A 56,567-nucleotide genomic window follows, 5' to 3' on the forward strand; every position below is an offset into this window, starting at 1 on the left:
CGAGTGCAATGCCACGAGGAATTGTTACTTGGCACTGACTTTCGGCACGCTGTTGAGTTCTCAAGGAGCGGACGCGCCCGGAACCAGACCCTGGTGGGCCGTCGTCCGAGGCGATTCTCGACTGTACACCGCGCTCCGGCAGACCCTCCAGGGCCCCCGGCGGCCACCCTCAGGCGGTCTCGCGCGGCGCAGAGAGAAAGTTACGTGGGCCCGGGGGCCGTGTCAAACCGGTCCCGGGTGACGCCCGACACCCGCCGGCGACGTCCCCGTCACCGGCTGTTCACACGGCCGGTCCGCGCCGGACGCCGGCCACGGCCCGCTTGCCGCGACGGAGCACCAGCCAGCCGCCCGGCAGCCAGGCGTCCTCGGCCGGCGCGGCCTCGGGGTCGGTCACCCGCTCGTTGTTGAGGTAGGCGCCGCCCTCCTTCACCGTGCGCCGGGCGTCGGACAGGCTGCTCGCCAGCCCGGTGAGCTGGAGGAGCGCGGCGACGGTGGGCACCTCGCCGTCCACGGTCACGCTGCCGGCCTCCGTCAGGGCCGCACCGAGCGTCTCGGGGCCCAGCGCGGTGAGGTCCTCCCGGCCGAACAGCGCCCGGCCGGCCGCCTCGGCCTGGCGGAGCTCGTCAGGCCCGTGCACCAGGAGCGTGAGCTCCTCGGCCAGCGCGCGCTGCACAGCCCGGGCGGCCGGGCGTTCCAGCGACTCGGCGACCAGGGCCGCCACGTCCTCGGCGGGCCGCTCGGAGTACAGCGGGAGCCAGGCGCGCGCGTCGGCGTCCTCCGCGTTGAGCCAGAACTGGAAGAACGCGTACGGGGACGTGAGCGTGGGGTCCAGCCAGACGGCACCGCCCTCGCTCTTGCCGAACTTCGTCCCGTCGGACTTCGTCACCAGGGGGGTGGAGAGCGCGTGCACCGTCGCGCCCTCGGTGCGGCGGACCAGGTCGATGCCGGCAGTGAGGTTCCCCCACTGATCCGAGCCGCCCGTCTGGAGCGTCACGCCGTGCCGCCGGAACAGCTCGCGGTAGTCGTTGGCCTGCAGGATCTGATAGCTGAACTCGGTGTAGCTGATGCCGGCCTCGGAGTTCAGTCGCGCGGCGACCGCCTCCTTGGCCAGCATCCGGCCGACCCGGAAGTGCTTGCCGATGTCGCGCAGGAAGTCGATGGCCGACAGCGGCGCGGTCCACTCGAGGTTGTCCACGTAGACCGGTGCCGCGAGGCCCTCCTCCGCCGCCGGCACCTCCAGGAACGGCGCCACCTGGCTGCGGATGCTGTCCACCCACCCGGCGACGGTCCTCCGGTCGTTGAGCTGGCGCTCCGCGGTGGGCCGGGGGTCGCCGATCAGGCCGGTCGCGCCGCCCACCAGGACGACGGGACGGTGACCGGCGCGCTGGAGCGCCCGCAGCACCATGAACTGCAGCAGGTGGCCGACGTGCAGGCTGGGCGCGGTCGGGTCGAACCCGGCGTAGAAGGCGACGGGCGCGGCGGCCAGATGGGCGCGCAGGGCGTCCTCGTCGGTGCTCTGGGCGATCAGCCCGCGGCGGTGCAGCTCGGAGATCACGTCGGTCACGGGCTCAATCCTGCCCGGCGGTCCGGCGCCGGCTCCGCGCGCCCGGGCGGAAGACGCTGACCGACGGGGCGCCGGTCGTCCAGAACCGCCACGGCAGTTCGGTGGCCTGGCTGATCCCCACGCGCGGCCCGGCCGAGACCGACGGCGGCACCGGGCCGCGGTGCAGCCGGACGGTGCTGCCGGGGTCGAGCAGGTCGGTGCCGCGGTCGCCGGGCCCGATGGCCAGGGCCTGGGTCAGCCGGGCCGGCCCACCGGCCAGGTCCCGCGCCGTCCGGGCGGCCGGACGGCGGGCACGGGCCAGCTCCTCCCCCACCACGACGTCCCCGGCGCGCAGCAGCACCGCCGAGCCCTGCCCCTCCGGGCCGACGACGACGTTGGCGCACCAGTGCACCCCGTAGCTGAAGTACACGTAGAGCCGCCCGGGCGGGCCGAACATGATCTCCGCCCGGGGCGTCGGTCCCCGGTGCGAGTGGGCGGCGGGGTCCGTGCCGTCGCCGGCGTAGGCCTCCACCTCGGTCAGCCGCAGCGCCACCTGCCCCTCGGGGCGGTCGGTGACCACCCAGCAGCCCAGCAGGGTGGGCGCCACGACGTCGGGTGGACCCAGCAGCTCCGCGGGTGCGAGCAGCGGCCCCGGACGGCCGGACGACGTCAGAGCGCCGCCGCCACGGGTGAGGACGACGCCCACTCGGTGTGCTGCCGGGCCTGCTCGGCCAGCGAGGTCAGCTGGCCGGCGACCCGCTCCGGCGCCGTCCCCCCGCGGGCCTTGCGCGCCTCCAGCGCCCCGCGGACGGAGAGCACCGAGCGGACCTGCGGCGTCAGCCGCTCGTCGATGCCGGCCAGCTGGTCGTCGTCGAGCTCGTCGAGCTCCAGGCCGGCGCCCTCGCAGAAGGCGACCATCTCCCCGGAGATCTCGTGGGCGGACCGGAACGGGACCCCCTGGCGGACCAGCCACTCCGCGACGTCCGTGGCCAGCGCGAAGCCCTGCGGGGCGGCGGCCTCGAGCACGTCGGGCCGCAGCGTCAGCGTGGCGATCATCCCGGTCACCGCGGGCAGCAGGAGCAGCAGCTGCTCCATGGAGTCGAAGACCGGCTCCTTGTCCTCCTGCAGGTCACGGTCGTAGGCCAGCGGCAGGCCCTTGAGCATGGTGAGCAGGCCGGTCAGGTTGCCGACGAAGCGGCCGGACTTGCCGCGGGCCAGCTCGGCGATGTCGGGGTTCTTCTTCTGCGGCATGATCGACGACCCGGTGGCCCAGGCGTCGTCGAGCCGGGCCCAGCCGAACTCCGTCGACGTCCAGAGCACGACCTCCTCTCCCAGCCGGGACAGGTGGACGCCGATCAGCGCCGCGGCGAAGCAGAACTCCGCGGCGAAGTCCCGGTCGCTGACGCCGTCGATCGAGTTGTCCGACGCGCGGTCGAAGCCCAGCTCGCCGGCGACGGCGTCCGGGTCCAGCGGCAGGGACGACCCCGCCAGTGCTCCGGAGCCGTAGGGGCTGACCGCCGTCCGGCGGTCCCAGTCCCGCAGCCGGTCGACGTCCCGCGACAGCGCGTGCGCGTGGGCCAGCAGCTGGTGGGCGATGAGGATCGGCTGGGCGTGCTGCAGGTGCGTCATGCCGGGCGCGGCGACGTCGGCGTACCGCTCGGCCAGCCCGACCAGCGCGTACTCGAGGGACGCGAGTTCGCCGACGAGGGTCCGGACGGAGTGGCGCAGGTACAGCCGCAGGTCGGTGGCGATCTGGTCGTTGCGGCTGCGCCCGGCCCGCAGCTTGCCGCCGAGCGCGCCGAGCTTCGCGCTGAGCCCGCGCTCGAGCGCCTCGTGCACGTCCTCGTCGGCCTCGACCGGCCCGAAGGAACCGGCGGCGACCTCGGCGGACAGCTCGGTGAGCGCGCCGAGCATCTGCTCGAGCTCGTCGTCGGCGAGCAGCCCGGCGCGGTGCAGCACCCGGGCGTGCGCCCGGGAGCCGGCGAGGTCGAACGGCGCCAGCACCCAGTCGAAGTGGGTGGACTTCGACAACGCGGCCATCGCGGGGGACGGGCCGCCGCCGAAGCGGCCACCCCACAGCCGGGTCGTGCTGGGCGTACCCGCGGTCACGGTGCGTTCTCCTCCAGGTCGGACTTCAGCTCGGGGTAGACGGCGGGGATGCGCTGCGCGAGGGCGCGCAGGCGGTCGGCCAGTGCCGGACCGCCGTCCGGGTCGCGGGAGACGACGAGCAGAGTGTCGTCCCCCGCGATCGTGCCCAGGACGTCGGGGAGGCCGACCTTGTCCAGCGCCGAGGCCAGGAACTGCGCGGCACCGGGCGGGGTGCGCAGCACGGCGAGGTTGGCGCTGCCCGCGGCCGAGGTCAGCAGGTCGGCCAGCAGCCGGGTCAGCCGCGCGGGCGCGGCCTGCGCCGGGCGCAGCGGGGCGTTCTCCGGCGGCAGCACGTAGGACGCCGGGGCGCCGTCCGAGCCGCGCATCTTGACCGCGCCGAGCTCCTCCAGGTCCCGGGACAGGGTGGCCTGGGTGACGTCGATCCCCGACTGGGCCAGCAGGGCGGCCAGGTGGGTCTGCGACGTCACCGGGCCGGCCTCGATCAGCTCACGGATCCGCGCCTGGCGGGCGGACCGGGTGAGCGCCGTGGTCACCCTCGTCGCTCCAGCAGCCAGACCAGCAGCGCCTTCTGGGCGTGCAGCCGGTTCTCCGCCTCGTCCCAGACCACGCTCTGCGGCCCGTCGATGACCGAGGCGGTGATCTCCGTGCCGCGGTAGGCGGGCAGGCAGTGCAGGACGACGGCGTCCGCAGCGGCGCGGCCCAGCGCGGCGTCGTCCACCGCGTAGGGCCGGAACGGTGCCACCCGCGCGTCGTACTCGTCCTCCTGGCCCATGGAGACCCACGTGTCGGTGGCCAGGACGTCGGCGCCCTCCGCGGCGGCCGCGGCGTCGGCCGTCCACGCCACCGACCCGCCCGTGGCGGCGGCGATCTCCGCCGCCCGCTCCAGCACCGCCTTCGAGGGCTGGAAGGCCTCGGGCGACCCGATCCGCACGTGCATGCCGGCGGTCGCACCGCCCAGCAGGTAGGAGTGCGCCATGTTGTTGGCGCCGTCGCCCAGGTAGGTCAGCGTCAGCCCGGCCAGGGCCCCCTTGTGCTCGGCCACCGTCTGCAGGTCGGCCAGGATCTGGCAGGGGTGGAACTCGTCGGTGAGCGCGTTGACCACCGGCACCCGGCTCGCCGCGGCCATCGCCTCGAGGCGCTCCTGGCCGAAGGTTCGCCAGACGATCGCGGCGACCTGCCGCTCCAGCACGCGGGCGGTGTCCTCGACCGGCTCCCCGCGACCCAGCTGGCTGGTGCCCGCGTCGACGACCAGCGGGTACCCGCCGAGCTCCGCGACGCCGACCGAGAAGCTGACCCGGGTGCGGGTGGAGGGCTTGTCGAACAGCACCGCCACCGCCCGCGGCACGCCGTTGGCGGCTCGCAGCGGCGTGGGCGCGGCCTCGGTGTGCCGGGTGCGCTTGAGCTCGGCGGCCAGCGCGAGGACCTCGGCCTGCTCGGCGGGGGCCAGGTCGTCGTCCCGCAGGAGGTGCCGGGTCACGGCTCGGCCGTCGCAGCCCGGAGAGCGGCGGGCAGGGCCGCCACGAACGCGTCGACCTGCGCGTCGGAGAGCACCAGGGACGGCGCCAGCCGCAGCACGTCGGGGGCGACGGCGTTGGTCAGGAAGCCGGCGTCCCGCAGCGCCGCCTCCAGCGCCGCGGCGACCGGCGCGGTGAGGACGACGCCCAGCAGCGCCCCCCTCCCCCGCACGCCGCCGACCGCCGGGTGGCCGAGGCCCTCGATGCCCGCGGTGAACCGGTGCTCGAGCTCCTTGGCCCGCTCCAGCAGGCCCTCGTCGCGGATCGTGTCGAGCACGGCGAGGGCCGCGGCGGCGGCGATCGGGTTGCCGCCGAACGTGGACCCGTGCGAGCCGGCGGTCATCAGCTCCGCGGCGTCCCCGAAGGCCAGGGTGGCGCCGATCGGCAGCCCCCCGCCGAGCGCCTTGGCCAGCGTGATGACGTCGGGCTGCAGCCCGTCCGCCTGATGGGCGAACCAGTGCCCGGTGCGGCCGGTGCCGGTCTGCACCTCGTCGACGGCGAACAGCGCGCCGGCGTCGGCGGCGGTCCGGGCGGCGGCGGCGAGGTAGCCGGCCGGGGCCGGCAGCACGCCGCCCTCCCCGAGCATCGGCTCCAGCAGCACCATCGCGGTCTGTCCCGAGACGGTGCCGGCGAGGGCGTCCACGTCGCCGTAGGGGACGAACCGGACCCCGCCGGGCAGCGGGGCGAACGCGTCGGCCTTGCCCGGCTGGCCGGTGAGCGCCAGCGCGCCCATCGTGCGGCCGTGGAAGGAGCCGACGGCGGTGACCACCTCGGGCCGCCCGGTGAGCCGGCTGAGCTTGAAGGCGGCCTCGTTGGCCTCGGCGCCGGAGTTGCAGAAGAACACCCGCCCGGGCCGGCCGGCGATCTCGAGCAGCCGCTCGGCCAGCAGCACACCGGGCTCGTGCATGGCCAGGTTGGAGACGTGCCCCAGCGTCTGCGCCTGCCGGGTGATCGCCTCGACCACCTTGGGGTGGGCGTGGCCCAGGATGGTCGTCGCGATGCCGCCTAGCAGGTCGGTGTACTCGCGGCCGTCGACGTCCCACACCGTCGCGCCGGCGCCGCGGGCCAGCGCGACCGGCGGCGTCCGGTAGTTGCCCATCATCACGGCCGACCAGCGGGTGGCCAGCTCCTCGGTGCTCGTCATGGTGCCGGCTCCTCCCTGCTCCCTGCCGGGACGACCATCGTCCCGGTCCCCTCGGTCGTGAACATCTCCAGCAGCAGGGCGTGCGGCGTCCGGCCGTCGACGACGGTCGCGCGCTTCACCCCGCCCTCGACCGCCCGCAGGCAGGCGGCCATCTTGGGGATCATCCCGGCGTCCAGCCCCGGGAGGATCTCGGCGAGCTCGGCGGCGTCGATCTGCTGCACCAGCGAGTCGCGGTCGGGCCAGTGGGCGTAGAGCCCCTCGACGTCGGTCAGCACGACGAGTTTCACCGCGCCCAGGGCGACGGCCAGGGCGGCAGCCGCGGTGTCGGCGTTGACGTTGTGCACCACGCCGTCGGCGTCGGGCGCGACGCTGGCGACGACGGGGATGTGCCCGGCCTCCAGCAGCGCGGTGACCGGGGTGACGTCGACGGCGGCGACGTCACCGACGAGGCCGATGTCCACCGGCTCGCCGTCGACGACCGCCTGCGTGCGGGCCGCGGTGAACAGACCGCCGTCCTCACCGGAGAGGTGCACCGCCATCGGGCCGTGCTGGTTGATCAGGCCGACGATGTCCGGGCCGACCTGCCCGGTGAGCACCATGCGGACGACGTCGATCGTCTCCGGGGTGGTGACCCGCAGGCCGCCGCGGAACTCGCTGTCGATGCCGAGCCGGCCGAGCATCTCGGTGATCTGCGGGCCGCCACCGTGCACGACCACGGGCAGGATGCCGCAGGTCCGCAGGAACACCATGTCCTCGGCGAAGGCACGGCGGCACTCCTCGTCGACCATGGCGTGCCCGCCGTACTTGATCACCACCACGTTGCCGTGGAACTCCTTGAGCCACGGCAGCGCGCCGGTGAGGACGGCGACCTTGCGGGCGTCGCTCTCCGGGTCCTCGGTCCGCATGACCCGGCTGGTGCCGACCCGGCGGCGCACCGGCGGGGTCTCGTCGACGGCGACGTCGGGCGGGGTGGGGTCCTGGTGGCCGCTCACGTGGAGTACGCCGAGTTCTCGTGCACGTAGGCGAGGGACAGGTCGTTGGTCCAGATCGTGGCCTGCTCCGTGCCGGCCCGGAGGTCGACGTCGATGGTGATGGCCCGGCCGGTGAGGTCGACGCCCTCGCGCGGGTCCCCGATGGCGCCGCCCCGGCAGACGGTGACCCCGTTGATCGTCACGTCCACCTGGTCTGCCTCGAACGCGGCGTCGGTGGTGCCGATGGCGGCCAGCACCCGGCCCCAGTTGGGGTCGTTGCCGAACAGCGCCGTCTTCAGCAGGTTGTTGCGGGCGCAGGCGCGGCCGGCGGTGAGGGCGTCCGTGACGCTGGCGGCGTTGCGGACGGTGATCGCGATGTCCTTGGTCGAGCCCTCGGCATCGGCGAGCAGCTGCATCGCGAGGTCGGTGCACGCGGCGGTCAGCGCCTCGGTGAACTCCTCGGCGCTCGGGGTGACGCGGCTGGCGCCGCTCGACATCACGAGGACCGTGTCGTTGGTCGACAGGCACCCGTCGGAGTCGACCCGCTCGAAGGACAGGCCGGTCGCCGTCGTCAGCGCGGGCTGCAGCACCTCCGGCGGGACCACCGCATCGGTGGTGAGGACGACGAGCATCGTGGCCAGCGACGGGGCGAGCATGCCCGCGCCCTTGGCCATCCCGCCGATCGTCCAGCCGTCCCGCTGTTGCACGGTCGTCTTCGGGACGCTGTCGGTGGTCATGATCGCGCGGGCCGCGTCGGGGCCGCCGTCCTCGGACAGCGCCTCGACCGCCGCGGTGACCCCGGCGGTGAGCTTCTCCATCGGCAGCCGGACGCCGATCAGCCCGGTGCTGGCCACGGCGACGTCGATCGCGCCCAACCCCAGCTCGGCGGCGGCGTGCTCGGCGGTCGCGTGGGTGTCGCCGAAGCCCTCCGGTCCGGTGCAGGCGTTCGCGCCGCCGGAGTTGAGGACGACGGCGCGCGCCCGTTCACCGGCCAGCACCTGGCGGCTCCAGAGCACCGGCGCGGCCGGGAAGCGGTTGGTGGTGAAGACGGCCGCGGCGGCGTCGTCGGGACCGTGGTTGAGGACGACGGCGACATCGGGGTCGCCGGAGGACTTCAGGCCGGCGGCGACGCCTGCGGCGGAGAAGCCCTTCGGTGCGGTCGTGCTCACGAGTCCTCCTCGCTGGCGCTCGTCGGCCGCGTTCGCGGAGCTGCTGTCTCGATCGGTGAGCTCGCGAGCTCGCTCACGGCGGCGTCCTCTGGTGCGACAACGGTCATGGCGCTACTCCGACGAGAGGGAGACCGGTGGTCTCGGGGAGGCCCAGGGCGAGGTTGGCGCACTGGATCGCCGCTCCCCCGGTGCCCTTGGTGAGGTTGTCGACGGCGGCGATGACGACCAGCCGGCCGGCATCGGGGTCGACCGCGACCTGCAGCGCGACGGTGTTGGCGCCGAGCACCTGGGCCGTCGTCGGCCACTGGCCCTCGGGCAGCAGGTGGACGAACGGCTCGTCGGCGTAGGCCTTCCCGTAGGCCGCGCGGGCGGACCCCTCGGTCACCCCCGGCCGCAGCGGCGCCGAGCAGGTGGCGAGGATGCCCCGGCTCATCGGCACCAGGGTCGGCGTGAAGCTCACGCCCACCGGCGCCCCGGCGGCCTGCGACAGGTTCTGGATCATCTCCGGCGTGTGCCGGTGCACCCCGCCGACGCCGTAGGCGCTGACCGAGCCCATGACCTCGCTGCCGAGCAGGTGCGGCTTGGCCGCCTTCCCCGCGCCGGAGGTCCCGGACGCCGCGACGACGACCACGTCCGGCTCGACCAGGCCGGCCGCCAGCGCCGGGGCCATCGCCAGCGTCACCGAGGTCGGGTAGCAGCCGGGAACGGCGATCCGCCGCGCCCCGGCGAGCTTCTCCCGCTGACCCGGCAGCTCCGGCAGCCCGTAGGGCCAGGAGCCCGCGTGCTCCCCCCCGTACCAGCGCGCCCAGGCGGCCGGGTCGTCCAGCCGGTGGTCGGCACCGCAGTCGACGACCAGGGTCTCGTCGGGCAGCTGCGCCGCGATCGCGGCGGACTCCCCGTGGGGCAGCGCCAGGACGACGACGTCGTAGCCGGCGAGGTCGTCGGCGCCGCTGGGCTGGACGGGCAGCTCCGCGAAGGGCAGCAGGTGCGGCTGCAGCTCACCCAGGCGTCGGCCGGCGCTCGAGTTGGCGTGCACCCCGGCCAGGCGGAGCTGCGGGTGCCCGGCCAGCAGCCGGCACACCTCACCTCCCGCGTAGCCGGTGGCGCCGGTGACCCCGACCGTCCACGTCTGCCCTGTGCTCACACTGCATGACCATACACGGTCATGCATGAACCCTCACCGTGGGGGCCTGGCTGGCTGAGTGGTCGGTCCGGGTGCGGGCAGCCGACCCGGGACGGGCGTGGCGACGACGAGCGACGTCGTCGTCTGGCCGTGCAGCAGGAACTGGTCGAGGACGTCCTCCAGGGCGGCGATCGACGCGACGTGCACCCGCATCAGGAAGCAGTCCTCCCCCGAGACCCGGTGGCACTCGGCCACCTGCGGGACGCGCGCCGCCAGCTCGGCGATCCGCGGGAGCTGGCCCGGGCCCGGCCGCACGCGGACCCAGGCCGTGACCGGCAGCCCGAGGGCGGCGGGGTCCACGTCCAGCCGGTAGCCCCGGATGACGCCCGCCTCCTCGAGCCGGCCGACCCGCTCGCGGACGGCGGGCGCCGACATGCCCACCTGGCGGGCCAGCTCCGCCGTGCTGGACCGGGGGTCGCGCTCCAGCGCCGCGAGCAGCGCCCGGTCGACCTCGTCGAGAGGCCACTTCTCCAACGGGAGGTCCGAACGCACCCGGGGCGCGCGACGCGATGCCATCGGGCCATCGTGTCCTTCGTTCGCGCATGGTGCTGCCCCGTCCGGCCTCCGACGCTGGACGCCGTGCAGCGCGACATCGGGCGGACAGGGGTGGACCGGGTGCCTCCGCACGCCTGGTTCGTGGTCAGCGCGGTCTTCCACTACCTCGGCCCGGCCTGTGCCGTGCTGCTGTTCGCCCGGGTGGACGTGCTCGGGGTCGCCTGGCTGCGCATCGCGACGGCGGCCCTGGTCCTCGTCGCCTGGCGCCGGCCGTGGCGGTGCTGGCGGCGGCTGGACCGGTCCGCGCGGTGGCTGCTCGTCGGCTGGGGAGCGGTCCTCGCGACGATGAACACCTGCTTCTACCTGGCCGTCGACCGGCTGCCGCTGGGCACCGTCGCCGCCGTCGAGTTCCTGCCGGTGGTGGTGCTCGCGGCGGCCGGCGCGCGCACTCCGCGCAACCTCGGTGCGCTCGGCGCCGCCGTCGGCGGGGTGTACCTGCTCACCGACGTCCGGCTGGTCGGCGAGCCCGCCGGCTTCGCGTTCGCGGCGGTCAACGCGGTGCTCTTCGCCGGCTACGTCGTGCTCGGCTCCCGCGTCGCGCGCGACGACCGGGTGCCGGGCCTCGACGGGCTGGCGCTGGCCATGCTCGTGGCCGCGGTCCTGACCCTGCCGCTGGGGGTCGCCGGGGGTGGGGCCGCGCTCCTCGACCCGGTCGCGCTGCTGGCCGGGCTCGGCGTCGGGATCGCCTCCTCCGTCGTGCCCTACGTCTGCGACCAGCTGGCGATGGCCCGCCTGCCGCGGGCGACGTACGCGCTGCTGGTGTCGCTGCTCCCGGCCACCGCGACCGTGGTCGGGGTCGTCGTCCTCGCCCAGGTGCCCACGCTGCTCGAGGCGCTGGGCGTCGTCCTCGTCGTCGGAGCGGTCGCCCTGCACCGGCCGGCCCCCGACCGCGACGAGCCCGCGGCCGCCGACGACGTCACCGACCGGCATGCGGATCGCGCCCCAGCCCGGTTACCGGACGACCGCATGGGCAGTGGACCCCCGTGAGTTCCTTCGACCGGATCGTCATCATCTTCAACCCGCAGAGCACCGGGAACGCCACCGAGTCGGCTGAGGAGCTCCGCGACGACCTGGCGCGGCGACTGCCGGCTGTGCCGCTGGAGATGCGCCCCACCCAGCGCGCCGGACACGCCCGCGAGCTGGCGCGGGAGGCATCCGTCACCGGTCGACCGCTGCTGGTCTCGGTCAGCGGGGACGGCGGCTACAACGAGGTGGTCGACGGCGTCATGCAGGGCGGCAACGACCAGGCCGTCTGCGCGGTGCGGGCCGCCGGGAACGCCAACGACCACCGCCGGGTGACGAGGGAGCTACCCCTCGCCGACGCGATCGTGGCCGGCGAGGTCCGCCGGATCGACCTGCTCCGGCTGACCGTCGGGAGCGGAGCGACCGCGCGGACCCGCTATGCGCACTCCTACATCGGCGTCGGGCTGACTCCGGTCGTCGCCGTCGACCTGGAGAAGGGCGGCAAGGGCTCGTGGAAGGAGATCCTGTCGGTGGTGCGGGTCTTCTCCCGCTTCCGGCCGTTCCCCATCCGGCTCGAGGACGGGCGCCGGCGCAGCATCGACAGCCTGGTGTTCGCCAACATCAGCGAGATGGCCAAGTACGCGACGCTCAGCGACGACGGTCGCCCGGACGACGGACGGTTCGAGGTCATCACCCAGCGGCGGACCGGCAAGCTGCGGGTGCTGGCCACCGCGATCAGGGCAGCGACCCGCGGGCTCGGCCCCCAGCCCAGCACCACCCACTACGCCTTCACGACCCTCGCGCCCATGCCGCTCCAGCTGGACGGCGAGCTGATGGAGCTGGACGCGAACACGCTCGTGACCGTCGACATCGCGCCCTCAGCGCTGGCCACCGTCTTCTGACCCGCCCAGCCGGGCGAAGAGCGCCGCAGCCGCGAACGCGAGAACCGCCGGCGCGGCCCAGCCGGCGACCGGGATGCCGGTGGTCGGGCCCGGGACGCCGGTGGTCGCCGCCGCGGTCAGCAGCACCAGCGCGGTGCCGATCGCCGTCCCGAGCTGCGCGCTGGTGTTGATGACGCCGGACGAGGTGGCCCGCAGCGACTCGTCGACGTCCGTACCCAGCGAGGTGGTCGCGACGGCGGCCAGGCCCAGCCCCATCCCGGCGACCGCCATCCCGGCCCCGACGAGGACGGCGGTGGCCGGCGCGAGCAGCGGCACCGCGGTGCCGGCGCCGATGAGCGCGAGGCCCGCCGCGGTGACCCGTTCGCGGGGGCGTCGCACGATCAGCCGCGCGGCGACGGCCGAGCCGGCGATGACCGACGCGCTCAGCGGCAGCAGCGTGGCGGCCGCCTCCAGCGGCGAGCGGCCCAGCGTGGACTGGAGGTAGAGCGTGATCAGCGTGGCCACGCCGCTCGTCGTGGCGGTGTTGACGAAGGAGCCGCACGTTCCGCGCAGCACCTGCGGCCGCCGCAGCAGGGCCGCGGGCAGCAGGGGCGCCGACGCGCGCCGGTCCACGGCCACGAACGCGGCGGCCACGACGACCGCCGCGGCCACGAGCAGCGCACCGGGGAGAGTGCGGCCGTCCTCACCCAGCAGCGTCGTCCCGACGACGAGGAGCATGACGGTCGCCGTGAGCAGCACCGAACCCACCGCGTTGAGCGGTGTCCGCCCGGTCGGCCGCGGGTCGCGCGGGACCAGGGCGACGACCGCCACCGCCTGGGCGGCGGCCATGAGCAGCAGCCCCCAGAAGACGGACCGCCAGGTGGTCACCGCGGACACCAGGCCGCCCACGACGAAGCCCGACGCCCCGGCGGCCGCGCCCGCGGCGCTCCACGCGGCCACCGCGCGCGCCCGGACCCGCTCGCCGTCGGCGACCGTGGTCAGCAGCCGGAGCGCGGACGGGACCGCCGCCGCGGCCGCGGCGCCCTGGACGCAACGGCCGGCGGTCAGAGCGACCACCGAGGTCGCCACCGCCGCCAGCAGCGAGCCGACGGCGAAGACGGCGAGGCTGACCAGGATCGTGCGCCGGTGGCCGACCCGGTCACCGAGCCGGGCGCCGAACATCAGCAGGCCGCCGAAGAACATCGCGTACCCGGTCGCGACCAGGGTGCCGTCGGCTCCGCTGCCGCCGACGTCGGCCAGCATCTCCGGCAGCGCGGTCACCACCACGGTGACGCCGAGGACGTCGACGAACTGGACCAGGCACAGCGCCGCGACGACGCTGCCCACCCGCCTGCTCGCGGGCGCGCTCCGGGGCGGCGGACTCACGGCTCGGCACCTTGCCGGAGACCTCTGACGGTCCCCAGCGCGCCCGCTCGCGCTCGAGCCACGGCGGCGCCGCGACCGTCGCGCTCCCGGCCTCGACCGCGTCGGCGACGCCCCGCCGTCCGGCACACCACCGCACCACGGAGCTCACGTCGGTGGTCACCACCCCGTCGTCGGCGGAGCCCGGGCTCGAGACACACCGGGCGGGTCCGGGACGGGCTGCACTGGCGGTTCGGCACCGACGCGGGCACGGAGACCCGCCGGGTGGCGGAGAGCGTTGCTGCGCGACGAGAGGTGGACGTCAGGCCACCGGGTCGGCGTCCCCGTACGGCCGCAGCCGCAGCTGCCGGGCGTCGTCCCCGGGGGTCAGGGCGGCGAGCGCCGCCGGGTCGTCGACGCCGACCCGCAGGAACCGGCCCGACCAGGCGTCCAGCTGCCCGGCGGCGACGGCCGCGACCATCTCCACGACCTGCTCGGGTTCGGTCCAGTCGGTGCGGTCCCGGTGGATCGACATGCCGCTGGACATCGCGGTGCGCACCACGCCCGGCGCGACGTCGAAGGCGTGCACCCCGGTGCCGGCCAGGCCGGCGGCGAGGTCCTCGGTCAGCCGCATCAGCCCGGTCTTCCCGACGGAGTACGCGGTGTAGATCGGCCCGCCGCGGGTGGACAGGCCGCTGGCGAGATCCACCACCCGGCCGGTCCCCCGCTCGACCATGCCCGGGACGACGGCCGCCACCATCAGCTGGGGTCCGCGGACGTGGCTCTCCACGACCGCCCACCACGCGTCGGGGTCCGCCTGCCACACCGGCATCTCGGCGGCGTCCATCAACCCGGCGTTGTTGACCAAGAGGTCGATCGCACCGACCTCGGCCAGGGCCCGGCCCACGGCGTCGTCCACCGCGGCCCGGTCGGTCACGTCGGCGGGCAGGGCCAGGGTCCGGGCGCCGGTGGCCGCCGCGACCTCGCCCATCGCCGCGGTCAGCCGGTCGGCGGTGCGGGCCATCCCGACCACGGTGGCGCCGCGGGCGGCCAGGCCGTGCGCCAGGTGCCGGCCGATCCCGGCCGAGGCGCCGGTCACCAGTGCGACCTGGCCGCCGAGGTCATGCACGGAGCACGGCTCCGGTCCGCTCCGCGGCCGCGGCGAGGGCGGCGTCGCGGACCGCGGTCGCCTCCTCGCTGGTGAGCGTCCGGTCGGGCGCCCGCAGCGTGAGCGCGTACGCCAGCGACCTCGACCCCGCCGGCACCGGGGGGCCGGTGTAGAGGTCGAAGAGCCGCAGGGACTCCAGCAGCTCCCCGGCGCCCGCCCGCAGGGCGGCGTCCACCTCGGCGGCCGGCACGTCGTCGCCGACCACCAGCGCCAGGTCGAGCAGGACCGGCGGGAAGGCCGAGATGCGCGGGCCGACCGCCACGGTCGCGGCCGGCAGCGCGTCGACGTCGAGCTCCATGACCGAGGTCCGGGCCGGCAGGTCCAGCGCGGCGCACACCCGCGGGTGCAGCTCGCCGGCGTGCCCGACGACCCGGTCCCCGACGGTCAGCTCGGCGCAGCGGCCCGGGTGCCAGGGCGCCCGCTCCCCCGCCCGCACGGTCAGCTCCACGCCGGCGGCCGCGGCGACCAGCCGGGCGGCCTGCACGGCATCGGCCCACACCGCCGGGCGGCCCGGCCCCCACCACCCGCGCGGCTCGCGGGCACCGGACAGCGCGGCGGCGACGTGCCACGGCTGGACCGGCACCGCGCCGAGCAGCGCGGCCAGGGTCTCGTCGTCCGGGCGCCGGTCGACGCCTGGCAGCGGCGCGGGCGACCGCTCGCCGCCCGGGAACACCGCCCCGTGCTCGAAGAGCGCGACGTCGCGCTGACCGCGGGAGAGGTTGCGGGCCAGCGTCGCCAGCAGGCCGGGGAGCAGCGTGGTGCGCAGCGCCGGCTCCTCCTCCGACAGCGGGTTGCGGACCAGCACGACGTCGCGGCGCGGGTCGTCAGCGGCCAGGCCGAGGGCGTCCAGCACCGCGGGGCCGACGAACGGGTAGGACGGCGCCTCCACGTAGCCGGCCTCGGCGAGGGCGCGGCCCACCGCCCGGCGGCGGCGCTGCCGGTCGGTCAGCCCGCTCCCCGGCGGCGCGGTGGGCAGCACCGAGGGGACGTCGTCGTAGCCGGCCAGCCGGACGACCTCCTCGACCAGGTCGGCGGGGTCGGTGAGATCCGGGCGCCACGGCGGCGGGGTCACCGCCAGCGTCGTGCCGTCGCCGTCCACCGCACAGCCGACGGCCGCCAGCAGCTCGGTCACCTGGGCCGGCGGGTAGGGCACGCCGGCCACCCGGGCGGGCAGCCCGGCGTCCAGGCCGATCACCGGTCGCGGGCCCCGGGTGTCGACGTCCACGGGGACGCCGACCACGCGCGCGCCGCCGTACCGGGCCAGCAGCGCGGCGGCGCGGGCCAGCGCGACCATGGTCATCTCCGGGTCGACGCCGCGCTCGAAGCGCTTGGCCGCCTCGCTGGGCAGCCGGTGCCGGCGGGCGGTCCGGGCCACCCCGGTGGGCTCCCAGTGCGCGGCCTCCAGGAGGACGTCGGTCGTGCCGTCGCCGATCTCGGTGGACGCGCCGCCCATGACCGCGGCCAGGCCGATCGGGCCGGTGCCGTCGGTGATCAGCAGGTCGTCGGCGTCCAGCGCGCGGTCCGCGCCGTCCAGCGTGGTCAGCCGCTCCCCCGCCCGGGCCCGGCGGACGACGATCGGCCCGGTGACCGCGGCGCGGTCGAAGGCGTGCATCGGCTGGCCGAGTTCCAGCATCACGTAGTTGGTGACGTCGACGGCCAGCGAGATGCTGCGGACGCCGGACTGGCCCAGCCGGCGGCGCATCCACCACGGGCTGGGGGCGGTCGGGTCGAGGCCCTCCAGCGCGATCATCGAGAAGCGGTCGCAGCGGTCGGCGTCCTCGACGGTGACCGTCCAGGCCGGCTCGCCCGACCACGCCGGCGGGGTGAGCGCGCCCGGGTCGCGCCAGTCGACGGCGAGACCGGTGCCCATCTCGCGGGCGATGCCGCGCATCGACAGGCAGTAGCCCCGGTCGGGGGTGACGGCGAGCTCGACCACCACGTCGTCCAGGCCGACGAGGGGCCCGGCGGGCGTGCCCGGCGGCGGGGCGTCGTCCCCGAGGACCAGGATCCCGGCGTGGTCCTCGCCGACGCCGAGCTCCCGGACCGAGCAGATCATCCCGTCGGACACGTGGTCGTACGTCGTCCGCGCGGCGATCTCGAAGCCGCCGGGCAGCACCGCGCCCGGCAGGGCCACCACGACGGTGTCGTCGACGGCGAAGTTGCGGGCGCCGCAGACGATGCCGCGCGGTGCGTCCTCGCCCACGTCCACCTGGCAGTAGCGGATCGGCTTCTTGAAGCCGGTCAGCTCCTCGATCCCCAGGACCCGGCCGACGACGAGCGGCCCCGTGACGACGGCGGGGCGGTGGATCTCCTCCACCTCGAGCCCCAGCCGGACGAACGCGGTGTCGAGGTCCTCGACCGTGAGGCCCGCGGGCAGGTCGACGTGCTCGGCCAGCCAGCCGATCGGGACCCTCACTGGTCGACTCCGAACGCAGAGGTGAAACGGACGTCGCCCTCGACGATGTCGCGCATGTCGCCGACGCCGGAGCGGAACTGAAGGGCGCGCTCGATGCCCACGCCGAAGGCGAAGCCGGAGTACTCCTCCGGGTCGATGCCGCAGGCGACGAGCACCCGCGGGTTGACCATCCCGCAGCCGCCCCACTCCACCCAGCGCGGGCCGTCGCGGTGCTCGGGGAACCAGACGTCGAACTCCGCCGACGGCTCGGTGAACGGGAAGTACGACGGGCGCCAGCGGGTGACCGCGTCGGCGCCGAACAGCGAGCGGGCCAGGTGGTCCAGCGTGCCGCGCAGGTGCGCCATGGTCAGCCCCCGGTCCACGGCCAGGCCCTCGACCTGGTGGAAGACCGGGGTGTGCGTCGCGTCGAGCTCGTCGGTGCGGTACACCCGGCCGGGCGCCACGACGTAGATCGGCGGCGTCCGCGACAGCATGGTGCGGGCCTGCACCGGGCTGGTGTGCGTGCGCAGCACCAGCCCGGAGTCCGTCTCCCACCCCGGCCCGCCCGCGACGAAGAAGGTGTCCATCATCGTGCGGGCCGGGTGGTCACGGCCGATGTTGAGCGCGTCGAAGTTGAGCCACTCCGCCTCGAGCTCGGGGCCGTCGGCGACCTCGTAGCCCATGCCCACGAAGATGTCGGCGATCCGGTCGGTCAGCGTGGTGAGCGGGTGCCGGGCGCCGCGGGGGGTGCGGTCCCAGGGCAGCGTGACGTCGACCCGCTCCTCGGCCAGCACCCGGGCGTCGCGCTCGGCCTCCAGTTCCGCCAGCCGCGCGGCGTAGGCGTCGGTGACGGCGACCCGGGCGGCGTTGACCCGCTTGCCGGCGTCCGACCGCGCGGCCGGGGGCAGGGCGCCCAGCTCCCGGCGGGCGAGCAGCACCGGGGCCCGGTCGCCGAGGTGGGCCGGGCGGACGGCGGCCAGAGCGTCGAGGTCGCCCGCCCCGGCGAACGCCTGCCGCGCCTGGGCCACCGCGGCGTCCAGGGCCTCGGCGGAGAGGGCGGCGACCTGCTTGGGGTCGTAGGGGTCGTTGGCGCCAGACACGGGAGGCCATTCTGCCCGTCGCCCGCCTGCGCCCGCTGCCGGGTGCCCGACCGCCCGGGTGCTACAACCGCCGGGAGGGCGCGCGCCGGGCGTGCCGGGCTCGGAGGTCGGCGTGGCGGTGGTCCTCGCGCTGACGTCGGCCGTCGTCTACGGCGCGGCGGACTTCCTCGGCGGGCTGGCCAGCCGCCGGGCCCCGGTGTTCGGCGTCGTCGCGGTGTCCCAGGTCGCCGGCCTGGCCGCCCTCCTGGTCCTGCTGCCCTGGCTCGGCGGGCCGGCGTCCACCGCCGACCTCGCGTGGGGAGCTCTCGCCGGCCTGCTCGGCGCCACCGGCCTGGTCGTCTTCTTCCGCGCGCTCTCCCGCGGGGTGATGAGCGTGATCGCACCGGTCACCGCCGTCACGGCAGCGGCGGTGCCGGTCCTGGTCGGCCTGCTCGGCGGCGAGGACGTCGGACCGTGGGCCACGGCCGGCATCGTGCTCGCGCTGGCGGCCGTCGTCCTCGTCTCGGCGGAACGCGGCCTGTCGGCGCTGCGCTCGGCGCGGCCGGCCAGCCTGACCCCCGCCCTGGTCGCCGGCGCCGCGTTCGGACTGTTCTTCGTGCTGCTCGACCGCACCACCGACGACAGCGGGCTCACCCCGCTGGTCGCCGCCCGGGTCGCCTCGGTGGCCCTCGTCGTCCTCGTCGCGCTGGCCGGCCGGCGGCCCCTGCGGGTGGGCCGGTCGGCGCTGCCGCTGGTCGCCCTCTCCGGCCTCGGCGACATGAGCGCCAACGCCCTGTTCCTCCTGGCCACCCAGCAGGGCGGCCAGCTGGCCGTCACCGGCGTCCTGGCCTCGCTGTACCCGGTCAGCACGGTGGTGCTGGCCCAGCTGCTGCTGCGCGAGCGGCTGGTCGGCGCGCAGGTCGCGGGGCTGGTCGCGGCCGGCGCCGCGGTCGTCCTCATCACCCTGCCCGGATGACTCCCCCCTTGGAGCGAGGCCGGGCCGTTCCGCTCACACCCGGGAGGACGGCGTCCGATGACATGCGCGTGGGCATCTCCCCGACCGTGCCGCTGACCGACCTCGACGAGGTGCTGGCCACCGGCGCCGTCCGCAGCGTGTTCCAACCCATCGTCGCGCTCGACACCGGCCGGGTGGTCGCCTACGAGGCGCTGGCCCGCGGCCCGGAGGGGCCACTGGAGCGCCCCGACGCCCTCTTCGCCGCCGCCCGCGCCGCCGGCCGCCTGGCCGAGCTGGACGCCGCCTGCCGCACCGCGGCGTTGCACGGGGCGGTGCGGCAGGGCCTGCGCGCGCCGCTGACGCTCTTCGTCAACGTCGAGCCCGAGGTCCTCGACCGCGCCCCGATGGAGGACCTGCTCGCCATCGCCCAGGCCGCCCCGGGCGGGCTGCGGGTGGTCCTGGAGATCACCGAGCGGGCGCTGGCCACCCGGCCGGCGGAGCTGCTGCGCACCGTCGAGCGGGTCCGCGCGGTCGGCTGGGGTGTCGCGGTGGACGACGTCGGCGCCGAGACGATGTCACTGGCCTTCATGCCGTTGCTGCGCCCCGACGTGGTCAAGCTGGACCTGCGGCTGGTGCAGGAGCGGCCGGGCCCGGCGATCGCCGAGATCATGAACGCGGTCAACGCGCACGCCGAGCGCACCGGCGCCGTCGTGCTCGCCGAGGGCATCGAGGACGCGGCCCACCTGCAGATGGCGCGGGCCCTGGGCGCCACGCTGGGCCAGGGCTGGCTGTTCGGCCGTCCGGGACCGGGCGCGGTGCCCGGCGCGGAGCACGGGTCGCTGACGCTGCCCTGCGCCCGCGCCCGCGCGGACACCCTGACCCGGGACGCCGACGTCTCCCCGTTCGCCTGCCTGCCGGCCACCGTCCCGCTGCGCCAGGCACCCAAGGCGCTGCTGATCGAGCTGTCCAAGCAGCTCGAGCGGGAGGCGCTGCGGCTCGGCCCGGCGTCGGTGGTCGCCGCGACGTTCCAGGAGGCCCGCCACTTCACCCCGGCGACCACCCTCCGCTACCGCGACCTGGTGGAGCGCACCGGCTTCGTCTGCGCGCTCGGCGAGGACCTCCCGGCGGAGCCCCTCCCCGGCCTGCGCGGCGCCGACCTGGCGCCGGGCGACCCGGTGCGCGGCGAGTGGGACGTCGCGGTCCTGGGCCCGCACTTCGCCGCGGCGCTGCTGGCCCGCGACCTGGGCGACGACGGCCCCGACGACGAGCGCCGCTTCCTCTACGCGCTGACCTACGACCGCGACACCGTGGTGCGGGCGACGTCGGCCCTGCTGGCCCGGGTGGCGCCCCGGACCGGACCGCTGCCGCAGCCCCCCACCCCGGCGTCCGAGCGCGCCTCCGGCCCCGCGGCCGGGCCGCTCTCCGCCGGTGTGCCGGCCGCCGAGGCCCTGCTGCACCGGGCGCTGGCCGCGACGCCGGGCGGGGTGTGCATCGTCGACGTGCTCCGGCCCGACCAGCCGCTGGTCTACGTCAACCCGGCCTTCGAGCGGCTGGCGGGACTGCCCCGCGCCGAGCTGCTCGGCCGCAACTGCCGGTTCCTGCAGGGGCCCGACACCGACCCGGCCGCGGTGGCCGCCGTCCGCCGGGCCGTCGCCGCCGGCGAGGAGTGCCGGGTGACCATGCTCAACCACCGCGGCCCCGACCGGGTGCCGTGGTGGAACGAGCTGCACCTCGCGCCGGTCCCCGGCCCCGACGGCACGGTCGCCCAGTACATCGGCGTCCAGGTGGACGTGACCGACCGGGTGGAGGCCGAGCGCGCGCTGGCGCGCGAGCGGGACCGCAGCCGCGGCTGGCAGGCCACGATCGAGACGCTCACCCACGCCGACCCGCTGACCGGGCTGCCCGACCGGGTCCGGATGGCCGAGCGGGTCGAGGCGGCGCTGTGGGAGGCGCACGCACGGGACGACGCCCTCGCCCTGCTGGTGGTCGACCTCGCCGGCCTCCGCGCGGTCAACGACCGGCTGGGCCACGCCGCCGGCGACGAAGTGCTGGTACAGGTGGCCGGGCGGCTGCGTGCCCGGCTGCGGCGGGGCGACCTGCTGGCCCGCCTGGGGGGCGACGAGTTCGTCGTCGCGCTGACCGGGCTGGCGCCGGACACCGCGGCCACCGAGGCGCGGCGGGTGGCCGGCGAGCTGGCGGCCGAGATCGGGCGGCCCCTCGCGGTGCGCGGCGAGGAGGTGCGGGTGGACGCCCGGACCGGTGCCGCCGTCTGGCCCGGGGACGGCGCCGACTTCGCCGCTCTGCTGCACGCCGCGGACGACCGGCGGGACGCCGCGCGACGGTGAGGCGGGCTCAGCCCTGGGCGAGCTGCGTCGCGTAGAGGCAGATGGCGGCGGCGGCGGCCAGGTTGAGGCTCTCGGCCCGGCCGCGCATGGGGATGCGCACCCGCGCGTCGGCGAGGGCGGCGAGCTCGGCCGGCACCCCGCGGGCCTCGTTGCCGAACAGCCACAGCACGGGACCGGCCAGTCCTCCCGTCCCGGCGACCTCGTCGAGGGCGGCCTCCCCGCCGCCGTCGGCGGCCAGCACCGTGACCCCGGCGGCCTGCAGCCGCGGCAGGAGGCCCGGCAGCGGCGCGCCCCGGACCACGTCGAGGTGGAACAGGCTGCCGGCGCTGGCCCGCACGGCCTTGCCGCCGTAGGGGTCGGCCGAGCCGGCCCCGAACACCACCGCACCGGCTCCGCAGGCGTCGGCGGTGCGCAGCACGGTGCCCGCGTTGCCCGGGTCGGCGAGCTCGGCGAGGGCGACCGCCAGCTGCGGCGGGGCACCGAGCAGGGAGTCGGCCGGCACATCGCGCAGCGCGCACACCGCGACCAGCCCCTGCGGGGTCACCGTCTCCGACAGCGCGGCGGCGGCCCGGTCGGTGACCGGGCGCACCGGCACCGGCGAGCCGGCGAGCAGGTCGGCGTGCGCGGTCGCCGCCGCCTCCGTGGCGAACACCTCGCGGACCCCGGCCGGGTCGGCGAGGGCCTCGCCGACGGCCTGTCGTCCCTCGGCGAGGAAGAGGCCCGCGGCGTCCCGGCCGGTCCGCCTGGTCAGCTTGCGGGCCGCGACGATGCGTGCGGAGCGCTCGGTGAGCGGCTCGGTCACCGCCGTCCTCCCGCCCGGACGGACACCGGCGCCGCCGGTGCCGGTCCGTGGTGGACCGGCACCGGCGGCGCCGGGGACGTGCTGAGCCTGCTCAGGCGGCGGCCTGACCGCCGGCCGGGGCGGCGGCGACGGCGGCGCGCGCCGTCTCCACCAGCGCGGCGAAGGCGGCCGGCTCGTTGACGGCCAGCTCGGCCAGCACGCGGCGGTCGAGCTCGATGCCGGCGAGCTTGAGGCCCTGCATGAACCGGTTGTAGGTCATGTCGTTCTGCCGGGCCGCCGCGTTGATGCGGGTGATCCACAGCTTGCGGAAGTCACCCTTGCGCACCTTGCGGTCGCGGTAGGCGTAGGTGGCCGAGTGGAGCAACTGCTCCTTGGCCTTGCGGTAGAGCCGCGACCGCTGGCCCCGGTAGCCGCTGGCGGCCTCGAGGGTCGTCCGGCGCTTCTTCTGGGCGTTGACCGCCCGCTTCACGCGTGCCACGTGAGTACTCCTGTCTTGTCGTCGCGGAGAGGGCTCAGCGGCCCAGCAGCTTCTTCATCCGAGGGGCGTCGGCCGGGGAGAGGACACCGATGCCGCTCACCCGCCGCTTCCGTCCGGAGGACTTCACCTCGAACTTGTGCTGGTTGTTCGTGTGCTCGCGCACGAGCTTCCCGGAGCCCGTCACGCGCACCCGCTTGGCGGTGCCCTTGTGGGTCTTCTGCTTCGGCATGTCCTCGGTCCTCGGTCCTCGTTCGTCGTGGTCGGCGCGCGCGGCAGCACGGAGCTGCCGCGACGGCGCCGGCCGTCTCGGGTGGTGCGGTCCTGCGGTGCGACCGGATCAGGCCGACGGGGCCTGCTCCTCGGCCGCCGGGCCGGACGCGGTCGCCTTCTCCGCCTTGGCGGTGCGGCGGGCGGCGTCCGTGGCTGCCTGGTTCCGGTGCGGGGCGATCACCATGACCATGTTGCGGCCGTCCTGCTTCGGGTTGGACTCGACGACGCCGAGTTCGGCGACGTCGGCCGCCAGCCGCTGGAGCAGGCGGTAGCCCATCTCCGGGCGGGACTGCTCCCGGCCGCGGAACATGACGGTGATCTTGACCTTGTCGCCGCCCTTGAGGAAGCGCTCGACATGGCCCTTCTTGGTCGCGTAGTCGTGCGGGTCGATCTTGAGGCGCAGCCGCATCTCCTTGATGACGGTGAGCGCCTGGTTCCGCCGGGCCTCGCGGGCCTTCTGGGCGGACTCGTACTTGAACTTCCCGTAGTCCATGAGCCGGGCGACCGGCGGCCGGGCCATCGGCGCGACCTCGACGAGGTCGAGCTCGGAGTCCTGGGCCAGGCGCAGTGCTTCGCCGATCGACACGATGCCGACCTGCTCGCCCTCCGGGCCGACCAGGCGGACCTCGGGGACACGGATACGGTCGTTGATGCGGGGCTCGGTGATGGCCTCTCCTCTGCTGCTGCATGGGAGGAGTCGCTGTCCCGGCCGGACGCCGGAGAGACGAGAGGCCCCGTGAGCGTCTGCTCACGGGGCCCACTCTCCGGGGTGGCCCGAGCCCGGGGGGCTCGAGCACGCCGCGGGGACCGGCCGGTGGGCCGGACTCCGCGATCCGGTGACCTGGGCGCCTGTGACGGCGTCAGGTGGGAGCGGGCTCCTCTTGGTCAACGGCCCGGGGCAGGGCCGCTGTGTGGTTCGCGCGCCTCGATGTAGCGGGGAGGCGCACCCATGCTACAGCGCCGCGGGCGCGCTGGTCATCCCGCCCCCGGAACGGTCCCCGTGCAGGGTCCCGCCGCGAGCCCGCGAGTGGAGAGGGGCGAGGGAGCCCCTCTCAGTCGTCGTACAGGAGCGGCGGTGGCGCCGGCTGGCGCGCGCGGTCGGCGGCCAGGAGCGCCCGCAACCCCTCCACGGCGGCGGCCGCCCGCTCGCCGTCGGCGGCCTGCAGGGCGAGGACGGCGAACTCGTCGTCGTTGGTCAGCAGCAGGGTCGCCCAGCGGAACCGGGCATCGAAACGGACCGCACGGATCGCGCGCCACGGCAGCTCGCGGCTGCCCAGCAGGTTGCGGACCCGGATGCCGTCGGCGTCGGCGTCCACCCGCATGCGGCCGAGCGCGAGGATGCCGGCCCCCAGGAGCACGCCCAGCAGGACCACCGCGATCTCGTCGGCGGTCGTGTAGGTCACCACGCCGGTCGCGTTGCCCTGCAGCGTCAGCCCCACCACCGCGAGCCCGGCCGCCACGACGGCGGCCAGCACGGCGCACAGCAGCCGCCAGCGACGGGGGACGGCGGAGACGGCGGGCGGCGATCCGGGCGACGGCACGCCCCCATGCTCCCAGGTCGGGGCTCGGACGGAGCTGGCAGAGTGCGGCCTCGTGGAGGTCACCGGCACAGCGCAGCACGAGGCCTGGCGGGAGCGGGCGCTGCCCCCGGTGGAGCAGCTGGGCGCCGGTCTCTGGTCGATCCCGGTGCCGATCCCGCACAACCCGCTGCGCTACGTCTCGGTGTACGCCTTCGCCCTCGACGGCGGCGGCCTGGGCCTGCTCGACACGGGCTGGGAGAGCGACGACGGCTGGCGGACCCTCGGCGAGGGGCTGGCCGCGATCGGGGGCGGGGTGGCCGACGTCCGCGGCGTGCTGGTGACCCACCTGCACTTCGACCACCTGGGCCTGGCCGAGCGGGTCCGGCAGGCCTCGGGCGCGTGGGTGGCGATGCACCCCGCGGACGCGGCCATCGTCGGGTCCCGCGTGCACCGGGACCCGGTCGCCTCGGTGCGCGCGGAGGTGGCCTTCCTGGTCTCGCTGGGCGCCGACCCCGACGAGGCGGCCGCCGACGTGGGCCGTCCCGAGCACTTCGCGCCGTTCTCGAGGATGGCGGTCCCCGACCGGCTGCTCGAGGACGGCGACCTGGCCGACCTGCCCGGCTGGACGCTGCGTGCCGTGCACACCCCGGGCCACACCCCCGGGCACCTGTGCTTCGCCGAGGAGCGCACCGGGCTGTTCTTCTCCGGGGACCACGTGCTGCCGCGGATCAGCCCGAACGTCTCCACCACGCACGACGGGGTGCCCGACCCGCTCGGGGACTACGTGGCCTCCCTCGCCGCGGTCGGCCGGCGGGAGGTCACCGAGGTGCTGCCCGCCCACGAGTGGCGCTTCCGCGGCCTGACCGAGCGGACCGACCAGCTGCGCGCCCACCACGAGCACCGGCTGGCCGAGCTGCTGGCCGCCGTCCGGGCGCACCCGCACAGCACGCCGTGGCAGCTGGCCGGGCTGCTCACCTGGTCGCGCCCATGGGACCAGTACGCCCGGCGGATGCGCATCTTCGCCGTCACCGAGACCGACGCCCACCTGCGGCTGCTGGCCGCCCGCGGGCTGGTCACCGGGTCCGGTGGCGCCGTGCCGACCTGGACCGTCCGGGCCCGCTGATCCTGAGACGGAACGCCCTCCGATCGGCGGCGCATCGGCAGGTCGGTCCCGCTCGCCGGGTGCACGGTCCGGAGGGGCTCCCGCCCACGACGTCGGCGGCGACGCCTACGACCACGCGCTGTCGGTCGTGGACGGCTGCTTCGGCGAGACGCGTCGTGTGGACTTCCTCACTCGCGAGCGCCTCGGGGCAGCCACCCCCGGAGACCGTCCGCCGGCTGACGTATGCCGTGCTCGGGCACCAGGGCGGGCTGCTCCAGGACGACGCCAGCACCCTGCTCGCCCGCTGGAACAGCGCCGCCCGCGCCCTCCCGAGGGAGGGCCGAGCCCGGCGCGAGCACGCCCGTGACTCATGCCCGCAACACGGACGCCGCACCATGGGGCCGTGACCGACACCGAGCGCACGCCCGAGACGGCGGTGGACCCGCTGCCGCTGGCCGGCTACACCGTCGCGGTCACCGCGGCCCGCCGCCGGGAGGAGCTGGGGGCGCTGCTGGCCCGTCGCGGCGCGCGGGTGGTGTACGCCCCCGCGATCCGGATCGTGCCGCTGGCCGACGACGCCGAGCTCGTGGCGGCCACCCGCGCCGTCCTCGCACGGCCGGTCGACCTGGTCGTCGCGACGACCGGGGTGGGCTTCCGCGGCTGGCTCGAGGCCGCCGACGCCTGGGACCTGCCGCTGGTCGACCACCTCCGCGGCACCCGGGTGCTCGCCCGCGGACCCAAGGCGCGCGGCGCGATCCGCGGCGGCGGGCTGGTGGACGCCTGGTCGCCGGCCTCGGAGTCCTCCGCGGAGGTCCTGGAGCACCTGCTCTCGGGGGCCGAGGGGCCGCTGGCCGGCCGCCGCATCGCCGTCCAGCTGCACGGGGACCCGCTCCCGGACTTCGTCGACGCACTGCGCGCCGCGGGTGCGGAGGTGCTGACCGTGCCGGTCTACCGCTGGGTGCTGCCCGAGGACGTCGTCCCCGTGCGCCGCCTGGTCGCCTCGATCGTCGCCCGAACGGTGGACGCGGTGACCTTCACCAGCGCCCCGGCCGCGGCCAGCCTGCTCACCGTCGCCGACGAGCTGGGCCGGCGGGCCGAGGTGGTGGAGGCGCTGACCGGTGGCGTGCTGCCGGTCGCGGTGGGGCCGGTGACCGCCGCTCCCCTGGCCGCCGCCGGGATCGTCTCGCTCCAGCCGGAGCGCTCCCGGCTGGGCGCCCTGGCCCGGGAGGTCGTCGCCCGCCTGCCCGAGCGGGACCCGGTGCTGCGGGTGGGCGCGCACGAGGTGCAGGTGCGCGGGCACGCCGCGCTGGTCGACGGCCGCCTGGTGGAGCTGGCGCCCGGCCCGATGGCGGTGTTGCGGGCGCTGTCCGCCCGGCCGGGCACGGTGCTCTCGCGGCCCGAGCTGGTGCGGGGGCTGCCCGGCGGCGGCGACGGGCACGCGGTGGAGATGGCGGTGACCCGGCTGCGCGCGGCGCTCGGCGTGCCCCTGGTGGAGACCGTCGTCAAGCGCGGCTACCGCCTCAAGGTGTGAGGGCCCCCCTGCAGGGCCCCACCGCGAGTGGCGGGGGCAGGGGGCCCTGCAGGGGGGCCGCTCTCAGACGCCGGACATGCGGGCCCCGGGGCGCAGGTACACGACCCAGGTGACCGCGACGCAGACCACGTAGAAGGCGATGAACACCAGGTACGCCGAGTCGCCGGTCCCGGTGGTCCGGAACGACTGCCGGAAGGCCAGGTTGACCAGCACACCGCCGAAGGCGCCGACCGCACCGGCGATCCCGATCAGCGCTCCGGACATCCGCAGCGCGTGCCGGTCGGCGGCCGCGCTGTCCCCGCCCGCGGCCACCTGCTGCTGCGCCTGGGTCCGGAAGATCGCCGGGATCATCTTGTAGGTCGAGCCGTTGCCCACGCCGCTGAGCACGAACAGCGCGACGAAGCCGACGACGAACAGCGGCAGCGACTCCACCTGGCTCGCCGTCCACACGATCGACGCGCCGACCGCCATCGCCACGAAGTTCCAGCAGGTGATGCGCGCCCCGCCGAACCGGTCGGCCAGCGAGCCGCCGAGCGGGCGGATCAGCGACCCGAGCAGCGGGCCCAGCCAGGTCAGGGCCGCCGCGGCCAGCGGGGTGGCGAAGGACTCGGTGAACTGGTTCTGCAGCACCTGGCCGAAGGCGAACCCGAAACCGATGAACGAGCCGAACGTGCCGATGTACAGGAACGACATGATCCAGGTGTGCGGCTCACGGGTCGCTTCCCGCATGGCGCGGGGCTGGTTGCGCGCCGTCGTCAGGTTGTCCATGAGCAGCCCGGCGCCGACGGCGGCGACCACGATCAGCGGCACGTAGACGACCAGGATCAGCCGGGGGTGCTCCGCGCCGGCGGTGGCCAGCACCAGCAGCCCGACGAGCTGGATCACGGGGACGCCGAGGTTGCCGCCGCCGGCGTTGAGGCCCAGCGCCCAGCCCTTGAGCCGGTCGGGGTAGAAGGCGTTGATGTTGGCCATCGAACTGGCGAAGTTGCCGCCGCCGACGCCGGCCAGGCAGCTGACCACCAGCAGCGTGGAGTACGAGACGCCGGGCTCCAGGACGACGGCCGTGGCGATCGTCGGCACCAGCAGCAGCGACGCGCTGATGATCGTCCAGTTCCGCCCGCCGAACTTCGCGACCGCGAAGGTGTAGGGCAGCCGGACGAAGGCGCCGAGCGCCGTGGGCAGGGTGGTGAGCAGGAACTTGCCCGCCGGGTCGATGCCGAACACCGCCTCGGGCAGGAACAGCACCAGCACCGACCACAGGCTCCAGATCGAGAAGCCGACGTGCTCGGAGAAGACCGAGAAGAACAGGTTGCGGCGGGCGACCTGCTTGCCGGTGGCCGCCCAGAAGGCGGGGTCCTCGGGGCGCCAGTCGTCGATCCAGCGTCCGGACCGGGGGGCGGGGGCGACCGGCGCCTGGGTCGGCGGGGCGGTGGGCGTGGGAGCGGCCATGACCGGGAACGGTGCTGCCCCGGCGTTCCCCCGCCGTTGCTGCGCGGCTGAACTCGTGTTCCGTTGTGCTCACCGTCGCTGACCCGCCGTGGTGAGGCCGTCGGCCGCCGGCGTGCACGGTCCCTACCGGACCGGACATGATCACCCGGTGAGGAACTCCCTGGATGCCGCTCCGGCGCCGGGCCGACGGCTCGTCGAGGCCGGCGAGCCGGTGGCCGGCTCGATGGCCCGCTCGGCCGCGGCGGTGCTGTTCGACCCGGCGTCCTCCCGCATCCGGCTGGACGCCGTCCTGGCGCGCTGCCTGGGCCGGGCGGCCACCGCGGCGGCCGACCCGGACGTCGCCGTCCCCGGCCGCGAGCAGGTGCGCGCCGGCGCCGCCCTCGCCTTCGCCGTCGAGCTGGCCGCCACCCGGTCCGCCCAGGGACGGGCGGTGCGCACCGACGGCTTCCTCGACCCCGCGGGGAACGATCGCGCGCCGGCCGACGAGCTCGCGGAGGCCGTCGTGCTCGCCGCGCGGTCCACCGCGCAGGAGTGGCGGGTCCGGCACCTGGGGTACCTCCTGGCCGAGACCGTCCTCTCCCCCGACCTCGACGCCGGGGTGGTCGCCTACGGGCTCCGCCTGACCGCTGAGCTGACCGGCCGTCAGCTGGTGCTCGTGGCCGCCGTCGGACGGCGCGACCGCGTGCCCCTGCCGATCGCCCCGCTGCCCGCCGACCCGCGCGGGTGGAGCGCCTGGGGGGCGATGGAGGACCTGACCGACCTGCAGCGCCGCGGGCTGCTCGACCCGCCGCCGGCGGAGCCGAAGCCCGGCGGGGCGGTGCTGCCGCGGCTGCGCATGGCCGACCTGCGGCTGACCCGGCGGGGCGTCCTGCTGCACCGCCTGCTGGTGCTCGACCTGGTCCGCGACGACGTGGTCGGCGCGGTGCTCGCCGACCTGGGGCTGCCCCGCTCCTGAGCCCGCGCCGCCGGCCGAGCGCCAGCCGGCCGCGCGTCAGCCGGCCGCGGGTCAGCCGGCCGCGCGTCAGCCGGCCGCGGGTCAGCCGGCCGCGCCGGGGAGCCCGGCTCCGGGGAACCGCGCACGCAGGGCCCGGTGGACGGCGTCGGGGTGGGGCTCGGCCTCGGCGGTCGCCGCGCGCACCTGGGCCAGCGCGGCGGCGGTCCCGATCCCGGGTGCGGGCAGCGGGCGGGCGGTGGCGAGCACGTCGGCTGCCAGCAGCAGTTCCACGGCCAGGAGGTCCTCGAGCAGGCCCAGCGCGGCGTCGGCCCGCCGGGCGCTGAGCGGCGCGCCCGTGGCATGGTCCTCCACCCCGTTGTCCAGCGGCGGGACGTCCAGCGTCGCGGGAGCGGCGAGCTGCCGGAGGTCGGCGACCGCCGCCGCGGCCGCCACACGCAGGGACAGCCCGTACGCGGCCGACGGCGGCGGCCCGGCGAGCTGCCGGAAGAAGGTCTCCCACAGCTGCGACATCCGGCGGTCGCTGAGCTGCCCGACGTGGGCGAGCGCGATCCGCAGCGCGTCGCAGGCGATGGCCAGCACCATCGGGTGGAAGTTGCCGTTGCTGACCAGTGCCCGGTCCTCGACCGACACCAGCGGGTTGTCGGCGGCGGCGGCCAGCTCCGCGTCGACGGCCGCGCGGGTGGCGGCGACGTGCTCGCGCAGCGCTCCGTGCACCTGCGGCACCACCCGGATCGACAGCGGGTCCTGCACCGAGGCCGGCCCGTCCGGCCCGAGCAGCGCGCTGCCGGTCAGCAGGTCCCGGATGTGGTCGGCGGCCGCGACCTGGCCGGCGACACCCTTGGCCCGGCCGACGGCGGGGTGCACGACCGACGGGTTGGCCCGGGTCGCCTCCATCGTCACCGCCGCGGCGACGTCGGCGGCCGCGGCCGCCCGCTCGGCGCGGGCGACCACCAGCGCGGCGGAGCCGACCGAGACGCCGTTGGCCGAGATCAGGGCCAGACCGTCCTTGCCGCCGAGGACGAGCGGCGGGATGCCGGCGCGGCGCAGCGCCTCCGCGCCGGGCAGGACCTCCCCCCGGTGCTCCGCCCGGCCCAGCCCGATCGCGACCTGGGCGATGGCGCCCATCTGGCCGATGTCGGCCGCCCCCACCGACCCCGTCTCGGGCACCAGCGGGTGGACGCCGGCGTTGAGCATCGCCGCGAGCGTGTCCGCGACCGCCACCGAGGCGCCGGACCCGCCGCGGGCGATCCCGGCGAGCCGGACCGCGAGCGCGGCCCGCACCACCGGCGTGGGCAGCGGCGGCCCGATGCCACCGGCGTGCGAGCGGACCAGGAACTCCTGCTCCCCGCGGATCTCCTCCTCGGAGAGCCGGGTGTCCCGGAGGTGGCCCACCTGCGTGGTCAGGCCGTAGACGGCCGCGCCCGCGGTGAGCGCCTCCTCCACGACCTCCCGCGCGGCGGCGACGACGGCCCGCGCCGGTTCGGCGAGCTCCACCCTCGCGCCGTCGACCACGGCGAGCAGGTCATCGATCGACAACGGTGCGGTGCTGATCCTGACGATGGTCATGAGCGGGCTCCGGAAGGGGGCAGATCGTGCGGACGGCGATGTCGACCAGTCGTGCGCCGACGGCCTCGGGATCGAGGCCGCGACCGGTGGCCAGCTGGTCGTAGGTCCCCCAGCTGGTCAGCACCCAGAGGACGTCGACGGCCTGCTCGCGGGAGAGCCCCGGCCGCAGCCCGCCCTGTTCGTCCAGCCGCCGGACCAGGTCGCGCACCCCGCGCAGCCGCACCGCGTCGATCTCGGCGGCCACCGTCGCGGCGTCGGGGTCGACGGCGGCGAGGGCGGTGATGGCCGAGGCGACAGCCGCGCCGCTGCCGATCATCCGCGCCCCCTCCTCGAGGTTGCGCACGATCGCGGTCAGCGCGTCGGGGTGGCGGAAGGCCTCCTGCATCCGCGCCCAGCCTCCGCGGGCGTTGACGTCCGCGACGACGGCGCGCAGCAGGCCCTCCCGGGACCCGAAGGCGGTGTAGACCGTGGAGCGGACCACCCCCGCCCGCTCGGCCACCTCCGCAACGGTGGGGTTCTGCAGCGGCCGGGCGGTCAGCGCGTCCCGGGCGGCGGACACGATCCGCTGTCGCGTCCCGGCCGACGACTCGGCGCGGAGCCGCTGCGTGTAGCTGCGTCTGCGAGGTGGAGGAGGCATCTTGACCGAACCGTACTCCGTCAGACACCCTGTAGTCCAGAATACGGCACGACTTCCGAAGAGCGGACAGGGACATGGGCGGTCTCTCGCTGGACGTCCGGGACGGGTGGTCCCGGGACGAGGTCCTGACACTGCAGCGCCGTCGACTCCGGGCCCTCCTCGCGCACGCGACGGCCTCCTCGCCCTACTACCGGGAGGTCCTGGGGCCGCACGCGCCCGATCGGCCGCTCGCCGAGCTGCCGGTGCTGACCAAGGCCACCTTGATGGCGCAGTTCGACCGCATCGTGTGCGACCCGCGCCTGCACCTCGCCGATCTGGAGGCCCACCTCGCCGGGAACGACCCGGGACGGCCGTTCCTCGGGGCCTTCCGCGTCGCGACGACGTCGGGGACGACCGGGCGACGGGCGATCGTCGCCTTCACCGAGCGGGAGGCCACCGTCTGGCGGGCGGTCACGGACCGGGCGGGCCTCCGCGCGGGGATCACCCCGGGGACCCGGGTCACGGTGATCGGGAGCCCCAGCCCGGCCCACCTCACCCGGCAGGTCCTCGGCAGCCGGCCCGGCGCCCCGGTCGGGCTGACGGCCGCCACCCCGCTGCCCCGGTTGGTCGCCGCGCTCGACGAGCAGCAGCCCGAGGCCCTCATCTGCGCCGCCGGCCTGGGCAGCGTGCTGGCCGACGAGCAGGTGGCCGGGCGCCTGCACATCACCCCACGGATCGTGGTGTTCGGGTCCGAAGGACTCTCCCCCGACCTGCGGCGCCGGGTCCGCGCGGCGTGGGGTGTGGCGGCCGTCAGCATGTACGCCGCCACCGAGGCGCCCGTCCTCGCCTCCAGCACCCCCGCCCACCCCGACCTCGAGGTCGCCGAGGACGTCGTGGTCGTGGAGGTGGTCGACGAGGACGACCGGCCCGTCCCCGAGGGGACGCCGGGCGCGAAGGTCCTCGTCACCAACCTGGTCGACCGGGCCCAGCCGCTCATCCGCTACGAGCTGACCGACTCGGTGACGGTGTCCCCCCGGCCCAACCCGGCCGGCCGCCCCTGGCGTTGCCTGGCCTCGGTGGACGGGCGCACCACCGACATCCTCCACCTGCCCGGGCGCGACGTGCCGATGGTGCCGGTCCACCCGTCGGTGCTGGGTGCCGCCGTGGCCCCCTTCCCCGAGGTCCGCCAGTACGCGTTCGTGCACGACGGCCTCGGCCTGCACACCCGCATCGTCGTGGGGCCGGGGGCACCCGCCGACGTCCCGGACCGGTTGCGCGCGGCACTCGGAGCGGCACTCGCGGCGGCCGGCGCGGTCCCGCCGCCGGTCGACGTGGTGCTCGTCCCAGCGCTGGACCCCGCCCCCGGGGAGAAGTTCCTCCTGGTCCGGTCCGCCTGACCGCTCAGCGCGGACGGGCGGCGGCCGCCACCGCGCGGCGGGTGTCCTCGGCGATCAGGTCGGCGTTGATCATCGCGCCGGCCCGCATCCCGGCCGCGGCCGCGACGATCACCTGCGCCGACACGTCGGCGATGTTCCCGGCCACCCAGACGCCCGGGACCGCGGTCGCCCCGGTGGCGTCGGCCGGGACGGCCGTGCCGACCACCGCCTCACCCATCCGCTGCTCGACCGCCTCCAGGCCCAGCTTCTCGAGCACCGCCGAGCGGGCGGTCATCACCGTGGCCACGGCGAGCGCCTCGCGGGCGATCCGCGTCCCGTCGGCCAGCCGGAGCCCGGAGAGCCGGTCACCGGTCGCCTCCACCGCCACGACCTCGCCGTCCACCACGGAGACGCCGCGGGCGCCCAGCTGTTCCCGCTCCTCGTCGGTGGGCTCCGGCCCGGTGTGCCGGAAGAGCGTCACGTCGTCGCTCCACTGCCGCCACATCAGCGCCTGGTGCACGGCGAGCGGACCGGTGGACAGCACGCCGATGGCCCGGTCGCGCGCCTCCCAGCCGTGGCAGTACGGGCAGTGCAGGACGTCGCGCCCCCAGCGCTCGGCCAGACCCGGGACGTCGGGGAGCACGTCGGTCAGACCGGTGGTGACCAGCAGCCGGCGGGCGCGCACGGTGTCGCCGTCGGCCAGCGACACCGCGAACCCGCCGTCCTCAGGCATGGCCGCGGTCACCGTCCCGCTCAGCAGCTCGGCGCCGTAGCCGGTGACCTCGGCCCGCCCGACGGCGTAGAGCTCGGCCGGCGGCGTCCCCTCCCGTCCCAGGTAGTTGTGCACCTGCTCGGCGGGGGCGTTCCTCGGGTCGCCGGCGTCCACCACCAGCACCGAGCGCCGCGCCCGGGCCAGGGCCAGGGCGCCGCTCAGTCCGGCGGCGCCGCCGCCGACGACCACCACGTCGTACTCGTCCCTCATGTCGAAGTCCTCTCGGGGATCGGTGTGTCGGGTGTCAGTGCCGGCGCAACGCGACGACGACGTCCCGGACCGCGGCGGCCTGGCCCTCCGCGGCCGAGGAGCGGTCGTCGCTGCGCACGCCGCGACCCTGCGCCCAGACGAGCCCACTTGACAAGCAACGTTGCCGGATTGGCAAACTGGACAGATGGGCGAACCGGATCTGGACGAGGTGCTGGGCGGGGTCGGGGCGCGGCTGCGGGCGCTCCGGCAGCGGCGCGGCGCCACGCTGGCCCAGCTGTCCACCGCCACCGGCATCTCGGTGAGCACGCTGTCCCGGCTCGAGTCCGGCGATCGCCGGCCGAGCCTGGAACTGCTGCTGCCGCTGGCCCGCGCCCACCAGGTGCCGCTCGACGAGCTGGTCGGCGCGCCGCCCACCGGGGACCCCCGGGTGCACCTGCGGCCCTCGACCACCGGCTGGGGCGCCACCGTGGTGCCGCTGACCCGGCGTCCCGGTGGCCTGCAGGCCTACAAGCTGGTGATCCCGCCCGGCCTCCCGGGCGAGCCGGATCCGCGGGTGCACGAGGGCTACGAGTGGCTCTACGTGCTCTCCGGCCGGCTGCGGCTGGTCCTCGCCGAGCACGACGTCGTCCTGGCCCCCGGTGAGGTGGTCGAGTTCGACACCCGGACGCCGCACTGGTTCGGCAACCCCACCGACCGGCCCACCGAGGTGCTCAGCCTCTTCGGCCCGCAGGGCGAGCGGATGCACGTCCGCGCCCGACCCGCTCGGGGCTGACCGTCATCGGATCGTGACCGTCCGGCTGTGGGTCTCCCGGGCGGCCCGGCGCGTGTAGAGGGCAGCAGACCGGCGGAGGGGTGGGCGTGCGCGAGGAGGAGGGCCGGAGTTTCGCGGACTTCGTGGCCCGGGAGCAGGCGGGTCTGCTGCGTCTCGCCGTCCTCCTCGCCGGTGACCGCGGACACGCGGAGGACCTCGTGCAGACCGCGCTGCTGCGCACCTACCGGCACTGGCCGCGGATCAGCCGGTCGGGACCGCCGTCGGCCTACGTCCGGCGGGTCCTGGTCACCGCGCACACCAGCTGGCGCCGCCGGCTGTCGACGTCGGAGCAGGTGGTGGAGGCCGTGCCCGACCGGGCCGCACCCGCAGCGGCGGATGCCGACGAGGAGCTGCGGACCGCGCTGCGTGCCTTGCCCGTCCGGATGCGGACGGCGGTGGTGCTGCGCTACTTCGAGGACCTCTCGGAGCAGCAGACCGCGGAGCTCATGGGCTGCGCGGCCAGCACCGTCAACACCCAGACCGCCCGCGGGCTGGCCCGCCTGCGCGCGGCCCTCACGCCGCTGACCCCGGCCCATGGGGAGGAGCTCCGATGAGCGCCGACACCGACCTGCGCGACCGCCTGCACCGGCTCGCCGAGACCACCGCGCCACCGCCCCGGGACGACCTCGCCAGCGCGGTCGCCGCTCGCCACCGGAGGCTCCGCCGCCAGCGGGCCGCCCTCGGTGCCGTCGCCGCCCTCGTCGCCGCGGTGGTGGTCGCCGTCCCGGCGGGCCTCGGCGGACCGGCGGTGGAGCCGGCACCCGCCGCTCCCGCCGCCGGGCCGGACACATCGGGCGACCTGCCCGCCGCGGCGGTGTACACCGCCCCCACCCGAGGCTCACTGGCCGGTGACGCCGCCTTCGTCGAGGGCGTGCTCCGGCTGCCCTGGACCAGGGAGACGCTGGTCGGAGCGGGCCTGCCGAACCCGCCGCAGGCCCTCCGGCACGTCGTGTTCGCGGGGGACGTCGCCGGCGGCCGGTGGGCGCTGGTGGCCGGGCCGGACACCACCGTGCCGCAGGACACCGACCCTGCACGGCAGACCGACCTCGGCGCGCTCGGTGACGTCGCCGTCGCCTGGTTCGTCGGACCGCCCGGCGCGACGCCCGCGCAGCTGGAGCTCTCGAGCGTGCCGTACGGCGTCGACCCGCGCTCCCCCTCAGCGCTCGCGGACACCACCACCGGCGCGGTGGTCGTGGTGGCCGCACCGGGTGACACGGTGCAGGTGTCGCTCCGCCCGGAGGTCGCCGCGGACGGGACCGTGAGCCGCACCTGGATGCCGGTCGACGCCCCGGACGGCGTGGCCGTCCTGGACGTGGGCCGTCGGGACGCCGCCCACGACCAAGCGCTGCTCTACCGCGTCGACCGTGACGGGGAGCAATGGGTCAGCGGTGCGGACGGCCACGTCGACCCGTCCCACGAGGCACCACGGCCCGACGTCCGCTGGCTGCGGGCGCCCGCGCCGGCGTCCCCGGCCGACGTGATGCTGGGGAGCAGCATCGAGTCGGTCCTGGCCTCGAGCGGGCTCCCGGTCGACGAGGTGGACTTCACCGTGCTGTGGAACGGTGACGTGCCCGCACCGGGAGCGACCCCGGGCCGGGTCACGCTGCTGGCCGCCACGCTGCCCTCCGGGGCCGTCCACCTGACGGCGGAGTACGCGCTGGCGATGGACGACGGCGCGGTCGGCGGCACCTGGTGCGGCACCGGGTTCCGGCCTGCCGGCCCTCCGCTGGCCGACCAGACCTACATCGTCCGCTGCGACGCCACCGACATGTCCGAGGGGTCCGAGGTGGTCAGCAGCCTCATCGTGGTCGCCCCGGCCGCGGCCACGACCGCCCGGCTGGTGGATGACCGGGGGGGCGAGCTGTCCCGCCACCCGCTGGCCGACGGCGTCGCGGTCGTGCCGATGCCCGACCCGGGCGAGTTCGGCAGCGTCGAGGTGCTGGCCGCCGACGGCAGGTCGCTCGCCTGGACGAAGGTCCTGGGCACCGCGACGTGGGACGGCTGACGTCCCCCCGCCCGGGTGGGTGGCGGCTCCCTCACACGTCGACGACGAGGTCCCCGTCCACCTCGCGCACCGGGTACACGCGGACCCCGGTCGCACCCGACGTCGCGGCGCCGTCGGACCACCGGTAGGCGTAGAGGTGCAGCGGGCAGACCAGGACGTCGACGTCGGTCTGCCCGTCGGCCAGCGGCCCGCCGGCGTGCGGGCAGGCCGCCTGGGTGGCGTGCAGCGAGCCGTCGCGCAGCCGGAAGACCGCGATCTGGGTGCCGCCGGCGACGAAGGCCCGCCCCTCCCCCGGCGGAACGTCCTCGACCCGGCCGACCACGTGCCCGGTCGTCGTCCGCAGGTCCGTCAGGCTCATCGGACCGGCACCTGCGGCAGGGCGACCAGCGGCAGGGCGGGACGGAACTGGCCGGGGGTCGCCGGCTGCCGGCCGTCCTGGCCCCACGGGTCGGTGTAGGCGTCGACGGAGCGCTGCAGGCCGGCGTCGAGGTCGGCGACGATCCCCTCGCCGTCCTCGAGGAGGACCTGCTTGATCCTCTCCAGCCCGATCCGCGGCACGAAGTCGTAGGTGCGCTCCAGCCAGTTGGCGTTCTCCCGGTAGTACTGCAGGAAGCGGCCGGTCAGCTCGATCACCGCCTCCGGGGAGTCCACGGTGGCCAGCAGGTCGCCCTTGCGGACCGAGGCACCGGCGGCCCCGCCGACGTAGACCTCCCACCTGCCGCTGCCGACGGCGACGACGCCGACGTCCTTGACGTAGGCCTCCGCGCAGTTGCGCGGACAGCCGACCACGGCCATCTTGATCTTCGCCGGGCTCTCGATGCCCTGGAACCGGGTCTCGAGGTCGATGCCGAGCTGGGTGGAGTCGTCCAGGCCGAACCGGCAGAAGTCGCTGCCCACGCAGGTCTTCACGGTGCGGAAGCTCTTGCCGTAGGCGTAGCCCGACGGCATGCCGAGGTCGTCCCACATGGCCGGCAGGTCCTCCTTGCGGACGCCGAGCAGGTCGATCCGCTGGCCGCCGGTCACCTTGACCATCGGCACCTCGTACTTCTCGGCGACGTCGGCGATCCGGCGCAGCTGGGCCGGGGTGGTGACGCCCCCCTTCATCTGCGGGACGACGGAGAACGTGCCGTCGCGCTGGATGTTGGCGTGCACGCGGTCGTTGATGAACTTGGCGTCGTTCTCCTGGACGTACTCGCTGCCCCAGATCATCCGCAGCAGCGAGGTCAGGCCCATCTTCGACCTCGCGTCGTCCTGGCCCCCCGGGGCGAGCGCGGCGAACACGGCCGAGACGCTGCGCAGGTCCTGCTCGCGGATGGCGGCCATCAGCTGCGGCTTGGCCAGGGGGATGCCCGGCACGTAGTACGAGGCGGCGGCGTCCTCGGCCAGGTCGCCGTCGGCCGCCCACTCGACGATCTGCCGGACCAACGACTTGCACGACCCGCAGCCCTTGCCGGCCCGGGTCCGGTCCATGACGCCGGACACCGAGCTGCACCCGTCGGCGACCACCTCGCAGATCGCGGCCTTGGACACCCCGTTGCAGTTGCACACCTGCGAGTCGCCGGGCATCTCGGCGACGCCGACCTCCTCCGCGCCGTCGGTGAGGTCGACCAACAGCCGGATGCGCTCCTCCGGCAGGGGGGCGCCGCGGTCGAAGGCCTGGGTGAGGAAGGCGACCTTGCGCGTGTCGCCGAGGAGGGTGGCGCCGACCAGCTTGTCGTCGCGGATGACCACCGACAGGTGCACCCCGCGCTTGGGCTCGGAGATGACGAGGAACTCGTCCTCGTCCCGCTCGGGGGTGTTGATGCCCATGGTCGCGACGTCGACGCCGGCGACCTTGAGCTTGGTCGCCGTCCGGCTGCCGTGGTACTCGGCGGTCGGGTCGGCGCCGGTGAGCACGTCGGCGAGCACGGTGGCGTGCTCCCACGCCGGGGCGACCAGGCCGTAGACCTCGCCGCGGTGCTGGGCGCACTCGCCGATCGCGTACACGTCGGGGTCGTCGGTGCGCAGCTGGTCGTCGACGACGACGGCCCGCTGCACCTCCAGGCCGGAGACGACGGCGACGTCGGTGTTGGGCCGGATGCCGGCGGCGACCACCAGCAGGTCGGCGTCGAGCCGCCGCCCGTCCGCGAGCAGCACCCCGCGCACCCGGTCGGTGCCGACCACCTCGGTGGCGAGGACGTCGAGGTGCACGGTGATGCCGAGCTCCTCGACGCTGCGCTTGAGGATGGCCCCGGCCTCGGCGTCGAGCTGGGCGTTCATCAGGGACGGCGCGGCGTGCACCAGGTCGACCTGCATGCCGTGGCCCTGCAGCGCCCGGGCCGCCTCCAGCCCCAGCAGCCCGCCGCCGAGCACGACGGCCCGCCGCGGTGCGCCCCCGACGGGCGCCTCCTCGCCGCGGACGGTCTCGCCCTGGACGGCGTCGAGCATGGCGCGGGTCTCGTCGATGGTGCGGAACCCGAAGACGCCGGACAGCAGGCTGCCGTCCGCGCGCCGGACGCCGGTCATCGGCGGGATGAACGACCGGCTGCCGGTGGCCAGGACCAGGTGGTCGTAGGCGGTGACCGAGCCGTCGTCGGCGTGGACCAGCTTCGCGGCGGTGTCGATCCGCTCGATCCGGACGCCGGCGCGCAGGGCCACGCCGTTGTCGGCGTACCAGTCGTGGCTGTTGAGGACGATGTCGTCCTCGTGCTCCTCGCCGGCCAGCACCGGCGAGAGCATGATCCGGTTGTAGTTGCCGTGCGGCTCGTCGCCGAAGACGGTGATCCGGAACTGCTCGCCACCGCCGCGCTCGAGCACCTCCTCGACCAGCCGTGCCCCGGCCATGCCGTTGCCCACGACGACCAGCCGGGCGCGGGAGTCGGTGTCGTCGTCGGCCAGGTGGAGGGTGGTCAGGCCCGCCGGCCGGCCGCCCAGGACCGCCGTCATCAGACCTCCACCAGGCCCAGGTCGACGACGACCTCACCGAGGACGCCCTCGGGCGCGGCGGCGTGCAGCTCCACGACGGTGCCGCCGGTGAGGTCCTCGACGACCCGCAGGGGCACGTGCGTGTCGCTCCGCGCGCCGATCGGGAACCAGCGCATCGGTTCGCCGTCCCGGACCAGCAGCACGTAGACCAGCTCGCCGGTCGAGTTGCCGCCCCGGAAGTAGAGGGCCTGGGCGGACCGGCCCGAGGGGACGGTGTAGCGCAGGGCCGGGTCGACCGGGCCGGGCTTGGACAGGCCCTCCCCGGTGATCGGGTAGACGCCTTGCAGGAACCGCGGCGTGCTCTTCACGGTGGCAGTCCTCCTCCGGGAGGGTTGATGGGCTTCTCTGGTCGGCTGTCGTCGGTGCGGGCTCGGGCGGGGCTGGCCGGCGGTGGGCGGGGCGGGGATGCGCTCAGCAGGTCCGCCGATGCGGACGACGGCGACCGCGCAGACCTTGAAGGCGGGCATCTTCGAGGTGGGGTCGAGTGCGTCGGCGTCGGTGAGCGCGTTGGCGCTGGAGCCGCCGCCCCAGTGGAAGGGCGCGAACACGACGTCGGGCCGGATGGCGTCGGTGACCGCGGCGTGGAAGCGGGCCCGGCCGCGGCGGGTGGCCAGCTCGACCACGTCGTCCGGGCCGATCCCCAGCTGCCGGGCCAGGTCGGGGTGCAGCTCGGCCCGCGGGGTGGGGGCGATCAGCTGCAGGCTGCGCGAGCGCCGGGTCTGCGTGCCCGACTGGTACTGGGCGAGCACCCGGCCGGTGGTCAGCACGTAGGGGTAGTCGGCGTCGGGCCGCTCGTGGGCCTCGACGTGCTCGACGCGCAGGAAGCGGGCCCGCCCGTCGGGGGTGGCGAACCGCTCGGTGAACAGCCGCGGTGTGCCGGGGTGCCGCTCCTCGCCGTCCCCGGTGGCCGGGCAGGGCCAGAACACCCCCTGCTCGTCGTCGATCCGCCGGTAGGTGATGCCGGAGTAGTCGGCCGTGCCGCCGGCGCTGGCCCGGCCCAGCTCGGCGAAGACGGTCTCGGGATCGGCGCTGAACAGGTGCCCCGCGCCCAGCCGCCCGGCCAGCTCGGCGAGCAGCTGGAGGTCGTCGCGGACGCCGACGGGCGGGTCCAGAGCGCGCCGGCGGCGGATGACCCGGCCCTCGAGGTTGGTCATGGTGCCCGACTCCTCGGCCCACATGGCGCTGGGCAGGACGACGTCGGCGAGCTCGGCGGTCTCGGAGAGGAAGAAGTCGCTGACGGCGAGAAAGTCCAGGTCGCCGAGCCGGCTGAGCACCCGGCGGGCGTCGGGCGCGGACACCGCGACGTTGGAGGCCAGCACCAGCAGGGTCCGCACCCCGCCGTCGGTGCCGAGGGAGTCGAGCAGCTCGAAGGCCGACCGGCCCGGCTGCGGCAGGTCCCCGGGGTCGACGCCCCAGACCCCGGCGACGTGTGCGCGGGCCGCGGGGTCGGACAGCAGCCGGTACCCGGGCAGCTGGTCGGCCTTCTGCCCGTGCTCGCGGCCGCCCTGGCCGTTGCCCTGACCGGTGACGGTGCCCCAGCCGCTGCCGGGGCGGCCGGGCAGGCCGAGGGCGAGCGCGAGGTTGATCCAGGCCTGGGCGGTGTCGGTGCCGCTGCGGTGCTGCTCGGCGCCGCGGGCGGTGAGCACGATCGCCCGCGGCGCGCGGGCGAGGGCGAACACGGCCCGCCGCTGGTCCTCCACCGGGACGCCGGTCAGCCGCTCGACCCGGTCGGGCCAGTAGGCGGCCACCCCGGCGCGGACGTCGTCGAACCCGGTGGTGCGCGCGGCGACGTAGGCCTCGTCCACCAGGCCCTCGGCCAGCGCGACGTGCAGCAGCCCGTTGGCCAGCGCGAGGTCGGTGCCGGGCAGCGGCTGCAGGTGCAGCCCGGCGTTGCGGGCGGTCGCGGTGCGTCGCGGGTCGACGACGACGTGCAGCGCTCCGCGGGCGCGGCCCTCGTCGAAGTACTGCATGGCCGGCGGCATGGTGTCGGCCGGGTTCGAGCCCACGAGGACGACGACGTCGGCCGCGGCGACGTCGCTCAGGGGGAAGGGCATCCCACGGTCGAGCCCGAACGCCCGGTTCGCCGCCCCGGCGGCCGAGGACATGCAGAAGCGGCCGTTGTAGTCGATCGCGCTGGTCCGCAGGGCGACCCGGGCGAACTTGCCGAACTGGTAGGCCTGCTCGTTGGTCAGCCCGCCCCCGCCGAAGCAGCCGACGGCGTCGCGGCCGTACCGCTCCTGGGTGCGCCCGATCGCCTCGACCACCCGGTCCAGCGCCTCGTCCCAGCTCGCCTCGACCAGCGGGCTGGTGCGGTCGCCGGGGACCGCCCGCACGAGCGGCCGGAGCAGCCGCTCGGGGTGGTCGAGCAGCTCGGCGGCCGACCAGCCCTTGGAGCACAGGCCGCTCCTGTTCACGGGGAAGTCGGCGGGGACCAGGGTGGCCGGCCGGTCGCCGGCGGTCAGCGTCATCCCGCACTGCAGGGCGCAGTACGGACAGTGCGTCTCGGTGCTGCGGGTGCCCGTCGGGAGGGGGCCGGGGACGGCGGTCGTGGACACGGCACCGAGCGTCGACGGCGGCCGTTTCCCTCCCGCTGCGCCGGCGTCAAGCCTGGGTTCCGTGGACCTCACGCCCCGGCCGGCGCCGGTGTGCGGGAGCCCTCCCGGGCGCCGGGTGGTGGGATGAGCCGGTGAGCGCAGGCCCGACCGTCGTCCGCATCGGTGCTCCGTCGGTCCGCCCCGCGGAGCAGCGCGACGTCCCGCGGATCGCCGCGACGCTGACGATCGCCCTCGCCGAGTCCCGGTGGACCCGGTGGGCGCTGCCGGAGGACGGCCGGATGCAGCGGCTCACCCGCCTGCACGAGCTCGACGCCGGGCACCGGTCGGTGGCGACCGGCACCGGCTGGGTGACCGAGGACGTCACCGCCGTCGTCACCTGGGAGGCCCCGCCGGGTGCGCCGGGCACCTCCCCGCTGCCGGGCGACGTCCGCGCGGCGCTGGCCCGGGAGCTGCCGTACCTCGCCGGCCCGCACGCCGACCGGGTCGCCCGCACCCGGGAGCTGGTCGACGCCGCCCGCCCCGCGGAGCCGCACTGGTGGCTGACCCACCTCGGCACCCGGCCCAGCAGCCGGAGACGGGGCTACGGCGGCGCGTTGCTGGAACCGGTGCTGGAACGGTGCGACGCCGCCGGGCTGCCGGCCGCCGCCGCGGTGTACAGCTGGGCCGGCGTCCGGTTCCTGCGCGGGTCGGGCTTCGACGTCGACCGGGCCCTGCGCACCGCGGACGACGAGCTGCCGGTGTGGCTGGTGGTCCGCCGGCCCGATCCCGCAGCCGCGGGTGTCGATCCGGGCGCCGCCCGTTCGTACAGGGGGTGAGCGGCCACTCCGCGACGGCCGCCGGACCGAGGAGGAAGCCATGCCGCAGTACCTGCTCACGATCTACCAGCCCGACGGGGGCGAGCCGGCGCCGGAGGTGCTCGAACCGATCATGCGCGACCTCGACGCGGTCAACCGGGAGATGCGGGAGGCCGGCGTCTGGGTCTTCGCGGGCGGCCTGCACCCTCCGGAGACGGCCACCGTCGCGCGGGTGACCGGGGACGACGTGCTCCTGACCGACGGGCCCTACCTGGAGGGCAAGGAGCACGTCGGCGGGTTCACCGTCATCGAGGCCCCGGATCTCGACGCCGCGCTGGGATGGGGACGCAAGCTGGCCGGTGCGATCACCCTGCCGATCGAGGTGCGGCCGTTGTACGACGGCCCGGGGTGCTGAACCCGCCTGGGACCACCCCGACCGCGGAGGTCGAGCGCGTCTTCCGCGAGGCGTACGGGCGCGCGGTCGCCGTCCTGACCCGCCTCCTCGGCGACATCGACGCCGCCGAGGAGGCGGTGCAGGACGCCTTCGTCACCGCCGTGGCCCGCTGGCCGGAGGACGGGGTGCCGCCCAGCCCGGCCGGCTGGATCGTCACCACCGCCCGCAACCGGGCCATCGACCGGCTGCGCCGCGAGTCCACCCGGGTCGACCGGTACCGCGCCGCCGCGCTGCTGGCCGACCCGGCCCCACCGCCCGAGGAGGGCGCCGTGCGCGACGACCGGCTCCGCATGCTGTTCACCTGCTGCCACCCGGCGCTGGCGCCCGCCGCCCGCGTCGCCCTGACCCTCCGGCTGGTCGGCGGGCTGACCACCGCCGAGATCGCGCACGCCTTCCTCGTCCCGGAGGCGACGATGGCGCAGCGGCTGGTGCGGGCGAAGGCCAAGATCCGGGCCGCGCGGATCCCGTACCGGGTGCCGGCCGAGGCCGACCTGCCCGACCGGTTGCGCGGCGTCCTCGCCGTCGTCTACCTCGTCTTCACCGAGGGGCACACGGCCAGCTCGGGCGAGGCGCTGGTGCGGACCGCCCTGTGCGCCGAGGCGGTGCGGCTCGGCCGGGAGCTGGCCGAGCTGATGCCCGACGAGCCCGAGGTGTCCGGCCTGCTCGCGCTCATGCTGCTGGTCGAGTCGCGCCGCCCGGCCCGGGTGTCACCGGACGGCGACCTGGTGCCCCTGGCCGAGCAGGACCGGGCACGGTGGGACGCCGCTCTCGTCGCCGAGGGGCAGGCGCTCGTCCGCCGCTGCCTGCGGCGGAACGCGCCGGGGCCCTACCAGCTGCAGGCGGCGATCCAGGCGGTGCACAGCGACGCCCGGACCACCGCCGACACCGACTGGGCGCAGGTCGTGGCCCTCTACGACCACCTGACCGCGCTGGCACCGAGCCCGATGGTGGCGCTCAACCGGGCGGTCGCGGTGGCCGAGCTGGCGGGGCCGGCGGAGGGTCTGGCGCTGGTGGAGCAGCTCGACCTGCCGGGGCACCACCTGCTGCCCGCCGTCCGGGCCGACCTGCTCCGCCGGCTGGGGCGGGCGGCGGAGGCCGACACCGCCTACCGCGCGGCGATCGCGCTGGCCGGCAACGCGGCCGAGCGGGCCTTCCTGGAGCGCCGGCGAGCGGAGCTGGGGCGGGCGGGTCCTGGGGAGGGAGGTCCTAGTCGCGCTGCCGGCGCTGCTTCTTGAGGTCCCCGCGCTGCTTCTTGGCCTGGATCCGCCGCTCCTGGGACCCGCGGGTCGGCCTGGTGCGGCGCCGGGCGGCCGGAGGTGCGGCCAGCGCGGCCCGCAGCACCGCGGCCAGCCGCTCGCGCGCGGCCTGCCGGTTGCGCAGCTGCTGCCGGTGCTCGCTGGCCACGACGGTCAGCACGCCGTCGGTGAGCCGGCCGGCCAGCCGCTGCGTCAGCCGCTGCCGCTGCGTCTCGGTGAGCCCGGGCAACGACAGCGGGCTCACCGAGAGCTCGACCCGGGAGTCGGCGGTGTTCACGCCCTGCCCACCGGGCCCCGACGATCGGGAGAACCGCCAGCCCAGTGCCGACGCCGGCACGACGAGCGAGCCGGTGACCGGCAGGTCCGCGGAGGCGTCGTCGGTGGTCGGCACCCGTCCAGTCTCGCCGACGCGTCGCGCGACGCGCGGCTGGACGGGGGCGGACGCGTGGGACGCTGCCGCGCATGACGGCCCCCGTGCCCCGACCGCCGCTGCTGATCGCCGGTGTGGCGGGAGCGCTCACCGTCGCGGCCGGGCTCGCCGGCGCACTGGGCTGGCCGGTGCCCGACCGCACCACGTCCGGCTGGCAGGTGGCGGACGTGGCGCCGTCCCTGCTGCTCCTCGTGGCCGGCGGCGCGGCCCTCTGCCTGGTCGTCGCCGCCGTCCTGGTGCGCCCCGCGACGCTCGGCTCGCCCCTGGCCACGGGGGCGTGGTGGGCGATGGCCGTGGTGGCGGCCGCGGCGCTGGTCTGGCACGACCTGTTCCTCGCCGCCCTGAACGACACCGGTGGACCGGTCATCCCGGTCTTCGACTGGCTGTTCGCCTTCGTCCCGGCGTTCGTCGTCGCGCTGGCCGGTCGCCGGCACGGCCGGGCGGTCCAGCTGCGGGCCGCCGTGGGCACCGGGGTGGTCACCGTGCCCCTGGTCGCGCTCGGCTCGGCGCTGACCGACGGCAGCACGGGCGTGCTGACCGCCCTCGCCGGCGGGCTCTACGGCGCCATCCTGTTCGGCGTCGGACCGCTCGCCGTCGCGACGCTGCTCACCCTGACCCCGGGCGACCGCCCCGCGGCGACCGCGCGCTGAGCCGCGTCCTCAGGCCGCGGCCGGCACCGGATCCGGTCCGCCGGCGGCACCGGGGCGGCAGCGGGCCAGCCGGCGCACGGTCAGCCACGAGCCGCGCCCCGCGCCGTGCTCCTCCAGCGCGGTGACGGCGTAGGCGGAGCAGGTCGGCTCGTACCGGCAGGACGGCGGCCGGCGCGGGCTGATCTCGCGCTGGTAGACGCGGACGGCGGCGACCAGCCGGTCCCGCACCCGCGTCCCGCGCTCCCCGGTGCCGGCGACGTGCACGTGCCGCAGCGTCGTCGGGGTGAGGAAGAGCCCGTCGATGCCGCAGCCGATCGCGTTGGCCAGGCAGCAGCCGGTGTTGAGGAACAGCAGGTCCCGCAGGCAGGAGTCGTTGCGGTCGTAGCCGCCGCGGTACCGCCGCCCGTAGCCGCCGTAGCCCGGCATCGGCGCGCCGTAGCCGCCGAAGCCCTGCCCGTAGCCGGGGCCGTAGCCGGGACCCAGGCCGCGGTGCCGGCGCCGCCGGCGAGGACCCCAGCCACTGCTCCAGATGAAGACCATGCGCCGATCCTGCGGGCGGACGGGCCGGCCCGCGAGACGACCGGGGAGGATCGGCGGCATGCCCGCCTCCTCCCTGGCCACGGCCCTGGCCGCCGGGCCCGTCGTCCTCGACGGCGGTCTCGCCACCCAGCTCGAGGCCCAGGGGCACGACCTCTCCTCGGCCCTGTGGTCGGCGCGGCTGCTGCGCACCGACCCCGACGCGATCGTGGCCGCGCACGCCGCGTTCGCCGCCGCCGGCGCCCAGGTGGCGACGACGGCGAGCTACCAGGCCTCGGTCGAGGGCCTCGCCGCGGTCGGCGTGGCCGCCGCCGAGGCGCGGGCGCTGATCGCCGGCTCGGTGCGGCTGGCCCGCCGGGGCGCACCCGGCTGCTGGGTCGCCGGGTCGGTCGGGCCGTACGGGGCGGTGCTGGCCGACGGCTCCGAGTACACCGGCGGCTACGTCGGCTCGGTGGGCGTGGCGGAGCTGCGGGCCTTCCACCGGCCGCGGATGGAGCTCCTCGCCGAGGCCGGCGCCGACGTCCTGGCCTGCGAGACCGTGCCCGCCGCGGCGGAGGCCGAGGCGCTGCTGCGCGAGGCCGAGGCGGTGGGCGTGCCGGTCTGGCTGTCGCTGACGACGGTCGTCGACGCCGGCGGCGTCGTCCGCACCCGCCGGGGCGAGCGGGCCGCCGACGTCTTCGCGATGGCCGCCGGCGTCGGCGAGGTGCTGGCCGTGGGGGTCAACTGCACGGCGCCGTCGGCCGTCGGGCCGTCCCTGGCCGCGGCGGCGTCGGCCGGGAAGCCACTGGTCGCCTATCCGAACCGCGGCGAGCGCTGGGACGCCGTCGCCCGCCGCTGGACCGGCACCCCCGGCCTCCCGGTCGACGACGTCCCGGCGTGGACCGCCGCCGGCGCCCGCCTGGTCGGCGGCTGCTGCCGGGTCGGCCCGGCCGACGTCGCCGCCCTCGCCGCCGCCGTGGTGACGTGAGGGAACGGCCCCGTTGCAGGGGCCCGCCGCGAGCGTGCGAGCGGTGAGGGGCAGCGGGGTCCTCCCTCAGAGGATGGGCTTGCCTCCGGTCACCGCGACGCGGGCGCCGGAGACGTAGGACGCCTCGTCGCTGGCGAGCAGCACGTAGACCGGGGCGAGCTCGGCCGGCTGCCCGGCGCGACCCATCGGGACCTGCTGGCCGAAGCTCTCCACCTTCTCCTCGGGCATGGTCGCCGGGATCAGCGGCGTCCACACCGGACCCGGAGCGACGCTGTTGGCCCGGATCCCCTTCTCGGCGAGCATCTGCGCCAGCGACGCGGTGAAGTTGGCGATCCCGGCCTTGGTCATCGCGTAGGGCGCCAGGTTGGGGCTCGGGTTGTCGGAGTTCACCGACGAGGAGTTGATGATCGACGCGCCCGGCGACATGTGCGGGATGGCGTCCTTGCAGAGCGTGAACATCGCGGTGAGGTTGACCGCGAGCGTGTGGTCCCACTCGTCGTCGGAGACCTCGTCCAGCGAGTCGTGGCTCATCTGGAAGGCGGCGTTGTTCACCAGGACGTCGACCTTGCCGAACGCCTCGACCGCCGCGGGGATGATCGTCTTCTGGTGCGCGCGATCGGCCAGGTCACCGGGGACGAGCACGCACCTGCGCCCGGCCTCCTCGACGTACTTCTTGGTGTCCTCGGCGTCCTCGTGCTCGTTCAGGTAGGAGATCAGCACGTCGGCGCCCTCCCGGGCGAACGCGATGGCGACCGCGCGGCCGATGCCGCTGTCTCCGCCGGTGATGACCGCGGCCTTGCCGGTGAGCTTCCCGGAGCCGCGGTAGGTCTCCTCGCCGTGGTCGGGCTTGGGGCTCATCTCACCCAGCGTGCCGGGGACGTCCTGCTGCTGGGCGGGCTGGGACTCGGGGCGTGGTGACGACACGTCGTTCCTCCGGTGCGGGTCGCGGGTGCGCCCGGGCCCTTCCGGCCCGGGCGTCCTCCCCGCCGCCTACCCGGCTCGCGCCGTGCGGAACCCGGCGGTCAGGCGGCCCGCAGGACCGACGTCCTCGCCGGGGCGGCGATCGGCAGCTGCCAGCGCATCTCCAGCCGCCGTCGTCCCGACTCGTCCGTCACCGTCGTCCAGCGGCACTCCGGACATCCCGTGTCACGCATCATGTCGCCACCTCCCGTTCACCTGTTGTTCACCTTCGACCAGGATCGGCCGTCCAGACCCGCTGCTGGAGCGGTCGTTACCGGATCGTGATCGGCCGGGCCGGTGGTGGCGCCGCAGGGCGGCCCCCGGGAAGGGACGGCGCATCGGGCACGCTGTCCCCCACGATGACCGCCACCGCCCCCCTGCTCGACGACCCGACCGACCTGGCCGCGCTCCGCGCCCGCGGCGCCGACCCCGACGAGCTGTTCGCCGCGTTCGCCGCCTGGGCCGAGGCGGGCGGCACGCCGCTGTACCCCGCGCAGGAGGAGGCGCTGATCGAGCTGGTCAGCGGCGCCAACGTCGTCCTGGCCACCCCGACCGGCTCCGGGAAGTCGCTCGTGGCCACCGGCGCGCAGTACGCGGCGCTGGCGGCCGGCCGGCGCAGCTTCTACACCGCACCGATCAAGGCGCTGGTCAGCGAGAAGTTCTTCGCCCTCTGCGGGGTCTTCGGCGCGGCCAACGTCGGGATGCTCACCGGCGACGCGGCGGTCAACCGGGACGCGCCGATCATCGCCTGCACCGCCGAGGTGCTGGCCAACATCGCGCTGCGCGAGGGCGCGGACGCCGAGATCGGTCTCGTCGTCATGGACGAGTTCCACTTCTACGGCGACCCCGACCGTGGCTGGGCCTGGCAGGTCCCGCTGCTGGAGCTGCCGCGGGCGCAGTTCCTGCTGATGAGCGCCACCCTCGGCGACGTCACGACGCTGCGCGAGGACCTGACCCGCCGCACCGGCCGGCCCACTGCGCTGGTCGCCTCCGCCGAGCGCCCGGTGCCGCTGCACCACTACTACGCGACCACGCCGATGCACGAGACGATCCAGGACCTGCTCGACACCCGCCAGGCGCCGGTCTACGTCGTCCACTTCACCCAGGCGTCGGCGCTGGAGCGGGCGCAGGCGCTGATGAGCGTCAACGTGGCCACCAAGGAGGAGAAGGCCGCGATCGCCGACCTGATCGGCGGCTTCCGGTTCTCCTCGGCCTTCGGGACGACGCTGTCGCGGCTGGTCCGCCACGGCATCGGCGTCCACCACGCCGGGATGCTGCCCAAGTACCGGCGGCTGGTGGAGCAGCTGGCCCAGGCCGGCCTGCTCAAGGTCATCTGCGGCACCGACACCCTCGGGGTCGGCATCAACGTGCCGATCCGCACGGTCGTCTTCTCCGCCCTCTCCAAGTACGACGGCACCCGCACGCGGCTGCTCAACGCCCGTGAGTTCCACCAGATCGCCGGGCGCGCGGGCCGGGCGGGGTACGACACCGCGGGCACCGTCGTCGTCCAGGCGCCCGAGCACGAGGTGGAGAACCTCAAGCAGTTCGCGAAGGTCGCCGACGACCCGAAGAAGCGGCGCAAGCTGGTCCGCCGGAAGGTGCCCGAGGGCATGGTGCCGTGGAGCGAGGCGACGATGAACCGGCTCGTCGCGGCCGCGCCCGAGCCGCTGACCAGCAACATGCGGGTGACCACCGCGATGGTCCTGGACGTCGTCGACCGGCCAGGCGACCCGTTCGTCGCGATGCGGCGGCTGCTCACCGAGAACCACGAGCCGCGCAAGCGGCAGCTGCGGCACGTCCGCGAGGCGATCGGCATCGCCCGCTCGCTGCTGCAGGCCGGCGTCCTGGAGCGCCTGCCCGAGCCCGAGCCGGACGGCCGCCGGTACGACCTCGTGATCGACCTGCCGCCGGACTTCGCGCTCAACCAGCCGCTGTCGACCTTCGCGCTGGCGGCCATCGAGCTGCTCGACCCGGCCGGCGACACCTACCCGCTGGACGTCGTCAGCGTCATCGAGGCGACGCTGGACGACCCACGGCAGGTCCTGGCCGCCCAGCTGAACAAGGCCAAGGGCGAGGCGGTCGCCCAGATGAAGGCCGAGGGCATCGAGTACGACGAGCGGATGGAGCTGCTCGAGGGGATCACGTACCCCAAGCCACTGGAGGAGCTGCTGGGGCACGCCTTCGAGGTCTACGTGCGCAGCAACCCGTGGGCCGCCGACGCGCACCTGTCGCCGAAGTCCGTGGTCCGCGACATGTGGGAGAACGCGTTCACGTTCCGCGAGCTGGTCAACACCTACGGCCTGACCCGCGCCGAGGGTGCGGTGCTTCGGTACCTCTCCGACGCGTTCAAGGCGCTGCGGTCGGGGGTGCCCGCCGCCGCCCGCACCGAGGAGGTCACCGACCTGGTCGAGTGGCTGGGCGAGCTGGTGCGGCAGGTCGATTCCAGCCTGCTCGACGAGTGGGAGCAGCTGACCAGCCCGGACCAGCCGCTGGACGCGCCGGTCGCCGTCCCGGCCCGGCCCCGGCCGCTCACCGGCAACGAGCGCGCCTTCACGGCCATGGTGCGCAACGCGCTGTTCCGCAGGGTGGAGCTGTGGGCCCGCCGCCGCTGGTACGACCTCGGCGAGCTCGACTCCGGTTCCGGCTGGGACGGCGAGCGATGGGGTGCGGTGGTGCAGGCCTACTTCGCCGAGCACGACGAGGTGCGCACCGGCGCCGACGCCCGCGGGCCCGCCCTGCTGGTCATCGAGAAGGAGCCGCGCCTCTGGCGGGTCCGGCAGGTCCTCGACGACCCCGCGGGCCACCACGACTGGGGCTTCGACGTGGAGGTCGACCTCGAGGCCTCCGACGAGGAGGGCGCGGTGGTCCTCCGGCTGGTCGAGGCCGGCCGCAAGGACTGAACCGGGTGCCACCCCCCTGCCGGCGTTGACCATGGGGCTCGCGCCGGCGACACGGGAGGACGCGCCGAGCGGGACGGCGAGAACCCCATGATCACGGCGGAGGCGGAGGCGGAGGCGGAGGCGACGGTGGCGGCGACGGGGGCGGCTGGGTGACGGCGTGGGAGATGGTCGCGGTCGCCGCGGCCGGGCTGGCCGCGGGCGGCATCAACGCGGTCGTCGGCTCGGGCACGCTGGTCACGTTCCCGGTGCTGCTCGCCGTCGGGCTGCCGCCGCTCACCGCGACGATCAGCAACTCGCTGGGCCTCGTCCCGGGCGGTCTCACCGGCTCGATCGGCTACCGGCGCGAGCTCGCCGGCCAGCGGGGCCTGCTGCTGCGGCTGCTCCCGGCGTCGGTGCTCGGCGCGCTCACCGGTGCCTTCCTGCTGCTGCACCTCCCGGCGGCCAGCTTCGAGGCGGTCGTGCCGGTGCTCGTCGGCCTGGCCGTCGTCCTGGTGGCGGCGCAGCCGGTCCTGCAGCGCGCTCTGACGCGCCGCCGGGCCGACGACGGCCCGCAGCGGATCGGGCGGGGCCGGCTGGCCGCCCTCGCTGCCGGCGCGTACGCCACGGGCAGCTACGGCGGCTACTTCGCAGCCAGCCAGGGCGTGCTGCAGATCGGCATCTTCGGGCTGCTGCTGCGCGAGCCGCTGCAGCGGCTCAACGCGATCAAGAACGTGCTGACCCTCGCGGTGAACGCCGTCGCCGCCGGCGCCTACGTCGTCGTCGCCACCGACCGCGTCGACTGGGCGGCCGCCGCCCTCGTCGCCGGCGGCGCGCTGGTGGGCGGCTGGCTCGGCGCCCGGTACGGCCGCCGGCTGCCCTCGGCCGTGCTGCGGACGGCGATCGTGGTCCTCGGCTGCGTCGCCATCGCCGTGCTGCTGACCCGCTGACGCCCCGGGTCGAGGAACGCAGGGGCCGAGGCGGCAAGCTGGTCGGCATGACGGCAGTCGAGCGCTTCGACCGGGCCATGCACGACTCGCCCACGGAGCTCACCCCACCCGCGCTGCTCCCGGCGCGCCTGGCCCGCGCGTGCGCCGTGGCCCTCGGCGTGGACGGCGCGGCGCTGAGCCTGCACGTCGGCGCGCTGCAGACCCCGATCGGCTCGAGCGACGCGACCACCGCGCACGCCGAGCGCCTGCAGTTCACCCTCGGCGACGGCCCCTGCCTGCGGGCCCACGACGACGGCGCGACGATCGCCTTCGACCCCGACGACCTCGAGCGCAACTGGCCCGCGCTGTGGGCCGCGATCTCCACCGACACCCCGTACCGGGCGGTGCTGTCGGTGCCGCTCCCCCCACCCCTCGGGCCGCTGGTGGTGCTCGACCTCTACGTGCGGGAGCCCTCCGCGCTCACCCGGCTCGACCCGGGCCCGGTCAGGGAGGTGGCCCGCTGCACGACCGAGGAGCTGGCGCTGACGGTGACCGGCCCGGACTTCCCGGACGACGGCAGCGGGTGGCTCGACGGGCCGGACGCCCGCCGTCGTGCCCAGGTGTGGCAGGCCATGGGGCTCGTCGGCGTGGAGTACGACCTGGACGGCCCCGACGCCATCGCCGTGATGCAGGCGGCGGCGCTCGCATCCGGCCGGGTCGTCGACGACGTCGCCGAGGACATCGTCGGCGGCCGGCTCGCACCCGGCGACCTGTGGGAGGACCGGGTCGCCGGGGACGAGGCCGGGTGACCCCACTGGAGTTCGCGTTCCTCGTGCTCGCCGGCATCGGCGCGGGGCTCACCGGCAGCATCGCCGGGCTGGCGTCACTGATCAGCTACCCGGCGCTGCTGGCCACGGGTCTCCCGCCGGTGACCGCCAACGTCACCAACACGGTCTCGCTCGTGCTCAACAGCGTGGGCTCGGTCAGCGCCTCGCGGCCGGAGCTGCGCGGGCAGGGACGGCGGCTGCTGCGGCTGTCGGCCGGGGCCGTGCTCGGCGGCGCGGCCGGAGCCGCGCTGCTGCTGCTCACACCCTCGGAGGCGTTCGAGCGGATCGTGCCCTGGCTGATCGCCGGTGCCTCCCTCGCGCTGCTGCTCCAGCGACCGCCCGGGCAGCTGGCCGCCGAGGGGGCGCGCGAGCACCCGGCGCACCGGGACCCCTGGTGGCTGCCCGTCGGCACCTTCACCGTCGCCGTGTACGGCGGCTACTTCGGCGCCGCGGCCGGCGTGATGATGCTGGCGATGTACCTGCTGACGACCGGCGAGGGCCTGCCGCGCGGCAACGCCCTGAAGAACGTCGTCCTGGGCATCGCCAACGCCGTGGCGGCCGTCGGGTTCGTCGTGCTGGCACCGGTCGCCTGGTCGGCGGCACTGCCCCTGGCGCTCGGACTGCTGGTCGGCGGGCGTCTGGGGCCGAGCGTGGTGCGCCGGGCGCCGCAGACGGCGCTGCGGCGGGTCATCGCGATCGCCGGTCTCGGCCTGGCGGTGCACCTGGCGGTGCAGGCCTACACGTGACCGGGCTCAGCTGACGTAGGCGGCCAGGAAGAGCACGAACGCACTGGCCAGCAGCAGCAGCCGGGCCGGGGTGAGGCCGTTGAGCAGGTTCGCCGTCGCCTCGACCCAGGCTGGGCGGATGGTCGCCTCACGGGCACCCCGTCGGACCAGCCGCACCTCGTCCGCCAGCAGCGCACCGGACGCCCCGAGCATGGTCAGGCCCACGGTCAGGAAGACCAGGGCGAGCCGCTCGCTGAACGCGTCGGCGACGCCGCCGAGCAGGAGGACGACGAGCAGTCCGGCGAGCAGCCCGACCACCGCGCCGGCCACCGGCGCCCACGGCCCCATCCGGGTGAGCGGGCTGACCCGGCGCGGGCCGACCCGTGGCCGGCTGGTCACCGGGGCGGTCGGCTGGTGGCCCTCGGGCAGCCCGCCGGCCGGCGTCGGGTCGGCCGCGGCGGGCGATGACGAGGTGGGTGACGGCGGGGCGGGCGGGGTCTCGGCGTGCGCGGTCCCGGCGTGCGCGGTCCCGGCGTGCGCGGTCCCGGCGGGGGACGCATCGGCGGGCGTGGGGTGTCCCGGCGGCGCGATCACCGGGATCGGTCCGGTGGCGGGGTCCGCGCCGGCAGGAGGAGACGCGCCGACGGCGGTCGCGCCGGTGGGCGGAACGGCGGGCAGCTCGGTGGTCGACTGGTTCGGGGTGCGCGGGGCCTCGGACATCACCCCCACGCTAGGCGCCCGCACCGACACCTCCCGGGACCTCCCCGGGCGGGTTGTCGACCTGTCTCCGTGTCGACAGGGAGACAGGCCGCCCCACCACGCTCAGACCAGGCGGCGGCTACCCGGTGCGACCACCCGGAGCCAGCGGTGGCCGTAGCCGTCGAGGGTGAGCTCCACCGCACCCTCCTCCCCCACCGGCGTCTCGCCGGGCTGCAGCAGGTCGACCAGCCGGTGGTCGGCCCCGCAGTCGTCGAGGGCCAGCGGCACCACCCGAGGTTCCGGCCCGAGGTTGTGGACCGCGACGAGGGTCCCGTCGTCCCAGCTGCACAGGTGCGCGAACACCTCCGGATGCGGCTGCTCGAGGATCGAGTAGGTGCCCCAGCCGAGCTCCGGGGACTCCCGGTACCGGCGGATCAGCAGCTTCATGAACGACAGCAGCGAGTCGGGGTCGTGCCGCTGGTCGGCGACGTTGACGAACTCCGGTGCGAAGCCGCCGTCCACCACCGGGCCGGGCAGCGCGTCGGGATCGGCGGTGGAGAAGCCGCCGTTGGGGCCGGAGGTCCACTGCATCGGCGTCCGGACGGCGAGCCGGCCCTCGGCGTCGAGGTCCTCCCCCATGCCGATCTCCTCGCCGTAGAAGAGCACCGGGGTGCCGGGGAGGGAGAACAGCAGGCTGTAGACCATGCGGATGCGCCGCGGGTCGCCGTCCAGCATCGGCGGCAGCCGGCGGCGGAGGCCGCGGCCGTAGACCTGCATGTCCTCGTCCGGGCCGAAGGCGGCGAAGACCTCCTGCCGCTCGTCGTCGGAGAGCTTGTCGAGGGTGAGCTCGTCGTGGTTGCGCACGAAGGTGGCCCACTGGCTGTCCGGGCTGACCGCCGGCCGCTGTGCCAGCGCCTTGCCCAGGGGCGCCGCGTCGGTGCGGGCCAGCGAGAGGTAGAGCGCCTGCATGCCGATGAAGTCGAAGAGCATGGTCAGCTCGTCACCGTCCTCACCGCCGAAGAAGGTCACCTGCTGCTCGTGCGGCAGGTTCACCTCGCCGAGCAGGATGCCGTCCCCCGTGCGGCGGCCGAGGAGGGACCGCAGCGCGCGCAGGTACTGGTGCGGCTCGGGGAACCGGTCGTCCTGGTCCCCCTGCGTCTCCAGGAAGAACGGGACGGCGTCCACGCGGAAGCCCGACAGGCCCAGCTGCAACCAGAAACCCATGATCTTGGCGACCTCGTCGCGGACCCGGGGGTCGGCCACGTTCAGGTCGGGCTGCTCCTTGTAGAAGCGGTGCAGGTACCACTCCTGGGTCGGCTCGTTGTAGGTCCAGATGCTGTCCTCCTGGTCGGGGAAGACGACCTGGTCGGAGGTGTCCGGCGGCTCGTCGTCGCGCCAGACGTAGAAGTCGTGGAAGGGGTCGTCCCGGCTCTGGCGCGCCCGCTGGAACCACGGGTGCTCGGCGGAGGTGTGGTTGACCACCAGGTCGGCGATGACCCGCATGCCGCGGTCGTTCGCCGTCCGGATGACCTCGACCAGGTCGCCGTGGGTGCCCAGCCGCGGGTCCACGCCGTAGAAGTCGGTGATGTCGTAGCCGTCGTCCCGCTCGGCCGTCGGGTAGAAGGGCATGAGCCACAGGCAGGTCACGCCGAGGTCGGCGAGGTGGTCGATCCGCTGGGCCAGGCCGGCGAAGTCACCACAGCCGTCGCCGTTCCAGTCCAGGTAGGTCTCGACGTCCAGGCAGTAGACGACCGCGGTCTTCCACCACAGGTCGCTCGTGTCGGTGATCCGCATGGCGGCGTCCTCTCCTCGGGGGCGTGCCGTCGTCCCTACCGCACCCCGGGGCCGGAGGCGACCCGCCGGGTCAGGCCGGCGGCTCGGACAGCAGCTGGAAGAGCAGGTGGTCCTGCCAGCGCCCGGCGATGCGCAGGTATCCCGGCGCGAAGCCGATCCGCTCGAACCCGTTGCGCCGCAGCACCCGCTGGGAGGCCGAGTTGTGCACGAGGGTGCTCGCCTGCAACCGGTGCAGGCCGGCGTCGCCGAAGGCCAGGCGCACCATCGCGGCGACCGCGGACGACGCGACGCCGTGCCCGGTGAGGTGCTGGCTCACCCAGTAGCCGAGGTCGCCGGACAGGAAGGCCCCGC

At 75.7% G+C, this 56,567-nt stretch carries 53 protein-coding genes (1 of these 53 running past the window's edge); 20 read left to right on the plus strand and 33 right to left on the minus strand.

The window, feature by feature from the left end; all coding sequences use genetic code 11:
- Positions 1-280: 280 nt before the first annotated feature.
- The 10 genes from tyrS to GCU56_RS10530 all read right to left on the minus strand — a co-directional run bounded on the left by tyrS (position 281) and on the right by GCU56_RS10530 (position 10,107).
- The gene (gene tyrS, locus GCU56_RS10485) at positions 281-1,564 is read right to left on the minus strand and encodes a tyrosine--tRNA ligase (protein ID WP_163481683.1); all 1,284 of its coding nucleotides are present in this window, start codon (positions 1,562-1,564) and stop codon (positions 281-283) included.
- Between the two features lie 4 nt (positions 1,565-1,568).
- Positions 1,569-2,249 (minus strand): DNA-3-methyladenine glycosylase, encoded by a 681-nt coding sequence (locus tag GCU56_RS10490; RefSeq protein ID WP_345771765.1) that lies wholly within the window; start codon positions 2,247-2,249, stop codon positions 1,569-1,571.
- Positions 2,213-3,652, minus strand: a complete 1,440-nt coding sequence (argH, locus tag GCU56_RS10495; protein WP_163481684.1) for an argininosuccinate lyase — start codon at positions 3,650-3,652, stop codon at positions 2,213-2,215. The genes GCU56_RS10490 and argH overlap by 37 nt, the downstream gene beginning before the upstream one ends.
- Positions 3,649-4,185, minus strand: a complete 537-nt coding sequence (locus GCU56_RS10500; RefSeq protein ID WP_163481685.1) for an arginine repressor — start codon at positions 4,183-4,185, stop codon at positions 3,649-3,651. The genes argH and GCU56_RS10500 overlap by 4 nt, the downstream gene beginning before the upstream one ends.
- A complete protein-coding gene (argF, locus tag GCU56_RS10505) occupies positions 4,182-5,129 on the minus strand; it encodes an ornithine carbamoyltransferase (protein ID WP_163481686.1) in 948 nt (315 codons plus the stop codon). The genes GCU56_RS10500 and argF overlap by 4 nt, the downstream gene beginning before the upstream one ends.
- Complete coding sequence (locus tag GCU56_RS10510) at positions 5,126-6,310, minus strand: acetylornithine transaminase (protein WP_163481687.1); 1,185 nt, start codon at positions 6,308-6,310, stop codon at positions 5,126-5,128. The genes argF and GCU56_RS10510 overlap by 4 nt, the downstream gene beginning before the upstream one ends.
- The gene (gene argB, locus GCU56_RS10515) at positions 6,307-7,302 is read right to left on the minus strand and encodes an acetylglutamate kinase (RefSeq protein ID WP_345771766.1); all 996 of its coding nucleotides are present in this window, start codon (positions 7,300-7,302) and stop codon (positions 6,307-6,309) included. The genes GCU56_RS10510 and argB overlap by 4 nt, the downstream gene beginning before the upstream one ends.
- Positions 7,299-8,450 (minus strand): bifunctional glutamate N-acetyltransferase/amino-acid acetyltransferase ArgJ, encoded by a 1,152-nt coding sequence (gene argJ, locus GCU56_RS10520; protein WP_163481688.1) that lies wholly within the window; start codon positions 8,448-8,450, stop codon positions 7,299-7,301. Before argJ ends, argB begins: the two co-directional genes overlap by 4 nt.
- 103 nt (positions 8,451-8,553) lie before the next feature.
- Positions 8,554-9,594 carry an N-acetyl-gamma-glutamyl-phosphate reductase gene (gene argC / locus GCU56_RS10525; protein WP_345771767.1) on the minus strand — a complete coding sequence of 347 codons (1,041 nt, stop codon included), beginning with the start codon at positions 9,592-9,594 and terminating at the stop codon, positions 8,554-8,556.
- A gap of 33 nt (positions 9,595-9,627) precedes the next feature.
- A complete protein-coding gene (locus GCU56_RS10530; protein WP_204331877.1) occupies positions 9,628-10,107 on the minus strand; it encodes an Lrp/AsnC family transcriptional regulator in 480 nt (159 codons plus the stop codon).
- Positions 10,108-10,212: 105 nt separating this feature from the next.
- On the opposite strand from GCU56_RS10530, the gene GCU56_RS23925 reads away from it, so the two are divergent.
- Both GCU56_RS23925 and GCU56_RS10540 read left to right on the plus strand, forming a co-directional pair.
- Positions 10,213-11,175: an EamA family transporter gene (locus GCU56_RS23925; protein ID WP_163481691.1), complete on the plus strand. Its 963-nt coding sequence runs from the start codon at positions 10,213-10,215 to the stop codon at positions 11,173-11,175.
- Positions 11,172-12,053: a diacylglycerol kinase family protein gene (locus GCU56_RS10540; protein WP_163481692.1), complete on the plus strand. Its 882-nt coding sequence runs from the start codon at positions 11,172-11,174 to the stop codon at positions 12,051-12,053. The genes GCU56_RS23925 and GCU56_RS10540 overlap by 4 nt, the downstream gene beginning before the upstream one ends.
- Here GCU56_RS10540 and GCU56_RS10545 read toward each other — a convergent pair.
- From GCU56_RS10545 to pheS, 4 genes are all read right to left on the minus strand, one after another.
- Complete coding sequence (locus GCU56_RS10545) at positions 12,030-13,418, minus strand: MFS transporter (protein WP_163481693.1); 1,389 nt, start codon at positions 13,416-13,418, stop codon at positions 12,030-12,032. The genes GCU56_RS10540 and GCU56_RS10545 overlap by 24 nt on opposite strands.
- 298 nt (positions 13,419-13,716) lie before the next feature.
- The gene (locus GCU56_RS10550; protein ID WP_163481694.1) at positions 13,717-14,523 is read right to left on the minus strand and encodes an SDR family NAD(P)-dependent oxidoreductase; all 807 of its coding nucleotides are present in this window, start codon (positions 14,521-14,523) and stop codon (positions 13,717-13,719) included.
- Positions 14,516-16,978: a phenylalanine--tRNA ligase subunit beta gene (gene pheT / locus GCU56_RS10555; RefSeq protein ID WP_163481695.1), complete on the minus strand. Its 2,463-nt coding sequence runs from the start codon at positions 16,976-16,978 to the stop codon at positions 14,516-14,518. Before pheT ends, GCU56_RS10550 begins: the two co-directional genes overlap by 8 nt.
- Positions 16,975-18,057, minus strand: a complete 1,083-nt coding sequence (pheS, locus tag GCU56_RS23930; protein ID WP_163481696.1) for a phenylalanine--tRNA ligase subunit alpha — start codon at positions 18,055-18,057, stop codon at positions 16,975-16,977. The genes pheT and pheS overlap by 4 nt, the downstream gene beginning before the upstream one ends.
- A gap of 112 nt (positions 18,058-18,169) precedes the next feature.
- Between pheS and GCU56_RS10565 the strand changes: the two genes are divergently transcribed.
- Together GCU56_RS10565 and GCU56_RS10570 are read left to right on the plus strand one after the other, a co-directional pair.
- Positions 18,170-19,012 (plus strand): EamA family transporter, encoded by an 843-nt coding sequence (locus tag GCU56_RS10565; RefSeq protein WP_163481697.1) that lies wholly within the window; start codon positions 18,170-18,172, stop codon positions 19,010-19,012.
- A 68-nt stretch (positions 19,013-19,080) separates the two neighbouring features.
- A complete protein-coding gene (locus tag GCU56_RS10570; RefSeq protein WP_345771768.1) occupies positions 19,081-21,336 on the plus strand; it encodes an EAL domain-containing protein in 2,256 nt (751 codons plus the stop codon).
- A 7-nt stretch (positions 21,337-21,343) separates the two neighbouring features.
- Here GCU56_RS10570 and GCU56_RS10575 read toward each other — a convergent pair whose 3' ends face one another.
- From GCU56_RS10575 to GCU56_RS10595, 5 genes are all read right to left on the minus strand, one after another.
- A complete protein-coding gene (locus tag GCU56_RS10575) occupies positions 21,344-22,138 on the minus strand; it encodes a TrmH family RNA methyltransferase (protein ID WP_163481699.1) in 795 nt (264 codons plus the stop codon).
- A 91-nt stretch (positions 22,139-22,229) separates the two neighbouring features.
- Positions 22,230-22,616 (minus strand): 50S ribosomal protein L20, encoded by a 387-nt coding sequence (gene rplT / locus GCU56_RS10580; protein WP_163481700.1) that lies wholly within the window; start codon positions 22,614-22,616, stop codon positions 22,230-22,232.
- Positions 22,617-22,650: 34 nt separating this feature from the next.
- Positions 22,651-22,845 (minus strand): 50S ribosomal protein L35, encoded by a 195-nt coding sequence (rpmI, locus tag GCU56_RS10585; protein WP_163481701.1) that lies wholly within the window; start codon positions 22,843-22,845, stop codon positions 22,651-22,653.
- A gap of 108 nt (positions 22,846-22,953) precedes the next feature.
- On the minus strand, positions 22,954-23,553 hold the full coding sequence (infC, locus tag GCU56_RS10590; protein ID WP_163481957.1) for a translation initiation factor IF-3: 600 nt from the start codon (positions 23,551-23,553) through the stop codon (positions 22,954-22,956).
- A 385-nt stretch (positions 23,554-23,938) separates the two neighbouring features.
- Positions 23,939-24,427, minus strand: coding sequence for a PH domain-containing protein (locus GCU56_RS10595; protein WP_163481702.1), 489 nt, complete (start codon positions 24,425-24,427; stop codon positions 23,939-23,941).
- Positions 24,428-24,479: 52 nt separating this feature from the next.
- On the opposite strand from GCU56_RS10595, the gene GCU56_RS10600 reads away from it, so the two are divergent.
- Both GCU56_RS10600 and GCU56_RS10605 read left to right on the plus strand, forming a co-directional pair.
- Complete coding sequence (locus tag GCU56_RS10600; protein ID WP_163481703.1) at positions 24,480-25,529, plus strand: MBL fold metallo-hydrolase; 1,050 nt, start codon at positions 24,480-24,482, stop codon at positions 25,527-25,529.
- A 382-nt stretch (positions 25,530-25,911) separates the two neighbouring features.
- Entirely contained in the window at positions 25,912-27,039 is a 1,128-nt protein-coding gene (locus GCU56_RS10605; protein ID WP_345771769.1) for a uroporphyrinogen-III synthase, read from the plus strand.
- Positions 27,040-27,102: 63 nt separating this feature from the next.
- On the opposite strand, the gene GCU56_RS10610 is transcribed toward GCU56_RS10605, so the two are convergent.
- On the minus strand, positions 27,103-28,488 hold the full coding sequence (locus GCU56_RS10610) for a nitrate/nitrite transporter (RefSeq protein ID WP_163481705.1): 1,386 nt from the start codon (positions 28,486-28,488) through the stop codon (positions 27,103-27,105).
- Between the two features lie 148 nt (positions 28,489-28,636).
- On the opposite strand from GCU56_RS10610, the gene GCU56_RS10615 reads away from it, so the two are divergent.
- On the plus strand, positions 28,637-29,443 hold the full coding sequence (locus GCU56_RS10615; RefSeq protein WP_163481706.1) for a hypothetical protein: 807 nt from the start codon (positions 28,637-28,639) through the stop codon (positions 29,441-29,443).
- Between the two features lie 81 nt (positions 29,444-29,524).
- On the opposite strand, the gene GCU56_RS10620 is transcribed toward GCU56_RS10615, so the two are convergent.
- Positions 29,525-31,009 carry an aromatic amino acid ammonia-lyase gene (locus GCU56_RS10620; RefSeq protein WP_163481707.1) on the minus strand — a complete coding sequence of 495 codons (1,485 nt, stop codon included), beginning with the start codon at positions 31,007-31,009 and terminating at the stop codon, positions 29,525-29,527.
- Positions 30,966-31,646 carry a TetR/AcrR family transcriptional regulator gene (locus GCU56_RS10625; RefSeq protein WP_163481708.1) on the minus strand — a complete coding sequence of 227 codons (681 nt, stop codon included), beginning with the start codon at positions 31,644-31,646 and terminating at the stop codon, positions 30,966-30,968. Before GCU56_RS10625 ends, GCU56_RS10620 begins: the two co-directional genes overlap by 44 nt.
- A gap of 74 nt (positions 31,647-31,720) precedes the next feature.
- On the opposite strand from GCU56_RS10625, the gene GCU56_RS10630 reads away from it, so the two are divergent.
- The gene (locus GCU56_RS10630; RefSeq protein ID WP_163481709.1) at positions 31,721-33,022 is read left to right on the plus strand and encodes an AMP-binding protein; all 1,302 of its coding nucleotides are present in this window, start codon (positions 31,721-31,723) and stop codon (positions 33,020-33,022) included.
- 4 nt (positions 33,023-33,026) lie between these two features.
- Here GCU56_RS10630 and GCU56_RS10635 read toward each other — a convergent pair whose 3' ends face one another.
- Positions 33,027-33,983 (minus strand): NAD(P)/FAD-dependent oxidoreductase, encoded by a 957-nt coding sequence (locus GCU56_RS10635; RefSeq protein WP_163481710.1) that lies wholly within the window; start codon positions 33,981-33,983, stop codon positions 33,027-33,029.
- Positions 33,984-34,167: 184 nt separating this feature from the next.
- Between GCU56_RS10635 and GCU56_RS10640 the strand changes: the two genes are divergently transcribed.
- The 3 genes from GCU56_RS10640 to GCU56_RS10650 all read left to right on the plus strand — a co-directional run bounded on the left by GCU56_RS10640 (position 34,168) and on the right by GCU56_RS10650 (position 36,799).
- On the plus strand, positions 34,168-34,755 hold the full coding sequence (locus GCU56_RS10640; protein ID WP_163481711.1) for a helix-turn-helix domain-containing protein: 588 nt from the start codon (positions 34,168-34,170) through the stop codon (positions 34,753-34,755).
- A gap of 86 nt (positions 34,756-34,841) precedes the next feature.
- Complete coding sequence (locus tag GCU56_RS10645) at positions 34,842-35,348, plus strand: SigE family RNA polymerase sigma factor (protein ID WP_163481712.1); 507 nt, start codon at positions 34,842-34,844, stop codon at positions 35,346-35,348.
- On the plus strand, positions 35,345-36,799 hold the full coding sequence (locus GCU56_RS10650; protein ID WP_163481713.1) for a hypothetical protein: 1,455 nt from the start codon (positions 35,345-35,347) through the stop codon (positions 36,797-36,799). The genes GCU56_RS10645 and GCU56_RS10650 overlap by 4 nt, the downstream gene beginning before the upstream one ends.
- A gap of 31 nt (positions 36,800-36,830) precedes the next feature.
- Here the strand turns inward: GCU56_RS10650 and GCU56_RS10655 are convergent, their stop codons facing one another.
- The 3 genes from GCU56_RS10655 to GCU56_RS10665 are packed head-to-tail and all read right to left on the minus strand — an operon-like array spanning position 36,831 to position 42,318.
- Positions 36,831-37,157 (minus strand): Rieske (2Fe-2S) protein, encoded by a 327-nt coding sequence (locus GCU56_RS10655; RefSeq protein WP_163481714.1) that lies wholly within the window; start codon positions 37,155-37,157, stop codon positions 36,831-36,833.
- On the minus strand, positions 37,154-39,724 hold the full coding sequence (nirB, locus tag GCU56_RS10660) for a nitrite reductase large subunit NirB (protein WP_163481715.1): 2,571 nt from the start codon (positions 39,722-39,724) through the stop codon (positions 37,154-37,156). The genes GCU56_RS10655 and nirB overlap by 4 nt, the downstream gene beginning before the upstream one ends.
- Positions 39,724-42,318, minus strand: a complete 2,595-nt coding sequence (locus GCU56_RS10665; protein ID WP_163481716.1) for a molybdopterin-dependent oxidoreductase — start codon at positions 42,316-42,318, stop codon at positions 39,724-39,726. Before GCU56_RS10665 ends, nirB begins: the two co-directional genes overlap by 1 nt.
- A gap of 131 nt (positions 42,319-42,449) precedes the next feature.
- On the opposite strand from GCU56_RS10665, the gene GCU56_RS10670 reads away from it, so the two are divergent.
- The 3 genes from GCU56_RS10670 to GCU56_RS10680 are packed head-to-tail and all read left to right on the plus strand — an operon-like array spanning position 42,450 to position 44,801.
- On the plus strand, positions 42,450-43,133 hold the full coding sequence (locus tag GCU56_RS10670) for a GNAT family N-acetyltransferase (RefSeq protein WP_163481717.1): 684 nt from the start codon (positions 42,450-42,452) through the stop codon (positions 43,131-43,133).
- A 40-nt stretch (positions 43,134-43,173) separates the two neighbouring features.
- A complete protein-coding gene (locus tag GCU56_RS10675) occupies positions 43,174-43,527 on the plus strand; it encodes a YciI family protein (RefSeq protein ID WP_163481718.1) in 354 nt (117 codons plus the stop codon).
- The gene (locus GCU56_RS10680) at positions 43,521-44,801 is read left to right on the plus strand and encodes an RNA polymerase sigma factor (protein WP_345771770.1); all 1,281 of its coding nucleotides are present in this window, start codon (positions 43,521-43,523) and stop codon (positions 44,799-44,801) included. Before GCU56_RS10675 ends, GCU56_RS10680 begins: the two co-directional genes overlap by 7 nt.
- Here the strand turns inward: GCU56_RS10680 and arfB are convergent.
- Positions 44,773-45,213 (minus strand): alternative ribosome rescue aminoacyl-tRNA hydrolase ArfB, encoded by a 441-nt coding sequence (gene arfB, locus GCU56_RS10685; protein ID WP_163481720.1) that lies wholly within the window; start codon positions 45,211-45,213, stop codon positions 44,773-44,775. The two genes, GCU56_RS10680 and arfB, sit on opposite strands and share 29 nt — an antisense overlap.
- A gap of 71 nt (positions 45,214-45,284) precedes the next feature.
- Here arfB and GCU56_RS10690 point away from each other — a divergent pair, with 71 nt between their 5' ends.
- The gene (locus GCU56_RS10690; protein ID WP_163481721.1) at positions 45,285-45,902 is read left to right on the plus strand and encodes a hypothetical protein; all 618 of its coding nucleotides are present in this window, start codon (positions 45,285-45,287) and stop codon (positions 45,900-45,902) included.
- Positions 45,903-45,911: 9 nt separating this feature from the next.
- Here GCU56_RS10690 and yidD read toward each other — a convergent pair whose 3' ends face one another.
- Positions 45,912-46,442, minus strand: coding sequence for a membrane protein insertion efficiency factor YidD (gene yidD / locus GCU56_RS23935; RefSeq protein ID WP_239522090.1), 531 nt, complete (start codon positions 46,440-46,442; stop codon positions 45,912-45,914).
- 58 nt (positions 46,443-46,500) lie between these two features.
- Here yidD and mmuM point away from each other — a divergent pair, with 58 nt between their 5' ends.
- Positions 46,501-47,406: a homocysteine S-methyltransferase gene (mmuM, locus tag GCU56_RS10700; protein WP_163481722.1), complete on the plus strand. Its 906-nt coding sequence runs from the start codon at positions 46,501-46,503 to the stop codon at positions 47,404-47,406.
- Positions 47,407-47,472: 66 nt separating this feature from the next.
- On the opposite strand, the gene GCU56_RS10705 is transcribed toward mmuM, so the two are convergent.
- Both GCU56_RS10705 and GCU56_RS24600 read right to left on the minus strand, forming a co-directional pair.
- The gene (locus tag GCU56_RS10705) at positions 47,473-48,330 is read right to left on the minus strand and encodes a glucose 1-dehydrogenase (RefSeq protein ID WP_345771771.1); all 858 of its coding nucleotides are present in this window, start codon (positions 48,328-48,330) and stop codon (positions 47,473-47,475) included.
- A gap of 98 nt (positions 48,331-48,428) precedes the next feature.
- The gene (locus tag GCU56_RS24600; protein ID WP_275585824.1) at positions 48,429-48,563 is read right to left on the minus strand and encodes a hypothetical protein; all 135 of its coding nucleotides are present in this window, start codon (positions 48,561-48,563) and stop codon (positions 48,429-48,431) included.
- A 162-nt stretch (positions 48,564-48,725) separates the two neighbouring features.
- Here GCU56_RS24600 and GCU56_RS10710 point away from each other — a divergent pair, with 162 nt between their 5' ends.
- The 4 genes from GCU56_RS10710 to GCU56_RS10725 all read left to right on the plus strand — a co-directional run bounded on the left by GCU56_RS10710 (position 48,726) and on the right by GCU56_RS10725 (position 53,744).
- Positions 48,726-51,266, plus strand: a complete 2,541-nt coding sequence (locus tag GCU56_RS10710; RefSeq protein ID WP_163481723.1) for a DEAD/DEAH box helicase — start codon at positions 48,726-48,728, stop codon at positions 51,264-51,266.
- 149 nt (positions 51,267-51,415) lie between these two features.
- Positions 51,416-52,192 carry a TSUP family transporter gene (locus GCU56_RS10715; protein WP_163481724.1) on the plus strand — a complete coding sequence of 259 codons (777 nt, stop codon included), beginning with the start codon at positions 51,416-51,418 and terminating at the stop codon, positions 52,190-52,192.
- A 47-nt stretch (positions 52,193-52,239) separates the two neighbouring features.
- Complete coding sequence (locus GCU56_RS10720; protein ID WP_239522091.1) at positions 52,240-52,980, plus strand: hypothetical protein; 741 nt, start codon at positions 52,240-52,242, stop codon at positions 52,978-52,980.
- A complete protein-coding gene (locus GCU56_RS10725) occupies positions 52,977-53,744 on the plus strand; it encodes a TSUP family transporter (RefSeq protein WP_163481725.1) in 768 nt (255 codons plus the stop codon). The genes GCU56_RS10720 and GCU56_RS10725 overlap by 4 nt, the downstream gene beginning before the upstream one ends.
- A gap of 6 nt (positions 53,745-53,750) precedes the next feature.
- Here the strand turns inward: GCU56_RS10725 and GCU56_RS23445 are convergent, their stop codons facing one another.
- The 3 genes from GCU56_RS23445 to GCU56_RS10740 form a co-directional block, all read right to left on the minus strand.
- The gene (locus GCU56_RS23445; protein ID WP_204331878.1) at positions 53,751-54,443 is read right to left on the minus strand and encodes a hypothetical protein; all 693 of its coding nucleotides are present in this window, start codon (positions 54,441-54,443) and stop codon (positions 53,751-53,753) included.
- Positions 54,444-54,545: 102 nt separating this feature from the next.
- Positions 54,546-56,216: an alpha-amylase family protein gene (locus GCU56_RS10735; protein WP_163481726.1), complete on the minus strand. Its 1,671-nt coding sequence runs from the start codon at positions 56,214-56,216 to the stop codon at positions 54,546-54,548.
- Between the two features lie 70 nt (positions 56,217-56,286).
- Positions 56,287-56,567, minus strand: the 3' portion of a protein-coding gene (locus GCU56_RS10740) for a GNAT family N-acetyltransferase (protein ID WP_163481727.1). It continues 244 nt past the right edge of the window; 281 of the gene's 525 nt are visible here — the last part of the coding sequence; the start codon falls outside the window, past its right edge; its stop codon occupies positions 56,287-56,289.

The sequence above is a fragment of the Geodermatophilus sabuli genome (genome assembly GCF_010686765.1).
Classification (GTDB): Bacteria; Actinomycetota; Actinomycetes; order Mycobacteriales; family Geodermatophilaceae; genus Geodermatophilus; species Geodermatophilus sabuli_A.

What these genes read in the sequence shown, in the direction of transcription:
- GCU56_RS10510 (WP_163481687.1), bottom strand. Translation starts at nt 6,310, where the DNA reads ATGACGAGCACCGAGGAGCTGGCCACCCGCTGGTCGGCCGTGATGATG.
- rpmI (WP_163481701.1), bottom strand. Translation starts at nt 22,845, where the DNA reads ATGCCGAAGCAGAAGACCCACAAGGGCACCGCCAAGCGGGTGCGCGTG.
- GCU56_RS10610 (WP_163481705.1), bottom strand. Translation starts at nt 28,488, where the DNA reads ATGGCCGCTCCCACGCCCACCGCCCCGCCGACCCAGGCGCCGGTCGCC.
- GCU56_RS10620 (WP_163481707.1), bottom strand. Translation starts at nt 31,009, where the DNA reads ATGACCATCGTCAGGATCAGCACCGCACCGTTGTCGATCGATGACCTG.
- GCU56_RS10625 (WP_163481708.1), bottom strand. Translation starts at nt 31,646, where the DNA reads ATGCCTCCTCCACCTCGCAGACGCAGCTACACGCAGCGGCTCCGCGCC.
- GCU56_RS10630 (WP_163481709.1), top strand. Translation starts at nt 31,721, where the DNA reads ATGGGCGGTCTCTCGCTGGACGTCCGGGACGGGTGGTCCCGGGACGAG.
- GCU56_RS10635 (WP_163481710.1), bottom strand. Translation starts at nt 33,983, where the DNA reads ATGAGGGACGAGTACGACGTGGTGGTCGTCGGCGGCGGCGCCGCCGGA.
- GCU56_RS10640 (WP_163481711.1), top strand. Translation starts at nt 34,168, where the DNA reads ATGGGCGAACCGGATCTGGACGAGGTGCTGGGCGGGGTCGGGGCGCGG.
- GCU56_RS10650 (WP_163481713.1), top strand. Translation starts at nt 35,345, where the DNA reads ATGAGCGCCGACACCGACCTGCGCGACCGCCTGCACCGGCTCGCCGAG.
- GCU56_RS10655 (WP_163481714.1), bottom strand. Translation starts at nt 37,157, where the DNA reads ATGAGCCTGACGGACCTGCGGACGACGACCGGGCACGTGGTCGGCCGG.
- nirB (WP_163481715.1), bottom strand. Translation starts at nt 39,724, where the DNA reads ATGACGGCGGTCCTGGGCGGCCGGCCGGCGGGCCTGACCACCCTCCAC.
- GCU56_RS10675 (WP_163481718.1), top strand. Translation starts at nt 43,174, where the DNA reads ATGCCGCAGTACCTGCTCACGATCTACCAGCCCGACGGGGGCGAGCCG.
- GCU56_RS10690 (WP_163481721.1), top strand. Translation starts at nt 45,285, where the DNA reads ATGACGGCCCCCGTGCCCCGACCGCCGCTGCTGATCGCCGGTGTGGCG.
- yidD (WP_239522090.1), bottom strand. Translation starts at nt 46,442, where the DNA reads ATGGTCTTCATCTGGAGCAGTGGCTGGGGTCCTCGCCGGCGGCGCCGG.
- mmuM (WP_163481722.1), top strand. Translation starts at nt 46,501, where the DNA reads ATGCCCGCCTCCTCCCTGGCCACGGCCCTGGCCGCCGGGCCCGTCGTC.
- GCU56_RS24600 (WP_275585824.1), bottom strand. Translation starts at nt 48,563, where the DNA reads ATGATGCGTGACACGGGATGTCCGGAGTGCCGCTGGACGACGGTGACG.
- GCU56_RS10710 (WP_163481723.1), top strand. Translation starts at nt 48,726, where the DNA reads ATGACCGCCACCGCCCCCCTGCTCGACGACCCGACCGACCTGGCCGCG.
- GCU56_RS10720 (WP_239522091.1), top strand. Translation starts at nt 52,240, where the DNA reads ATGACGGCAGTCGAGCGCTTCGACCGGGCCATGCACGACTCGCCCACG.
- GCU56_RS23445 (WP_204331878.1), bottom strand. Translation starts at nt 54,443, where the DNA reads ATGTCCGAGGCCCCGCGCACCCCGAACCAGTCGACCACCGAGCTGCCC.
- GCU56_RS10735 (WP_163481726.1), bottom strand. Translation starts at nt 56,216, where the DNA reads ATGCGGATCACCGACACGAGCGACCTGTGGTGGAAGACCGCGGTCGTC.